The following is a 57135-nucleotide window of genomic DNA, read 5'->3' as shown; positions in this document are numbered from 1 at the left end:
ACCGCCACCTCCGGGACGCCGGGCCGGCACGGGGGCCAGGAGCCGGGCCCGCGTCCCCAGTTGGAGATCATCGGCGACGAGGACGTGGACGTGGGCGAGGCGGGCGTGGACCAAGTCGAAGGGCCCGGTGGGGGGTTCGTCGAGGGCGACGTCGTGGCGGAGCGCTTCCACGCCCTCCGCCGCGGCCGTCCTCGTCCAGGACACGTCGAGGTCGGTGGCGAGGACGCGCCCGGCAGGCCCGACGCGCCGGGCCGGGGCGGATCAGCGGCAACCGGTGACGTCGGCCGGTCTGCCCTGCTGCTCGACCTCCGTGAGGTAGCGCCACGCGTCCGGCGCCGACCCGTCGACGTCGGTGAATCCGTACTCCCTGGCGAGGCCGCCGCTGGAGAGCGACCGGCCGTTGAACCGGGCCACGCCGGGGTCCGATGCCAGCGCGGCGACGGCCCGGCCGACGTACGCGGGCGACTCCGAGATCGCGAAGTGCGGGTCCTGGGCCGTGCCTTCGCGCCAGTTCTCCTCCGTCACCCTGAACGCGGTGTCGAGCATGGCCTCCGACCGCAGCCAGCCCGGCGTGACGCAGACGGCGCAGGCCCCGTGTGCGGGTAGCTCCTCCGCGAGTCCCAGCGTCATTCTCAGCGGGCCGTACTTGGCCAGGTCGTAGTAGAAGGGCTTCCGGTAGCGGGTGTTGAACTCGGCCGTGCCGTCCGTGACTTCGACGACGAGGCCGCCGGGGCGGCGGATCAGCAGCGGGATGGCGTACCGGCTGGTGACGATGTGGGACTCCACGGAGAGCCGCAGGACGCGCAGGCCGGCGTCCAGGTCGTGCTCCCACATCTTCTTGTCCCACTCGACGAGGTGGTCGCCGCCCCAGATGTCGTTGACGAGTACGTCGAGGCGGCCCTGCTCGCGGTCGATCCGCTCGACGAGCTCCCGCACCTGCCCGGGTTCCAGGTGGTCGGTGGGCACGGCGACGCCGTGGCCGCCCGCCTCGCCGACCAGCTCGGCGGTGCCCTCGACGGTCTCGGACGCCCGGCCGATCTCGCTGACGTGGTCGCGGGTGGTCCGGCCCGTCACGTAAACGGTGGCTCCCGCTCTGCCCAGCTCGACGGCCATCGCGCGGCCCGCTCCCCGCGTGGCGCCCGCCACGAGTGCGACCTTGCCGGTCAGCGGTGACGGTGAAGTGCTCATTGCTGTGCCTCTCCGGTGCGTGGACGTACGGCGGCTTCCCGGCGTCCCTGCCCCGGGGCATCCACAGCGCGCGGAGGGGCGCGGAAGTGCGGACACAGGCGTGCGGAGGCAGGCGTGCGGACGCCGCGGAGGCCGCTCGGGCTCTCCCGTGTCCAGCACGTTCGCATGGATACCGGACATCTTCTGTCGTGCTTTTCGGCTGCACCCTCCGCTCGCGCCGGACGCCGCGGCGCGGCCGGGGATGCGACCTGCGGTGAAGGCAGTTCCGTGGGATGGTCACAACAACCGCACATTGAGGTCTTGACGCGCCCCGGTAACGACAAGGCGGCATCCGAGGGAGTCCGCGTGCGCCGGGCGGGTACAAGGCGGATGCTGTGTTCGTGATGGACGAGACCGAGTTCTGGGCGCTGATCGATTCCACCCGCGAGGACGCCGAGGGCGACCCCGAGGAACAGGCCGAGCTGCTCATCGAGAGGCTGACACAGCTCGATCCGGAAGCCGTCATGTTCTTCGCCCGGCACTTCGAGTCCCGTTACAACCGGGCGAGCCAGTGGGACCTGTGGGCCGCGGCGTGGATCCTGCTGGACGGCGTCAGCGACGACGCGTTCGACGCGTTCCGCTGCTGGCTCATCGGCCAGGGCCGCGAGATCTTCGAGCACGCCGTCCACGACGCCGACTCCCTCGCCGACGTGCTCGAAGGGTTCGACGAGGAGCTGGACGGCGACGCGGAAGACCTCGGGTACGCCGCGGACGAGGCGTACGAGCAGCTCACCGGCGTGATCATGCCGGACCTCGGCCTGCCCGAAGCACCCGAGGACCCTTCCGGCGTCGCGCTCGACCTGGAGGACGACGAAGCGCTCGCCGAGCGGCTGCCCAAGCTCTGGGACCGCTTCCGCGGCTGACCGCCGCTCCGGGCCCTTCCCCGTCAGGCGGGGGTCAGGCGACGGGTCAGGCGGCGGCCAGGCGACGGCCCATCAGCACGTCGTCCACGTACTCGCCGTCGAGCAGGAACTCCTCCGGCAGCACGCCCTCCACGGCGAAGCCCGCCGCCTCGTACAGCCGGCGGGCGGGCGCGTTGTGCCCGAGCACGCGCAGCGTGATCCGCCGTGCGCCCTCTTCCCGCGCCCGCGCGCACGCCGCCTCCAGCAGGGCGCGGGCGACTCCGCGCCTGCGGGCGGCCGTGTCGACGACGAGGCCCTGTATCTGCCTCACATGCGCGTTGCACGCCAGATCCGTCGCCGGCACGAGCCGCAGATAGCCGGCGAGACCCAGGCCGGCGACGTCCGCGACGAGGTAGTGGACCGGCAGATGCGCCGGGTCGAAGAACGGCGCGTACGGCGGACTGGGCGGCGGCTGGACGGAGTGGAGCCTCGACCAGCAGCGCCTGTCGAGCTCCGCGAGGGGAGTCTCGTCGGCCCGGGTCGCGGCGCGCACGGCAAGCTCCGCCGCAGGGGTTCGCGTGTCTGGCATGCGCGCAACCCTGCACCGGCGGCCCGGTCGCCCGCCAGCGGTTACCGGCCGGACCGTCCCCGTCCCGGAACACGAAGTCCCAACAGATGGCCCGCGCCCGGCGCTTCAGCATGGCGGCCCCAGACGGCAGGATGACCTCATGCGTATCGCGGTCACTGGTTCCACCGGCCTCATCGGCACGGCTCTCACACGCTCGCTCCGCGCGGACGGCCACGACATCGTCCGGCTCGTGCGGCGTCCGCCGCAGGAGGCGCGGCGCTACGAGTCCGCGGCCGCCGCAGGTCCGGGCACGGGGGACGGCGGTGCCGGCGGCTCGGCCTCCGGGAGCGCGCAGCGGCCGCCCTCCGAGGTCAGGTGGGACCCCAAGGGTCAGTACGTGCAGGTGGAAGGGCTGGCGGGCTGCGACGCCGTCGTCCATCTGGCCGGCGCGGGCGTGGGTGACCGCCGCTGGACCCCCGCGTACAAGAAGGAGCTCCGCGACAGCCGCGTGCTGGGCACCGCCACCCTCGCGGACGCGCTCGCGTCCCTCGACGAGCCGCCGCGCACCCTGATCATGGGCACCGCGATCGGCTACTACGGCGACACCGGCGACCGCGTCGTGGACGAGAGCGCACCGCCCGGCCAGGGCTTCCTCGCCGACCTGTGCCAGGAGTGGGAGGAGGCGGCCGCCGCCGCGGAGGAGGCGGGAATCCGCACGGTCCACGCACGCACCGGCCTGGTCGTCGCCCGCGACGGCGGCGCCTGGGGCCGGCTCTTCCCGCTGTTCAAGGCGGGTCTCGGCGGGCGGCTCGGCGACGGTACGCAGTACTGGAGCCACATCGCGCTGCACGACCACATCGCCGCTCTGCGCCACCTGCTGGACGACGAGAACCTGAGCGGCCCGTTCAACCTGACCGCCCCGGAGCCCGTCACGAACCGCGAGGTGACCGCCGCGATGGGCCGCGTCCTGCACCGCCCGACCCCCTTCCCGGTCCCCGCGCCGGTGCTGAAGGCGGCCCTCGGAGAGTTCGCCGGGGACGTGCTGGGCAGCCAGCGGGTCGTCCCGAGGCGACTGCTGGATTCGGGCTTCGAATTCGCGTTTCCGGACATCGATGACGCGGTACGCGCCGCACTGCGCTGACGGTACGCACGGACGTCCCGCACAGAGGCCGGCAGCGGTACGCAGCGGGATCCCGGCAGGTCAGGTGCCGGGTCCCGGGGCCGGCCGCACCGCACGGCGAGGCGTCCGCGACGTGCTGCGGCTGCGCACCGAAGCGGTGTGCGACCGGCGTGCGTCCGTGCTCTGCCCGTGTGCCACTGACCGCAACCTGACCGCTGCGTAGAGTCCTGAACTCCACGGTTCACTCGCGCTGGTTCGGGGCAGGACGACCGCAGGACGGCCCCGCACCGCGCGCCGACCACGGGAGGCACCGTGCACTCCAGCGACACTGCACGCTCCGGACCCCCTCTCACCCCGGACGCCGATGTCGTCGTCATCGGTGCCGGCCTCGCCGGTCTCGCGGCGGCCCACCACCTGACCCGGGCCGGGCTGCACGTCACCGTTCTGGAGGCCGCTTCCCGCGTGGGCGGCCGGATGGCCACCGAACGCGTCGACGGCTTTCTGCTGGACCGCAGCGGGCGGCTGCTGTGCCCCGACTGGCCCGAGTTCGCACGGCTGCCCGCGCTGGCGGAGCTGGAGCTGCGGCACTTCGCACCCGGTGCGCTGCTGCGCGCCGACGGGCGCACGCACCGCGTCGGCGACCTGCAGCGCGTGAACGGCCGCCGCACGGCCCGCTCCGCCCCGGCACAGCGCGCCGGAGGGCCGGACGCCGCCGCGGGAGGGGTCGGGGCGGCGGAGCCGAGCGTCCGTACGGGACGCACGGGAGCCGGCGGACGGTTCGACGAGCGCGCGGACCGTGCCGAGCGTCCGACGCGGGCCGAGCGTGCCGCGCGGGCGGAGAGGGCCGCGCGGGCCGAACGCGCCGACCGGCGGCGCACGAGGGGCGCACTGACCACCGCGCGCGCCCTCACCAGCGCCCGCAGCCGCGCCGCCGTGACCGGCGCCCTCGACACCGCCCGGCTGCGCAACGCGCTGGCCCGGTTCGCCGCCATACCCTCCGACCGGCTGCTGGCCCGCACCGAACTCCCCGCCGCCCAGGCCCTGTCGACGCGCGGCCTGCCCGCCCGCACGGTCGGCTCGCTCGTACGCCCGCTCCTCGCGGCGCTGCTCTCGGACCCCGCCCTGACGACCTCCAGCAGGGTCGCCGACCTGGCACTGCGCGGCTTCGTGCGGGGCGGCTGCTGCGTGCCGGCGGGAGGCATGGCGGCGGTGCCCGATCTGCTGGCCTCCGCACTGCCCCCGGGCACCGTACGTACGGACGTGCACGTCCTGTCCGTCACCACCAACTCCGTCACCACGCGGGACCACGGCACGCTCGCCTGCCGCGCCGTCGTGGTGGCCACCGACGCCGCCGACGCGGGCGAGCTGCTGCCCGGCCTCCGCGTGCCCGGATTCCACCCCGTGACGGTGCTGCACCACGCCGTCGACGAGCCGCTGCCGCTGTCCCCCTCCCTGCTGGTGGACGGCGACGCGGAACGGCACGGGCCGGTCTCGCACACCTGGGCCGCCTCCGCGGTCGACCCGGCGCGAGCGCCGTCCGGGTGCACCCTGATCACGTCGGTCGTACTGGGGGACGCCGCGGCCGATCCGGTCGCCGTGCTGGACAAGGCCTCCCGTCCCCAACTGGGCGCCCTGCACGGCGTTCCCGCGGACCGCTGGACCCTGCTGGCGGCCCACCAGGACGCGCGTGCGGTGCCGGCCATGCCCGCACCGCACGACATGCGCCGGCCCGTGCGCGTGCTCTCCGGCCTGTACGTGTGCGGAGAGCACCGCGACACCAGCACCGCCCAGGGCGCGCTCGTCTCGGGACGGCGCGCGGCGAGCGAGGTCCTGAGGGACTTCGGGATGCCGCTGCCGGGCGCGGGGAGCGCGTCGCGGCCCGCTCCGGGAAGCCGCTCGCACGCGGCCGCCTGACGGCGGCGGAGGCGGGCCCGGACGTCACCTCGCGACCCTTCCGGAAAATCGAACACTTCGGCCCCAACTTCCCGTGCGACCAGGGACGTTGGGGCGTTCGATTGTCAGTGCCGACGGGTATTCTGATGACAGAATCCTGGATCAGAGGCCAGGCGGATCACGACACTCATGGAGGTCGCCGATGACCGCAGCGAGCACCCTGACGATCCCGTTGCCGCTCCCCGTGCCGACGTCCCACGCCCAAGTGCCGCTGCCGAAGAAGCGGTTGCCCGCCGGCCGTCCCCGCGAGTGGTACATCTCCCACAACCGCCAGCTGAAGGCGATGCGCCTCGCCATCGCGCTGCTCGACTCCGGCGTCTACACACCGGGGCAGGCGCGGGACGTCACGATACGGCGCACGGCGGCGCGCATCGGCGTCCATCCCCCGTCCGGCACGACGTGCCGGCTGGTGCGTTCGCTGCTGCCGTAGGGCCCGCGCCGAGGCCGCCGGAGCCCCCGCCCCGCGCGGGGGCTCCGGCCGTTCGCCCCATACCCGCGGCCCGCTCGCTCCTCCGCCTCAGCCGTCCTGCGCCTCGCGCCTGCCACGCCACTCGGCCACGACGGCGTCCACGTCGTAGGGGGCCAGATTGAGCGGCGGGCCCGGGAGCGGGCGGCGGAAGGCCTCACGGATCTTCTCGTTGACCCCCTCCACGATCCTCCGCGCCTCCGCCTCCGACCGCGCGCGCGAGGCCGCCTTCAGGGCGTCCTCGGCCTCCTTGCGCAGCGCGAGGGTCGGCGGCAGGTGCGACAGGCCCTCGTCGCGCATCTTCTGCTTCAGCCACCACGACTCGTCGTACGGGGCGTTCGCGTCGCGCAGCGGCTTACCGGCGCCCGGCAGGTTCTCGAAGGCGCCGCGCTCCTCCGCCTCGCGGATCTGCCGGTCGACCCAGGACTCGAAGCTGATGCCCGGTGGTTTGCGCTCGGTCATGTTCCCCGATCCTCCCTCGCCCCGGGCGGCACGGGGCCGCCGTCTGCTCCCGCCCTGTTCGTGATACACCTGTATCATAACGAGCCCGCGGCGAGAGCCGCCACACCCCGAGGGAGAGCCGGTGCCCCGCACCGTCGACCACGCGCAGCGGCGCGCCCAGATCACCGACGCCCTGGTGCGGGTCGCCGCCCGGGAGGGCCTGCACGCGGTGACGATGCGTTCGGTCGCCGCCGCCTCGGGCGTCTCGCTCCGGCTCGTCCAGTACTACTTCGACAGCAAGGCGCAGCTCGTGCGGGCGGCACTGGAGCGGCTGGAGGCGCAGAGTTACGCGCGGTGGGCGGCCCGGCTCGCGGCGCTCTCCCCGGACCCCCCTGCGCGGGCCGTCGTCGAGGCGTGCCTCGCCGAGGCCCTCCCCACCGACGCGGAGAGCCGGGCGTTCCACGTCGTGTGGACGGCGTACGCGAGCCTGGCGATGACGGACCCCTCCCTCGCCGAGCAGCCGTTCGCGGACGGACCGAGACGGCTCGAACGCGAACTCGCCGACGTGCTGGAGCGGGCCCGGTGCGACGGGGAACTGGTGGCGGACGCCGAACCCGCCCACGAGGCCGCCCGGTTGCTCGCGCTCGGCCACGGCCTCGGAACGAGCGTCCTGGTCAGGCAGCGCTCGGCCGACGACGCGGCGGACGTGCTGCGCTACCACGTGGACCGGCTCTTCACCTCCGCCGCGCGGCGCGGCGCCCGGGGCGCGTCCGGACTGCCGGCGCCCCCGTCCTGACCTCGCCCGACGGGTGCCGGGAACGCCGGAACGAGCACCCGATCGAAATCCTTCGCGACGGAATCCCGCACGGCGTAGCGAAGGTCACACGGACGCTCCGGCTGGTGGTTACAGGCCGCAGCGGGCGCCTGGGCGGTGGATCACAGGCAGTGGAGCGCCCTCGATGAAGGATTTCGGCATTGACGCTCTTCCGCCGGGCTGCCTACGGTCTCGCTCGTGATTCCGCGTGCGAGTGCCGACATGATCGATGCGCTGGATCGCCGCATCATCGCGGCGCTCCAGCTCAACGGGCGTGCCCCCTGGGCCGGTATAGCCCGCTGGGCGGGCACGAGTGAATCCACCGCGCAGCGCCGGTTCAACGTCCTGCGCGAGCGCCGGCTGCTCCACGTCGTGGGCGCGGTGGAGCTCGACCGCACGGGCGGGGGCTCCTCCATGCTGGTGCGCGTGCAGGCCCGTCCCGGCAAGGGGCTCGAGCTCGCCGAACTGCTGGCGGAATGCCCGGAGGCGCGCTTCCTCGCCCTCGTGACCGGGACCGCCGACCTCATCGTCGACTTCGTGGCCCGCGACAACGAAGAGCTGCTGCGCCTGCTCTACACCGACCTGCCGGGCGCCCATCTGATCGCCGGTACGGAGCACGTCGCCGTGATCCGCACCTTCTCCTCGGCCGCGCTGTGGGACACCGGACTGCTCCCCGAGGAAGCGGTGGCCGACCTGCGCCCGTCCGCCAGCACGGCCCCCTACGAGCGGGTCGACTGGGACAAGCCGCCGCAGCCGCTCACCGAACTCGAGCGCGCCGTCGTCGGCGAGCTGGCGAAGGACGGGCGGATGCCGGTCACGACCATCGCCCGGAACCTGGGGCGCAACGAGTCCAGCGTCGCCCGGGCGCTGGAGCGGATGGTCGCCCGCGGCTGCCTCCACTTCCGCACCCTGGCGGAGCCCGCGCTGCTGGGGTACGAGGCCGAGTTCATGCTGTGGCTGTCGATCGAACCCGGAAGCCTGGAGGCCGCCGGGCGGCAGCTCGCGAAGCATCCGGGAACGAAGTTCCTGGCCGCGGCGACCGGCCGGTTCAACCTGGTCGGCCACATGGTCCTGCCCCGCCGCACCGACCTCTTCCGCTACACCGACGAGGTCATCGGCGCCCTGCCCGGCCTCAACGCCTCCGACGTCACCCTCCATCTGGTCACACTCAAAGGCGCGTGGACGCGGATGGACCAGTTCGACACCCGCCCCGACGTCCCCGACGACGCCTGAGGCACGGAGCCGCGACATCCGGGCCCCACCCCGGACGGCTCGTGCAGCACCCGAAGCACATCTGAACACCGCCCGCGTACCCGCTTCCCCGACCGGGCTCCCGCGACCGGCCGCCCCACGTCCGTCCCCGCCCTGTCCCCTTGGCCCCACCCTCCCCTGCCCTGCTTCTCCCACCACCCGCTCCCCCACCCCCGTCACCCGACTCCCAGCGAGGAACCATGTCCCCGAACGACCAGCCCTCCCCCGGCCCCGCACCGTCCGGCGGCGCCGCGGGCAGCACGCCCTCCTGGCAGTGGCCCGAATCCGTGTGGCGCGGCCACGCGTCGGCCGTGACCGCCGGCCGCTCGCTCCTGCCCTCCCGCTGGCCGCGGGGCGCGCGGGCAGCGGTGGCGCTCTCGTTCGACAGCGATCACGAGACGATCCCGCTGCGGGACGGGGAGACCAGCCCCGGCCGTCTCGCGCAGGGCGAGTACGGCGCCCGCGTCGGCGCGGGCCGCGTGCTGCGCCTCCTGGAGCGCTACGGCGCCCCCGCCACGTTCTTCATGCCCGCCGTCTCCGCCCTGCTCCACCCCGACGAGGCCCGCCGCTACGTCGGCGAAGGCCACGAGATCGGGGTGCACGGCTGGATCCACGAGCGGAACACGCTGCTCGCCGCGGACGACGAGAGGACGCTCATCGGACGCGCGGTCGAGACCCTCACGGAGATCACGGGCAGCCGGCCCACGGGCATCCGCACGCCCTCCTGGGACTTCTCCGACTCCACCCTGCAGACGATCCTCGACCTGGGATTCGACTACGACTCCTCGCTGATGGCCGACGACGAGCCGTACGAGGTGGTAGCGGCGGGCGCCCCCACCGGTCTCGTCGAGATCCCCGTCGAGTGGATCCGCGACGACGCGCCCTACTTCACGATGGACCGCTTCAACTCGGTGCGGCCCTACACCCGCCCACGCGACGTTCTGGAGATCTGGAAGGACGAGTTCGACGCGGCCTACCGCGACGGCGGCGTCTTCCAGCTCACCATGCACCCGCACGTCATCGGCCACCGCTCGCGTCTGGTGATCCTTCGCGAACTGCTGGACCACATCGCCGCCCACGGCGACGTGTGGTTCGCCACCCACGCCCAGCTGGCCGGGATCGCCCGCGACCAGCTCGACCGTCCCACCTCCCCGGAGACCTCCCGATGAGCACCGACACCTCACCCGCCGCCGGCGGCCCCTCCCCCGCCGCGGCGCCGCACAAGCTGAACCCGGCGCAGCGCAAGGCGATCCTGGCCGGCACGATCGGCAACACCGTCGAATGGGTCGACTGGGCGCTGTACACGATCTTCGTGAAGACCATCTCGGAGGTGTTCTTCCCCAAGGCGGAAGGCGCCGTCGCGCTGCTGTCGACGCTCGCCGTCTTCGCGGTCGGCTTCGTCGTACGGCCGGTGGGCGCCGCCGTGCTCGGTGCGTACGCGGACCGGTTCGGGCGCAAGAAGGGCCTCACGCTGACCGTGGGGCTCATGGCGGGCGCGTCGTTCGTGATCGCGCTGACACCGGGCTACGAGTCGATAGGCGTGGCCGCCCCCGCCGTACTGCTGGTGGCGCGGCTGCTCCAGGGCTTCTCCGCGGGAGGCGAGTTCGGCTCGTCCTCGGCGTTCCTCGTCGAGTCGGCGGCCAAGGGCCGGCGCGCGTTCGCCGGTTCGTGGCAGCAGGTCTCCGTGGGCGGCGGCACGCTCATCGCCTCGCTCCTGGGGACCGTGCTGACCTCGACGCTCGACGACGCCGCGCTGCACTCGTGGGGCTGGCGTGCCGCGTTCGTCATCGGCGGGCTGCTCGGCCTCGTGGGGCTGTGGCTGCGGGTCTCCGTCGAGGACACCGACTCCTTCCACCAGGCCCAGGAGAAGGGGCGCGCGAAGAAGAACCCGCTCACGGCGATGTTCCGGGAGCACCCGGGGGCAGCGCTGCGCGTCGTCGGCATCACCATCGCCGGAACGCTCACGTACTACATATGGATCACCTACCTGCCGACGTACGCCAACGTCGCGACGGGCATCCCGCTGGACAAGGCGCTGCTCTCCCAGACGATCTGCCTGGTCATCTTCATCGCGCTGCTGCCCTTCGTGGGCAAGCTGTCGGACAAGATCGGCCGGAAGCCCACCATGGCGGGATTCGCGGGAGGCTTCGTCGTCCTGGCCTGGCCACTGCTGCACCTGCTGAGCGACAGCTTCGCGAGCCTGTTCTTCGTCCAGCTGACCGGCATGATCCTGATCCTCGGCTACTCCGCCAACTGCGCGGTGATCATGGCCGAGCAGTTCCCGCCGGAGGTCCGCGCCACCGGGATCGCGCTGCCCTACGCGCTGGCCGTGGCCGTCTTCGGCGGCACGGCCCCGTACATCACCACGTGGCTCAACGACGCCGGCCACGGCGATCTGCTGTGGCTGTACGTCTCCGGTGCCGCACTGATCTCGCTGATCGTCTACCTGACGATGCCCGAGACCAACAAGAAGGAGTTCGACTGATGGCGCACGTCCTGGTGACGGGTGCGGCCTCCGGCATCGGACGTGCCGTGGCCGGGGAGTTCGCGTCAGCCGCCGCGGAGGGGCCCGGCACCGTCCTGACGCTCGTCGACGTCGACGAGGAACGGCTCGAAGCGGTGGCGGACCAGTTCGACACCGCGCAGGTGTGCGTCGACCTCGCGGAGGCGGACGGGCCGGAGAGGGCCGTACGGCGGGCGTGGGAGTCGGTCGGCGAGATCGACGTCCTCGTCAACGCCGCGGGCGTCTACCCCTCGCTCGACATGATCGACCTGGACGCCGACGCGTGGGACAGGGTGTTCGCTCTGAACACCCGCGCCCCCGCGCTGGCGACGGCGGCGCTGGCCCGCCGCGCCGTGGCGGCGTCCCGGCCGGCGTCGGTCGTCAACATCTCCTCCGGGGCGGCGCTGCGGGCCCGTCCCGGAGGAGGCCCTTACGCCAGCTCGAAGGCCGCGCTGGAGATGGCCACGCGGGCCGCCGCACTGGAGCTCGGCCCGCACGGCATCCGCGTCAACGCCGTGAGCCCCGGCTTCGTACCGGTCGACAGCTCCTGCAACCCGGTCGCGCCGGAGTACGCGGCGGCGGTCTCGGCGAACCCCCTGGGGCGGCCCGGCACCCCGGCCGACATCGCCCGCGCCGTGCGCTGGATCGCGGGCCCCGACGCCGCGTGGATCACCGGCGAGGTGCTGCGCGTCGACGGCGGCTCGGGGACCGGGGCGAGCCACCTGCCCCGGCTGTGGCCCCCGGACCCCGCTCCGGGCGGCGCACAGGGCGACGGCGGCCGCGGCGAGAGCGGCGGCACGAGCGACAGCGGCAACACCACGGAAGGAAGCGCGACATGAGCGCCGACGCCTACACCGTCGTCGGCGGCGGTGCCATCGGCGGGACCCTGGCCCACAGCCTGGCCCGCGCCGGGCACCCCGTCACCGTCGTCGACAGCGACGCGGACCACGTCGCCGCCATGCGCGAACGCGGCCTGAAGGTCGACCACGGCCACGGCCGGTTCGCCGCCGCCCGCGTCACGGCCGCGACGCCCGAGGAGTTCGACGGGCCGCTGGATCGGGTGCTGCTCGCCGTGAAGGCGCAGGCGACGCGGAGCGCGATGGACTGGATCGCCCCGCGGCTGGCACCCGACGGCTACGTGGTCTCCGTGCAGAACGGGTTCAACGAACCGGTGATCGCCTCGTACGTCGGGGAGAAGCGCACCCTCGCCGCGTTCGTCAACATCTTCGCCGACCTGACGGCGCCGGGAGTCGTACGGGACGGCGGGCCGGGCGCGTTCGTCATCGGAGAGCCGGGCGGCGCACCGGTCTCGGAACGCGTCCGCCGGCTCGTCGACGACCTCCAGGCGTGGGGGCCGGCCCGTGCGAGCGACAACGTCGAGGGCTACCTGTGGGCGAAGGCCGGCTTCGGCGCGATGCTCGCGGCCACGGCCCTCGCCGACGCCTCGATGGCCGACCTGATCGGCCGTCACAGGGAAGCGATGTACGCCGTGGTCGGCGAGGTCTTCGACGTGGCGGAGGCGGCCGGCGTGCGTCTGGAGCCGTTCGACGCCTTCGAGGCACGGGCATTCCAGCGGGGCCGGCCCGCACACGTGCGGGACAGCGCCACGGACAGGCTGACCGCGTGGCTGCGCACCCAGCCGAAGGACCGCAGCGGCATCTGGCGCGACCTCGCGGTGCGGCGCCGCCCCGTAGAGGTGACCACGCACTACACGACCGTCTTCGACGAGGCGGAGCGCGCGGGCATCGAGACCCCCGTACTGCGCGCCGTCATCGGCGGACTGCGCGAACTGGAGGCCGACCCGGCGGGCATGTCGGAGGCACGCCTGGACGAGCTGGACCGCCTGGCCGCCCGCCACGCCGAGCGCGCCCGGGAGGATACGCCCGGGGCGCCGGCCGGTCCGGCTGCCGGCTCCGCACACCCCGGAGGCGCCTCCGCTGCCGGCGACGGCCTCCCCTCCCGGCCCGTGCTCGGCGGCGCGCAGGCGCAGGCCGTGCGGGCCTGGCTGGAGGAGCACCGGGAGGCGATGGTCGACGACCTCGCCGCCTACACGGCCCAGGGCAGTTCCAGCGACGACCCCGCGGAGCTGGAGCGGTGCCTGGAATGGCTGCGGGAGTGGCTGGACGACGCGCTCGGCGCGCCCGGAACCCGGGGCGTCAGCGAGGAGTTGCTGCAGCGCGACACCAGGGGCGACGTCCTCGTGCGGCGCTACCCGGCCACCGGCGGCCCGGGGGAGGAGCAGTCCGGGGAGGCTCCCGTGCTGCTGCTCGCGCACTACGACACGGTGTGGCCCACGGGCACCCTGGAGAACTGGCCCTTCCGGCGCGACGGTGACGTGTGCACCGGGCCGGGCGTCTTCGACATGAAGGCGGGGCTCGTCCAGGCGGTCTGGGCGCTGAAGGCCCTCGACGCGCTCGGCCTGCCCCGGCCCGCGTGCACGCTGGTGGTCAACGGCGACGAGGAGACGGGAAGCCTCGCCTCCAGCGAGGCCATCGTCTCCGAAGCCCTCGGCTCGCGTGCCGCGTTCGTCTTCGAGGCGTCGGCGGACGGCGCGGTCAAGACGTCCCGGAAGGGCGTCGGGCTCTTCCGTCTGACCGTCGAGGGCGTCGAGGCGCACGCCGGGCTGGATCCCACCGCGGGGGCCAGCGCGGTCGAGGAGGCCGCGCACCAGGTGCTGGACCTCGGCGCGCTCAGCCGCCCGTCCGCCGGGACCACCGTCAACGTCGGTGTGCTGCACGCGGGTACGCGCAGCAACGTCACGGCGGGGCGTGCCGTCGCCGACATCGACGTCCGGGTCGCGTCGGAGCAGGAGCGGCAGCGGATCGACGAGGCGCTGGCCGGGCTCTCCCCGGTGAACCCCCGTACGGAGGTGACGGTCACCGGGGAGTGGAACCGGCCCGTCTTCGAACGCACCCCGGGGGTGGCCCGGCTGTACTCGCTGGCCCGCGCCTGCGCGGCGCCGCTGGACCTCGACCTGCGGGAGTGCGCCGTGGGCGGCGCCAGCGACGGCAACTTCGTGCTCGCCGCGGGGGTGCCCGTGCTGGACGGGCTGGGCGCGGTCGGCGCGGGGGCGCACGCCCGCGGCGAGCACGCCACGGTCAGCGGCATGACACAGCGGGCGGCTCTCGCGGCGGGCCTGCTGGCCGCGTTCACGGAGTGAGCCCCGGGACGGCCGGGGAGCGGTGGTTCGGACGCGATGTGCCTCCCGCCTCCCGCCGCGTCCCGGTGACCGGTGACCGGTGACCGGTTTCCACGGGTGCCGGCCCCTCGCTGACGGCTCCGGCTCGCCCCCGTTCAGGCCCTGACGTACTCTCAGCTCACGTGCTGGAAGCGGGGGGTTGCCGATGGTGTACGTACGCGATGTGGTGCGAGAAGTGGTGGCGGAGCAGGCGGCGCACGAACTGCCGCTGGTCGACAGCCTCCACGAGCTGGACGACGCCGGGGCCGTCCGTGCCCTCGCCTCCCGGCGGCGGAGGCGGGAGCCGCTCGGCTTCGGCTACGCCGAGGTCGCCGGGCTGATCACCCCTGTGGTCTGGCTCGTCCTCGACCAGGCGGCGCGGCGCGGCGTGGACACGGCCACGGAGAGCCTGCTGGAACGGCTCCGCTCGGGGGCGCGAAGGCTGCTCCGGCGGGGCCCGGCCCCGGCGGAACCGGTCGTGATCGAGCTGGAACCCGGCGAACTCGCCCTCGTCAGGACCCAGATCGTGGAGCGGGCGACGGAGCGCGGTATCGGGCGCGCGGACGCCGAGGCACTCGCGGACAGCGTCGTGGCCAGGATCGCGACGGCCGCAGCGACGCCCGGCGGGCCGTCCGAGACGCCTGACGACCGCTCGTGAGGCCGCCGGCCGCGTTACGGAGCGCGACCGGCACCGGGCCCCGATTCGTGCTCCTGATGGTGCTCGTCACGCTGTCGAGCGTCCCGCTGTTCGAGATCACGTTCACTGTCCTGACCATGGACAACACGTCCGGACAAGGGGTGATCGACTGTCTGTTCGCGGCGGGGTTCGACCCGGCGGCCAGCGACAGCGACAACGCCCTCCGAGCGATGCGCCGCATGGACCTGCTGGGGAAGTGCCTCGACGAGCAGTCCACGTCCTACTCCGGCGTCATCGCGACAGCGGTGATGCTCGCTGTCGCGGGAGCCGTGTACTGGTACCAGCCGAAACTGCGTGACCTGCGGCGCAGGTCGGCGCCTGTCGAGACCGTCGACGCCGACGGCTCGCTGGCCACGGAGCTGGCCCTGCTGCGCACCCACGCCGGGCTCGGCCCGGAGCTGAGCTTCCACGTCGACCTGGCCCGAACGACCAGCGGCGCCTACGTTCACGGGCGCTCCGGCCGCTACAGCGTGCACCTGCACGCCGGGCTGCTGGTGCGGCGCGGCATCGATCCCGCGGGGTTCCGCGCCGTCGTCCTGCACGAACTCGCGCACGTGCGCCACCGCGACGTCGACTATGCCTCCGCAAGTACGGCGCTCTGGCGGGTGTTCGTCGTCACCGCGCTGCTGCCGCACCTCGCCCAGTACGGCTACGCCCTCGCCCTCCTCGCCCTCCACACGGACTCCCCGTGGTTCCCCGCCGCGCCCTCGATGGTGGGCTTCGTCCTCGTCGCCCTGCTCCTCGTCGGGCTGGTGCATCTGGCGCGGGCCGACCTGCTGCGCAAGCGCGAGTTCCACGCCGATCTGCGAGCGGTGGCATGGGGCGCGGATCTGGCCGGCTGGCAGCGTCCGGAACCGGTTGGCGGCGTGCTGCCGTCCTGGCGCCGGTTCACCGCACTGCTGCGGACCCATCCCGGCTGGGAGCAGCGCAGGAGGGTCCTCGCGGATCCCGGCCGTCTCGACCGGCTCGCCCCGCTGGAGATGTTCCTGACCGGTGCGTCGGCCTCGCTGCTGCACGGGGCGGTATCGGTCCTCCCCTTCATGCCGCGCGGGCAGACCGTCCTGTGGATCTCGGACGGTCTGGTGACGCTGGCGCTCTGCTCCGTCCTGGGCGTCCAGGCGACGCGTGCCGCGAGCAAGCTCGACAGGATCGCCGGGTCCGGCGTGCTCGCCGGTCTGTGGCTCGGACTGGGGCTGCTGGTCGGGCAGTTCGCGGTGAGCGGCCGGTACCGGGTCGACCTGCTGCCCTCGAACCCCCAGTACCTGCTGGTCTTCCTGCTCGTCGCGACCGTGCCGATGGTGTGGTGGACGCAGATCCTGCGGTTGCTCGCCGGCCTGCGCGGACGGAGACGCCGGGTGGCGCTCGTGGTCTGCGCGCTCGTCGCCGCCACGACGCTGTTGAGCGGACTGCTGTGGTGGCGGCTCGGAGGAGAGCGCATCACCATGGGGGTCGGCGACCCGGCGGGGGCGTTCGCCAGGGCCTACACCCTGTCGGTCCACGGGGACTGGCAGCCCTACGCCTCGGACCTGGCGGCCCTCTCCGCGGGCATGTCCGTCCTGACGCCGCTGCACGCGCAGCTTCTCGTCAGCGTGGCCGCCGTACTGCTGTGGCTCACACCGCTGGTGCTGCTCCTGCTGCAACGCGCGGAAGCCCGTCCGGAGGTACGGCGGACGCTCGCCGCCGGCCTCGCGGGCGGGCTCGTGTCCTGGGTGGTCGTGGTCGCGGTGAGGTACGCGCTGGCGACGCCGCGGCCGGCGGACGTGCAAGAGCGGACGGGTGCCTTCCTGATCGTCCACCTGTGGTGGCTGATCGTGACGGTGATGGTCGTCTGCATGGCGGCGGGCGCGCTCGTGGCGGCCTTCTCGCGCAGGCACTGGATGCTCAGGGCTCTCGTCGCCGCGCAGGTGGTGCAAGTGTTCGTGTACGGGGCCGTGTTCCTCTCCTTCGCCGCCGACGGCTGCCTGGGACCGGCGAACGCGGTCTCCGACACCTGCCACTGGCATCTCCGCAACGGCGCGACCGCCGCCTACCCGGTCATCCGCCTCACCTTCACCAACGCCGTGCTCGGTGCGGCCTGTGCCGCGCTCCTCGGAGCGGGCGCAGCGTGGCTCCTCCGGCGGTGGCGTGCTCGTCCGGGGGCGGTCGTCGCGCCGCTGCCCGCACCCGCCGCCGCGGCCCACCGGCGGGTGGCGGCCCTGAAGGCGGGGGTGGTGCTCGCGCTCTGCGTGCCGGCCGTCTTCCTCAGCGTCGTCGCCGGCACGCAACCGAGGCCGTCGGACTACACGAGCAACGTCGCCCGGGAACTGGCCGGGGCGGACGGAAGCCCCGGCAGTCCTCCCGGCCGGGAGAAGGAGGCAACCGGTCCGGACGACCGGAAGCCGGAGCGGGAGACACCCGCGGTGGACCCGGCGATCCAGCAGCGGCAGATGTACTCATGGCTGCACAAGGGCGGGATCAAGCGCGTGCGGCGGTTCGACACCGCGGTGACGTCGCTGTACGCCGAGATCGAGAGGACGCGCACCCGGGGTGCGGGGAAGAAGAAGGTCCTGATCGAGGAGAAGGACTTCCACAGGCTCTGCGGCGACGTGCGGAAGCAGACCGACCGGACCCTGGACTACTTCGCCCTTCCGGACAAGGAACTCCAGCGCGAATGGTCGGCCGCCCTGAGCCGGGTGCGGACCGCGGCCCGGAAGTGCCAGGAGGCGATGATCCCGCCCAAGGGCCTGCCCAAGGCGCCGGTGAAGGAGCGGGAGGGCGACTTCACCGACTCCCTCCATGAGGTCGTCAGGGGCGTACGCGACGTCACGGCTGCCTTCAAGAAGATCACGATCGAGGCCGGTTCCAAGACGGACCACCGCGGGAGGACGGACGACTGAGCCGCGGCTCGGGCGTCCCGCTCGCCGCCCCGGCCTCCGCCGCTGTCCCCGGTCTCACGGTGCGTCCGCCGGACCTCCCGTGACCGCGTTTCAACTGTGCCCTCCGCCAGTACAGTTGAGCATGTGAGCGCGGTCGCTTCCGCCCACATCCGCACGGAGGAAGGGACGTTTGTGAGCATCAGCAAGGGACTCGGAAAGGTCGGGGTGGCTCTGAAGTGGGACCCCAGTCCCATAGGTGCACCGGTGCACGATCTCGACCTCGTGGCCGCCACGTACACGGCTGACGACCCGTACGGAAAGCCCGCCTACCTCGTCACCTTCGACACCCGCTCACCCGACGGCACGATCACCCTCAACAGGGACAGCCGCACCGGGCAGGGCTTCGGCCCCGACGAGGCCATGACGCTCGAACTGGAGCGGCTGGCCTCCTCCTACGCACGGGTCGTCGTGGGCGTCGTCATCCAGCAGAGCGGCGGGCGGATGACGTTCGGGGACGTGGCCAACACCGCCGTCGCCGTCACCGAGGGCTACACGCAGCTGGCGGACGACGACTTCGGGGGCGTCGCCGGTGCCACGGCGGCGACCGTCGCGGAGTTCGTCCGCGGCGAGTCCGGGGAGTGGGAACTGCGGGCGGGCGTCCGCGGATTCGACGCCGAGCCGGACGAGTTCGCCGCTCTGATGGGGAAGAAGCCCGCCTGACCCACTGCCGGCAGCGCCGCGCCGGGACCTCGCCGCGCACCGCCCGCACCAGGCACGACGCACGTCCGAGGTGCTGGGCCGCCCCGACGCCCCCGGGCAGACTTGCCGGATGAACGAGTCCCGGGGGCCCGGCACCCAGCAGACCGAGCGCAGCCGCTGGGCGGCCCTCCAGCGGCCCCTGCGCCGCTTCCTGCGCACCGAGACCGGCAGCGCCGCGATGCTGCTGGCCGCGACGCTGGCGGCACTCGTCTGGGCGAACCTCGACTCCGGGTCGTACGAGCGCGTATGGGCGACGCGGCTGTTCGTCGGGGTCTCCGACGCCCGGATCTCGCTCGACCTGCACGGGTGGGTCAACAGCGGCCTCATGACGTTCTTCTTCTTCGTGGTCGGGCTGGAGGCGCGCCGCGAGTTCGACATGGGCGACCTGCGGGAGCGTCACCGCGTCGCCCTGCCCGTCCTCGCCGGCGTCGGCGGCATGGCCGTGCCCGTCGGGATCTACCTGGCGTTCAACGCGGGGCATCCCACCGCGCAGGGGTGGGGCACCGCCATGTCGACGGACACGGCCTTCGCGCTGGGCATGCTCGCCCTCGTAGGGCCGCGCTTCCCGAGGCGGCTGCGGGCCTTCATGCTCACGTTCACCGTCGTCGACGACGTCATCGCCCTGCTGGTCATCGCCCTCGTCTACAGCGAAGAGGTGGCCCGGGGCCCGCTGCTGACGGCGGCCGGCATCTTCGCCGCGGTGCTGCTCGTCCGCACCGCCGGAGTGACCTCCGGTGTCGTGTACGCGGTGCTGGGGGCCGCGCTGTGGGTCGCGATGCTCGAATCCGGGGTGGACCCGGTCACCACGGGTCTGGCGCTGGGGCTGCTCACGTACGCCTACCCGGCGTCCCGCGGCGACCTGGAGCGGGCCAGCGGCCTCTTCCGGCTCTTCCGCGAGCAGCCCACCGGCGAACTGGCCCGTACGGCGCGGGTGGGGCTGACGTCGGCGATCTCGCCCAACGAGCGGCTGCAGGAGCTCTTCCACCCCTGGACGAGTTACGTGATCGTGCCGCTGTTCGCCCTCGCCAACGTGGGGGTCCCGCTGACGGGGGAGCTCCTGACCCGGGCCTTCACCTCGCCGGTCACCTACGGCATCCTCTGCGGCTTCGTCCTGGGCAAGCCCGTGGGCATCGTCGGCGTCTCGTGGCTCGTGACACGCCTCAGCCGCGGCAGGCTGCGGCCGCCGGTGGGGTGGGCCGCCGCGGCGGGCGGCGGCACCATCGCCGGCATCGGCTTCACCGTCTCGCTGCTGATCGCCGGACTCGCCTTCCACGGCACGGAGCTGGAGGAGGCGAAGATCGGCGTGCTCAGTGCGGCGCTGTGCGCGTCCGCGCTCACGTGGGGGCTGTCGAGGGCGACCGCCCTGCTGCCGCACCGGCTCCGGGGCCGTGCGCTGCTGGGCCTGTCCGACCCGGTCGTCGACCTCGCCTCCGTCGTCGACGGGGACCGCGACCACGTGCGGGGAGCCGAGGAGGCCGTCGTGACGATCCTCGAGTACGGCGACTACGAGTGCCCCTACTGCAGCGGCGCGGACCCCGTCGTCCGCGAGCTGCTCGGCAGCCACGAGGACGTCCGCCACGTGTGGCGCCATCTGCCGCTGACGGACGTGCACCCCAACGCGCAGCTCGGCGCCGAAGCCGCCGAAGCCGCCGCCGCGCAGGGCGCGTTCTGGGAGATGCACGAGTGGCTGCTGTCGCATCAGGAGCAGCTGAGCGTGCCGGACCTGGTGCGGCAGGCCCAGGCGCTCGGGCTCGACGCGGAGCGCTTCCGCGAGGACCTGCGCGAACGCATCGGCCAGGACCGCATCGTGCAGGACCTCGACTCCGCCGACGAGAGCGGTGTCTCCGGCACGCCGACGTTCTTCATCAACGGCCGCCGCCACCAGGGCGGTTACGACATGGACAGCCTGTACAGGGCCGTGAAGGCGGCGCGGATCCGGGCGCACATGGGGTCGTGACGCGTGTTCCTGCGTCGGTGCCCGCGACTGCGTCCGTACGCTGCGGAAACAGCCCGCAGGCAGCACGCGCGGTGCGCACCCGCCCCGCACGCGAGCCGTCCGCACGGGCCCCAGCAGTCACCCGGCCAGGCGGAGAGAGGCCATGAACCGAGACGACCTGCCCGCTCCTGAGACGGGCATGCTTCTGACCCACTTCCTGACCGTGCGTGACGTCGCACGCTCCCGGAGCTTCTACACGGACGTCCTCGGGGGCGAGGTGGTCCTGGAGGAGAACCCCTGCATCGTGAGGCTCGCCAACGGCTGGATCATCATGAACCCCGGCGGCGGCCCCACCCCCGACAAACCCGGAGTGACGCTCCGGCCCCCGGAGGACACCGGCACCACGTCCGGCTTCCTCAACATCCGCGTGGCCGACATCCACGAGTGCTACCGCGAATGGAGCGCCAAGGGCGCCGAGTTCCTCACGGCGCCCGTCGACCGCAAAGCCGAACTGCGTTGCTACGTACGCGATCCCGACGGCTATCTCATCGAGGTGGGACAGTCCACGGGCCTTCTGGAAGGGATCCTCGCCGACCCTCCCGCCGGGCGGGAATGACAGAGGAGAGCCCGGTACCGGCGCTCAGACCCGGCCGAGCCGCGTTCCCGGGCGGACGTTCCAGCGTCCGGCTGCCGCGCTGAACTCCGTCGCGGTCAGCGGTTCCACGTCCACCCGCCACAGGCTCCGGGCCGGCGCGCCGAGTGCGAGGACGACGGCCGCGCGTACGACGTCGGGCTCCACCACCGCCACCACCCTGCCCGGCCGCGCGGCGAGCTCCGTCAGCCAGCCCTCGACCCTGCCGCACAACTCCCGTACGGATTCGCCTCCGTGGGGCGCGCTCTCCGGATCGGACAGCCAGCGGCGCACACCCTCGGGTTCAGCTGCCGCGACCTCTTCCAGCGTCCTCCCCCGCCACCGGCCCATGGCGCATCCGGCGGCCCGCGGCGCCGGTACCGCGGGCAGGCCCAGCGCTTCCGCCGTCTGCTCGCAGCGCGGCGCAGGGGAGGCGAAGTGGCGTACCGGCGGTGCCGCCGGGAGCGTCCCGGCCGCCGCGGACGCCGCCCGCAGTCCGGCGGCTGTGAGCCCGCTTCCCCCGTCGAAGCGCACGTCGTCCGACGCCTCGTTGCGGGCGGGCGAGATCAAAGTCACTCGGCAGGTCATCTCTTCCTCTCCCCGGGCTGAACTGGGGCTTCCCGGAAGGCAGTTGAACACGCGGGACGGCCTCGGGGACCGGGTGCGGCCTTGGCCGGGCAGGTCCCCGCGCGGTACCTTCCGCAGGTATAGACGACGGCAGGGCGGAAGCCGGTGGGAATCCGGCGCGGTCGCGCCACTGTATGCCCCCTCCCCGTTCACTGCCGCGCGCAGAGTACGGGCGGGACGAGTCAGACCCGCTGTGCCGTCACGGGCTCCACCAACAGGGACGCGAGTTCCCATCAGGAGGTCATGTCATGGCACAGTCCATCGCCCCGCCGTCCACCGGCGCCCCCGCCGCTGTCCCGGCCCCGCTGCCGGTCAAGGCGATCCTCCCGTGGGCGGTCCTCTTCGGTCTTCTGACCCTGATCGCGCTGTACTTCGTCGGCGCGGAGCAGGGTGCGACGTCTGTCTTCGCCGGGACGGGCGTGCACGAGTGGGTCCACGACGGACGCCACCTGCTCGGCTTCCCCTGCCACTGACGGGGAGGAAGCACACCGTGAACTCCTCGACAGTGCGGGCACTCCTCGTGAGGGGCATGCTCGCGGGTCTCATCGCGGGCATGTTCGCCCTGGTCACGGCCTATTTCCTGGGCGAACCGCAGATCGACGCGGCCATCGCGTACGAAGAGGCCCACACGCACGGGCACGAGCACGGCCCGGAAGTCGTCAGCCGGTCCGTGCAGTCGACGGCCGGACTGGCGACCGGCGTCCTCGTCTACGGCGTGGCCGTGGGCGGCGTGGCCTCGCTCGTCTTCAGCTTCGCCCTGGGACGGGTGGGCGGCTTCAGCCCGCGGGCCACGGCGCTGCTGCTGGCGGGCGCGGCCTTCGTGAGCGTCTACCTCGTCCCGTTCCTCAAGTACCCGGCCAACCCGCCCTCCGTGGGCGATCCGGCCAGTCTCGACAAGCGCACCGCTCTGTTCTTCCTGATGGTGGTGCTGGGGGTGCTGCTCGCGGTCGCGGCGACGATCGCGGGCAGGCGGCTGGCCCCGCGGCTGGGCAACTGGTACGCGACGGTCGTCGCCGGGCTCGGCTTCGCGGTGGCGGTGGGCGGCGCGTACGCCTTCCTGCCGTCGATGAGCGAACTCCCGGAGCACTTCCCCGCGTTGCTGCTCTGGCGGTTCCGCCTCTCGGCGCTCGCCGTGCAACTGGTGCTGTGGACGGCCTTCGGGCTGGCGTTCGCGCACTTCGCGCAGCGGCTCCTGGTGGGCCCGGCCCGCGAGCGGAAGACCGTGCGGGACGGAGCGGCGCCGGCCGCCGCGCAGGTCTGATCCGCCCGAACCGCGCCCCCGCCCGACCGGTGCGGGAAGTCCGGCGGGCAACCGGATACGGCCGCTGCCACGGACCTCGTCAAGAGGCCCGTGGCAGCGGCCTGTTCACCCCCGACGACCCGTCACCGCGCGGGCGGGCCGCTCCGGAGCGGCCCGTCCGCGCGGCCCGTCACCCGTGGCGAGGACCCGCTGCCCGCCACTGCGGCGTGACTGCCCGCCCTGCCCGGCGCGGAGATGAACGGACGGCCGTCACCGCGTCTCGGCCCGCAGCGTCCGGGCCGCGGCGACGACGTTCTCCAGCGCCTCCCGCACCTCGGGCGGCGATCCGCGGTGAGGGGTCGCACATGCCCTCGGGCGGTTCGAACGGCGGTGCGCGTGGGCCGGTCGCCTGTCCCTCCCTGCGCCGACGGAGGGGGCGTCCGGGGACGGGCGGTGTGGCGGGCCACGGGCCGCGCCCGGCGGTTCCAAGCTGCTCCCGGACAGTCACCGCCCGCCTCGCCCGGGCTCCGCATGCGACGCGGCCAAGAAGCGGACGCAGCAGCGGCACGCCGGTGCCGCCCGGCGCCGTCCCCGGCTCGGGCCCTCGCACGCGTCTGCGGGAGAGCGGTGCGGCCGTCACCACGCGACAGGAGAGACGACCATGCAACTCCCCGGCTCCGCAGCTTGGCGGACACGGCCAGCCGCCCCCCGGCCCGCGGACCTGCCGCCCGAGGCGAACCCGGCCGACCCCCGCTTCTGGCAGCTCCCCCACGACGAGCGGCTGGCCGTGTTCGCCAAACTGCGCAGCCGGGAGTCGCCGGAGTTCTTCAGCCCTCCCGCCGGCGCCCTGCGCAGGGGGAACGAGCCGGGCTTCTACGCGCTGGTCAGGCACGAGGACGTACGGGAGGCCAGCCGGAACCCGGCGGTGTTCGGGAGCGCGCCCGGAGTGACCACGCCGCTGCCCGCACGCTGGGTGCAGGCCCTCTTCGGGCAGTCCATGGTCAACCTCGACGGCCAGGAGCACGCGCAGCTCCGGAAGATCGTCTCGCGTGCCTTCAGCCCGCGCCTGCTCGCGAAGGCGGAGCGGGACATCCACGACGTGGCCGAGCGCGTCGTGCGGGACGCGGTGCGGCGCCCGTCGCGCGAGTTCGTCACCGCCGTGGCCTCCCGCGTGCCCTTCGAGGTCGTGTGCAACATGATGGGCATCCCCGAACGGCACCGGCCGCGCATCCTCGCCCAGCTCAACGACGCCTCCGAGGACATCGGCGTCGGACGCGGAGCGCGCCGCAGGTTCCGCGTCCCCGGCAAGGGCCTGCGGGCGCTCGCCCGGATGCACGTCATGATCGCCAGACTCGCCCGCGAGCGCCGCCGCCACCCCACGGACGACCTCATCTCCGCGCTCGTCACCGCCGACGTCGACGGGGAGTGCCTGGGCAACCGCCAACTCGGGGCGTTCTTCACCCTGTTGATGGTCGCCGGGGTCGAGACCACCCGCAACGCCATCTCGCACGGCCTCTCGCTGCTCGCCGACCACCCGGACCAACGCGACCTGTGGGCCGGAGACTTCGAGAAGTACGCCGACTCGGCCGTGGACGAGATCGTGCGCTGCTCGACGCCCATCATCCAGTTCAAGCGCACCCTCCGGCGCGACCACGTGGTCGGTGGACGGACCCTGCGCGAGGGCGAGATGGTCGCCCTGTACTACGCCTCCGCGAACCGCGACGAGGCCGTCTTCCCGTTCGCCGACGCCTTCGACATCACCCGCGACCCCAACCCCCACCTCGGCTACGGCGGCGGAGGGCCCCACTACTGCCTCGGCGCCCACCTCGCCCGGCAGGAACTGAAGGCGCTCTTCCGCCTGCTGCTCGACCAATCCGTGGCGATGCGCGCCGCGGGGCCGCCCGAGCTCGTGCCCTCCAGCTTCGACAACCGCGTCAGGGCGCTCCCCTTCGGCCTCGGCGGCTGCCCGGCCTCCGGAGGCACCGCGCCTGAGGACGCCGCCCCCGGCGCGGAAGCCGCCGGCGGTGCGCAGTGCCCGTCTCCCGGAGCGCACGGGGCGTAGCCGGCGAAGGCGTGCCGGTAGCGTGCCGGGCGGCCCGATGCCGCCCGGCACCGGGGCGTCCACCGCGGGTGCGGCCCGGTCTCACGGCATGAACTCAGCGATCAGGTCGGGGATCAGCACCGCGTTCGGGTAGCCCAGGGGCACGGTGAGCACCGGCGCGGCGCGGCCCGTCCTGTAGACGCAGACCATGCCCCCGCGGAGCTGCGTGCCGGCGACCTCGCGCCAGGGCAAGGAGACCCGCGGCCTGGCACACCCGATGCCGCCCCGGTCCACCTTCACGCCGGCGCCGACCGTGGCGGTCCCGCCCCTGCGCACCGCCGCGACGAGCTCCGCGAGCAGCCGCGGCTCAAGGAACTGCCGCGACAGGTTCACCAGGGACAGCCACTCCTCCGGCGGCTCGCTCCGGCGGCCGAAGGCGTGGAAGTTCACGAGGACGCCGTCCCGTCCGAGCCCGCCGTAGTACGGGTACTTGTCCACCTGGAAGGCGTGCGCGCTCTCGTGGGTGGTCGGCCACAGGAAGCGCTTCGTGGCGGTATGGGTGGCCGAATATCCCACCCACTCCACCTCGTCGAGCGCGATCGACCTCTTGCCGAAAGTGATCACCTGCGGATCGGCGTAGAGACGCTTCCGGCCGATCGCTGTGTCCAGGAACGGAACCGGGCGTGACGGCGCCGCCGCGGGTGACGTCCGGCCCCGCGGCGGCCCCGACGACGACGGGCGCGACGCCGCAGCGGCCTGCGGCACGCTGCGGGCCGCGGTGCCGGGCCCGCCGGCGCCCGCGACGTACTCGGCCAGCCATGCCGGTGTGCCGGCGCGCGGGTACGCGGCCAGGTCGTTGCGGTAGTGCTCCGGTGCGAGCAGGTGGCAGTCGGGGAGGGGGCGGTCGCCGTAGTCGAACTCGGTGGCGATGCGGGCGTTCGCGCCGGCCTCGTGGCCGAGGTCGAGGAGCAGCCGCCACCACGGGCCGGCGGGCATCCGCGCGGCGAGGTGCCGCTGCCGGCGGACCAGGACGGCGATCTGCTCGGGCACCGGCACCTCCGTGCTGCGGCTCCCGGACCAGAAGCGGAGCTGCCCGACCTCGCGGGAGACCGTGAAGGAGAAGGCCGCGGTGAAGCGGTCCCACCCCGCGGGGCCGAGCAGCGCGAGCTGCTGCGCGATCGGGCCGAGCAGCCCGGACGCCCTGGCCGCGACGGCTTCCTCCGAGGGCGGCTCCACGGTGAACGAGCTGATCTGCGGCGGGTCTCCGGACTCGGCCTCACGGCGCACGACCTCGTCCTCGAGCTCTGCCAGGAACCGCTCCTCCGCGGGCCGGCGGCGCACATACGCCTCCTCGGCGGCGAACAGCTCCTCGGCCTCCCGGGGAGGGATCGAGCTCGACGTCTCCTTCACCCGTCCGATGTCGCTCACGAGGAAGACCGAACGGCCCACCGGCATGTCGAGGAACGCCATGGGGTCGCTCTCGTCGACGTCCACCGGTGCGTACACGCTCCAGCCCGCTTCGAAGCGGTCCGCCGCCAGCCCTTGGTCGGGGTGGTCGAGCCGGTGCTCCCGGACGTGCTCGGCGACGAGCGCGGTGGCCCTGGCCGCCGGCATGCCCCCGCCGTCGGGCGGCGGGGCGTGGTCGAGGGGGCGGCCGACCCGGCCCGCGGGCGCGGTGGACGGCGACCGGCCGCGGTAGTGCTGCGTGAGCTCGAACCAGAGGCACACCTCCTCGGCTGTCCCGGCATCGACGTCGGCCGCGGCCACCGACCACGAGCCCCCGGCGCCCCGCCCGTACAGCGTGACCAGCTCGGCGTCGTCCCGGCTCACGACGACGTAGTCCGCCTCGTGGAGCTCGCCCACCTCGGCGGCCTCGCCGAGGTGGGCGGCGTGGAGCTGAAGCGCTCCCCGAACGGTTCGCCGCCGACGCCGACGGCGGTCAGGACGTAACCGTCCCCACCGGAGGCGGAGGGAAGGTCCAGCGGGAGGAAGGGATCGCCCGTCCCGTCCGGCCCGTCGCCGCCGCCCCGCTCCGGCCTCCGGCGGCACATGGCGTCGAGCTGGCGGCGCAGTTCCACGACGACGGGTGCGGGCGCGTCCGTGACGAGGACCGACCAGGCACCGGCCGCGTCCCTGCCGTAGAGGGTGATGTCGTCGCCGTGACGGACCGACACGTAGTCCGTCCGGTGGCTGCGGCCGAACGCGGCGGCCTCGCGGAGGGTGGGTGCCGCGGAGAGGTCGCGTTCCGCGATCCGTTCGCCCCGGGCGTCGGTGGCAGCCATGACGTAGCCGGTCATCGGTCGTGCTCCTGTCGCTGCGGAAGGTGGTGAGTGCAGGTGACCGCCAATGGTGGCGGACGGCGGAGGCGATCCGGTAGCCGAAAGCACGGCCCGGCAAAGCCCTTGTCCGCGCCGCGAGTTGGGCGTATGGGAGGCGGCGCGCTGGGGCCCTCGCTACGACTCGCCACCCCATCGCGCGCCGCGTCCGGCCGTCGTCTCCGCTGTGGCGGACCCGCCCGGCTCGTGGATATCGGAGCCTGCTCGGGCTGTTTCTGATAAGGCGGCAGCCGTACGATGAATGCCATGAACGTAGTGGTGTTTCTTCTGACCCTGGGCATCACTTGTCGTATTACACGACTCATAACGAAGGATACGCTCGCCGCCGGATTCCGCTCCTGGACGGCCCAACGGTTCGGCGACGACTCGAAGTTCGCCTATCTCGTCACGTGCAGCTGGTGCACGAGCGTCTGGGTGGCCGCCGCCGTGGTGCCCGTCGCCTTTCTCGCGGGAAACACGGTCGCGTTCCAGGCGGTGGCGATGGTGCTGACACTGTCCTATCTCAGCGGCGTGGCGTCCAACTGGCTCGACTGAGCCGGGTTTCCAGTTCCCCGCCACCGTTCCGGGTGTCGGACGGAAAGGAACCGGGGAAACTCCGGAGGACGGGGAGAGGCCATTCACGGCCCTTCCCGGGCGAGCCCCTTCCCCGGCCCCCGCACCCGGCGTTCACCGTCACACCGTCACTTCGCCGCGAACTCCCGGGCGCACGGCGCGCTTTCAGCAACGCCACCGGGGACCGGCCGCGGAAGCACGATGGAGAACACAGCCGGGACGGGGCACCGGGTCGGCCGGACTGGAGGGAATTTCTGATGGGATGCAACTGCGGCGGACGTAATCGCCGGACGGTCACCGTCTACCGCCTGCTGCTGCCGAACGGTGCGGGGCGTGACTACGTCACCCGCCAGGAGGCCGAGGCGGCCAGGCAGCGAAGGGGCGGCACGGGAAGGATAGTCACCGTCAACCGCTAGGGCGACCGGCCTGATCAGCGCCTTCCCGCCCGGGTCGGGGCGGGAGGCCGCACGGGTCGGCACCGGGTCACCGAATGCCGGCGCGCTCTTCGGAGCGCGCCGGCATTGTCGTGCGTGAACGTTATCCATACGATTACCCGAATGCAGTCCGTCCGAAGTCAGGGCGCACAACGAGCGGTTTCCGCAGGCGCGTCGGGACTTGCGAATGCGCCGCTGTTTTCAGCCGCCGCGCTTGACACCGCCGGACAGGTCTCCATTCTCCGGACTCGGCCACGAAGCGCCCTGTGAGACTGAAACCCCTGCCACCGGCGAGGAGTTCACCGTCCCTCGGAAAGACGCCCCCGGCGGCCCCTGCCTGCACATGGCAACGGCCGCCAGGGGGCGCACACTTCCGGTACGGGAGAGGAGCACGGGCGCATCGGAGTTCCGAGTGCGCCAGGAACGGGAGCGCGAACGTTCCGGGAAACGGGCGTCGCGCACTCCGGAAGCGGCGGAAACACATCCCCTCCTCGACGTGATCCGGCCCGATTCCCCGTAATTTCAGGCCCTCCACAGCGGTGCGCCGTAGTGCGGCCTCCTTTACGTAATCGCACCCCTCGCTCCGTACCGCGCTCCGCCATACGGGGGTTATCGGTGCTTCAGGTATGGCTCAATACCCCGATGCGGGCGCCTACTTGAGATGTCGCCGGGTGAACGGCAACGGGCCGTCGGCCCGAACCGCTTTCCGCTGAAACCGAGTTCGCCTGATCTGCTCCCCTCCGCCCGGCGAGAACGAGGAAGAGCACAGGCATCAGACCGTCCGGAGCTGGATTTCCGTCAGCCCGCGGTTCCGTGAGATTCCGCACCGCTGTAAGAGAGGCCTTCCATGCCCAGCACGACCACGACCATATCCTCGGCACCCGACCCGTCCGTGTGCGGCGAACCCGTCACGTTCTCCGCGGTGGTGACGGTGGTCCCGCCCGACACGGGCACGCCGACAGGCACGGTCACGTTCATCGTCAGTGACGACGGCCCGTCGGTGACCGTCCCGCTGGACGGAGCCGGCCAGGCGCAGGCCGTCTTCGACGACCTCAGCGTGGGTGTGCACGACGCCGTCGCCGTGTACTCCGGCGACGGCACGTTCGACCCGTCGTCGTCCCCTCTCGACACGCACACGGTCAACCAGGCCTCGTCGACCACGACGGTGAACGCAAGCCCGGACCCCTCCGTCTGCGGTCAGCTCGTGACGCTCTGCGCGGACGTCACCATCGACGTGCCGGGTGAGGGCACGCCCACCGGCGATGTCGTCTTCACCGGCCCCGGGGGGTTCACCGCGACGGCGACGCTCGACGCCGGCGGCCAAGCCTGCGTATCGACCACGGAGTTGACCACGGGAACGGTCACGGCGACCTACGAGGGCGACGACTGCGCGGCCGGATCGGTGGGCACGTTCGACGTCACCGTGGGCCCGGCCGACTCCACCACGACCGTCACGGCGAACCCGAACCCCGCCGTCTGCGGCGAGCCCGTGGACGTGTGCGCCGTCGTCACCACGGACGCCCCGGGCGTCGGCACCCCCACGGGAACGGTCACGTTCACCGCCGGCGGAGGCTTCAGCCAGACCGTCACGCTCGACGCGACCGGCCAGGCGTGCCTGACGAGCAGCGTCCTGCCCGACGGGACCGTCACCGCCACCTACAACGGCGACGAGTGCAACCTCTCCTCGATCGGCACCGTCGACCTCGTCGTCGAACCGGCGGAGAGCAGCACCCTCCTCACGGCGAGCCCGAACCCGGCCGTCTGCGGTGAGCCCGTGGAGCTGTGCGCGTTCGTCACCGCGGACGCGCCCAGCACCGGAACGCCCACCGGAACCGTCACCATCACCGGCCCCGGCGGCTTCAGCCAGACCGTCACACTCGGCGGCGGCCAGGCGTGCCTGACGAGCAACGTGCTGGTGGAGGGCGCGTACACGGCGACCTACAACGGTGATGCCTGCTTCAACGGCTCCTCCGCCGGCGTCGGCCTCGTCCTCACGCCCGCCGCCACCACGACCACGGTCACGCTCGACCCGGCCTCGTCCGTGTGCGGTGAGCAGGTCGAGGTCTGCGCGACCGTCACCGCGGACGCGCCCAGCACCGGAACGCCCACCGGAACCGTCACCTTCACCGGCCCCGGCGGCTTCAGCCAGACCGTCACACTCGGCGGCGGCCAGGCGTGCCTGACGACGTCGGCGCTGTCGAGCGGGGTGCTCGTCGCCACGTACGACGGCGACGCCTGCAACAGCGGCTCCGCCGGCTCGGCCACGGTCACCGTCGATCCGGCCGACACGGCGACGGCTCTGACCGTCGAGCCGGGGACCTCCGTGTGCGGGCAGTCCGTGCAGCTGTGCGCCACCGTCACCACCGAGCCGCCCGGCTCGGGCACACCCACCGGAACCGTCACCTTCACCGGCCCCGGCGGACTCAACACCACGGTCACCCTCGACGCCGCCGGCCAGGCATGCACCACCACCACCGGCCTCGCCACCGGCACCGTCACCGCCACCTACAACGGCGACCCCTGCCACTCCGGTTCGGGGGACACCGCCGGCGTCACCGTCGATCCGGCAGACACGGCCACCGTGGTCACAGCGGTCCCCGACCCGTCCGTGTGCGGCGAGTCCGTGCAGCTGTGCGCCACCGTCACCACCGAGCCGCCCGGCTCGGGCACACCCACCGGAACCGTCACCTTCACCGGCCCCGGCGGACTCAACACCACGGTCACCCTGGACGCCGCAGGCCAGGCCTGCGTCTCCACCGCGGTCCTGGAGACGGGAACCGTCACCGCCACCTACAACGGCGAGAGCCCCTGCTTCGCCGGATCGGCCGGCACGTTCCAGGTGACGGTCGGCCCCGCCGCGACCACCACCGCCGTCACCGCGGACGTGAACCCGTCGGTCTGCGGGCAGCCGGTCGAGCTGTGCGCCACCGTCACGACCGACGCACCCGGCTCGGGCACGCCCACCGGGACCGTCACCTTCACCGGCCCGGGCGGACTCGCCGAGACCGTCACGCTCGACGGCACCGGCCAGGCCTGTACGACCACCGCCGATCTGGAGACCGGCACCGTCACCGCCACCTACAACGGCGACGCCTGCCACGACCCCTCGACGGGCACGCTCGGCGTCACCGTCGAACCGGCCGCGACGACCACCACCGTCACCGCCGCCCCGGACCCGTCCGTGTGCGGCCAGACCGTCGAGGTCTGCGCCACCGTGACCGTCGACGGTCCGGGAGCGGGAACGCCGACGGGCACCGTCACCTTCACCCTGGCCAGCGGCGCGGAGACCACCGTGCCCGTGGACGGTTCGGGTGAAGCCTGCTTCAGCACGACGGGGCTGACGGACGGCGCCGTCGTCGCCGTCTACAACGGCGACCCCTGTGCTGCCGCGTCGACGGGGACGTTCACCGCCACCGTGGCACCGGCGGCCACGGCCACCTCGGTCACGGCGCTCCCGACGCCCTCGGTCTGCGGGCAGAGCGTCACGCTGTGCGCCACCGTCACCACCGAGGCACCCGGCTCGGGCACACCCACCGGAACCGTCACCTTCACCGGGCCGGGCGGGCTCAACACCACGGCGACGCTGGACGGTTCGGGCGAAGCGTGCGTCACCACGACCGTGCTGGCCTCCGGCACCGTCACCGCCACGTACAACGGCGAGAGCCCCTGCTTCGCCGGCTCCACCGGGTCCACCACCGTCACCGTCAACCCGGCCGCCAGCGCGACGGCGGTCACCGCCTTCCCGGCGACCTCGGTCTGCGGGCAGAGCGTCACGCTGTGCGCGGCCGTCACCACCGCGGGCCCGGGTTCCGGGACGCCCACCGGCACGGTGACCTTCACCGGCCCGGGCGGGCTCAACCAGACGGCCACGCTCGACGGCACCGGCCAGGCCTGCGTCAGCACCACCGGCCTGACCACCGGCACCGTCACCGCCACCTACGGCGGCGACGCCTGCCACCTCGGCTCCTCCGGGACGCGGGCCGTCACCGTCAACCCGGCTACCACGACCACGGCTGTGACCGTCTCCCCCGACCCGTCCCAGTGCGGACAGAGCGTGGAGGTCTGCGCCACCGTCACCACCGGCGCACCCGGCTCGGGCACACCCACGGGAACCGTCACCTTCACCGGTCCCGGCGGGTTCGCCGAGACCGTCACGCTCGACGGCACCGGCGAAGCCTGCCTGACGACGACGGAGCTGGCCTCCGGCACCGTCACCGCCACGTACAACGGCGACGCCTGCCACGCCGCTTCGACCGGCAGCGCCACCGCCACGGTCAACGCCGCGTCCACGAGCACCGCCGTCACGGCCGACCCGGACCCCTCGTCGTGCGGCGAGCCGGTGGAGATCTGCGCGACCGTCACGACCAGCGCGCCAGGTTCGGGCACGCCGACGGGGACGGTGACCTTCACTGGGCCGGGCGGGCTCAACACCACGGCGACGCTGGACGGTTCGGGCGCGGCCTGCGTCACCACGACCGTGCTGGCCTCCGGCACCGTCACCGCCACCTACAACGGCGACAGCCCCTGCTTCGCCGGCTCCACCGGGTCCACCACCGTCACCGTCAACCCGGCCGCGACGACCACCACCGTCACGGCGGACCCCGACCCGTCCGTGTGCGGGCAGTCCGTCGAAGTGTGCGCCGACGTCTCCTTCGACGTCGTCGGCAGTACGCCGACGGGAACGGTCACCTTCACCGGCCCCGGCGGACTCAACCAGACCGCCACCCTCGACGCCGCCGGCCAGGCCTGCATCACCACCACCGGTCTCGCCACCGGCACCGTCACCGCCACCTACAACGGCGACGGGTGCGGTGCGCCGTCGTCCGGGAGCACCACGGTCGAGGTGAACGCCTCCGCGACGACGACCGCGATGGAGGTCGACCCGGAGACGTCGGTGTGCGGTCAGCTGGTGCAGGTCTGCGCGACCGTCACCAGTGACGCGCCCGGCTCGGGGACCCCGACCGGAACGGTCACCTTCACCGGCCCCGGCGGGTTCAGTCAGACGGCCACGCTCGACGGCACCGGCCAGGCCTGCGTCACCACCACCGGCCTCGCCACCGGAACCGTCACCGCCACCTACAACGGCGACACCTGCCACCTCGGTTCGGCGGACACGGCCACCGTCACCGTCACCTCGGCGACCACCACGACCGCGGTGACCGCCACACCCGACCCGTCGGTGTGCGGGCAGTCCGTGCAGGTCTGCGCGACCGTCACCACCGACGCGCCCGGCTCCGGCACACCCACCGGTACCGTCACCTTCACCGGCCCCGGCGGACTCAACACCACGGTCACCCTCGACGCCGCCGGCCAGGCCTGCATCACCACCACCGGCCTCGCCACCGGCACCGTCACCGCCTCCTACAACGGCGACAGCTGCCGCCAGGGCTCCTCGGACACGGCGGACGTCACGGTCAACGCCGCGTCCACGACCACCGCGGTGACCGCCACGCCCAACTCCTCGGTGTGCGGGCAGTCCGTCCAGCTGTGCGCCACCGTCACCACCAACGCGCCCGGCTCGGGAACCCCGACGGGCACCGTCACCATCACCGGACCAGGAGGACTCAACCAGACCGCCACCCTCGACGCCGCAGGCCAGGCCTGCGTCACCACCACCGGCCTCGCCACCGGCACCGTCACCGCCACCTACAACGGCGACGCCTGCCACACCACCTCGACCGGGACCCGCGCCGTCACGGTCAACCCGGCGAGCACCACGACGACCGTCACCGCGACCCCCAGCGGTCCCGGGTGCGGGCAGCCCGTGCAGGTCTGCGCCACCGTCACCACCAACGCGCCCGGCTCGGGCACACCCACCGGAACCGTCACCTTCACCGGACCAGGAGGACTCAACCAGACCGCCACCCTCGACGGCACCGGCCAGGCCTGCATCAGCTCCTCGACCCTGGGGAGCGGCACCGTCACCGCCACCTACAACGGCGACACCTGCCGCCAGGGCTCCTCGGGCTCGGTGACGGTCACGCCCGGCACGACGGGTACGACCCTGACCGCCGTCCCCGCGCAGGTCCGGGTGCGCACGAACGGCCAGTTCGTCATCCCGGCGATGAGCGCCACGCTCAGGGAGACGGCGACGAACAACCCGATCGCCGGGCGCACGGTGACCTTCGTCGCCAACCGCGCCGGAGGCACCACGGTGATCGGCAGCGCGGTCACCGACGCGTCGGGCGTGGCGACGATCGCTCCCCCGAACCGCCCGGTCACCCCGATCGTCATCACGGCGAACACGTACCGGGCGAGCTTCGCAGGGGACGGCTGCCTCAGCGCCTCGACGACGACGGCACCGCTGACGTTCCTGGCGTCGCCGCCGCTGCCCTGATCCATCTCCCCTACGTCCACCGATCCGACGTCCCACCGACCGACCGAACCAGCGCACACCACGCCGGGCCGCTCCACGCGGCCCGGCATGGCTGTGCATCGGGTGCCTCCGCGGCGGGGTGCCGGCCGCGGCCGCGGCGGGTCGCGCGGCATGTGCGGGCTCCGGCCCGGACAGGGGCGTGAGGTTACTCCGCGTATCACCCCCGAGCCGCCCTACTGGGATATTCGTGTTCACCCGGCGCTATTCGACTTTTCTTCACTTCACGACTTTGTCGACGTACTCGACTTTCCCGGTGAATTGGCCGCCGTAGAAGCCCTGATGCGGAACGCGCGGGCACCGTCTGAGATTTTTTCGTCGCATTCTGCAACAACCGTGTCGCTGCTGAACTCACTCCACTACGTTGTCTGGCGCGAACACCTCGCGAACCGGTCGGGTCAGACCAGCCCGTCTGATGCCGTGACGGGCCAGGACGCGCCCTGGGCGCCACCCGTGCGGCGAGGGCAGCATGCGTTCTGAGGACGCCCGTCCAACGCTCGTTTTCGCGTGGCGAAGGACAGTTGAACAGGGAGTTCCAGCACCGCTCCGGGCCCGGCGTACGACCGCTTCGCCCTCTCCGGCCGAGGCGGCTGCTGCGCCAGCAAAACGCGCTCTACAGCGAAAGGTGAACGGCGCGACCCAGCACACGGACAAGCTGCCTTGAAAGAGAAACCATGAGAAAACCTCACAAAGCGCTATCTAGACTGTCTGCGGCCGCCGTGGCGCTCGTCCTCACGGCGACTGCCTGCAGCAGCCTCAATCAGGGCTCCGGCGACCAGGAGTTCAGCGGCCAGACGCTCACGGTCGCCGGCACCTGGGACGGCGGAGAGGGCAAGGCCTTCCGGAAGGTGCTGGACGGCTTCACGGCCAAGACGGGCGCCAAGGTGAAGTTCGAGTCCAGCCGGGCGACCGGCGTGGACGACTTCGCCGCGTTCATCCGCGACAAGATCAAGAGCAAGAAGGCCCCCGACGTGGCGATGGTGCCGCAGGTCGGCGTTCTCCAGCAGTTCGCGCAGAAGGGCTGGCTCGAACCGCTGCCGCCGAGCGTCGAACTCGAGGCCGCCCGCAACTTCGCGCTGGTGTGGCAGAACTACGGCAGCTACAGGCGCGTCTTCTACGGCCTGTACTTCAAGGCGTCCCACAAGTCGACCGTCTGGTACAACCCGAAGGCGTTCGACAAGGCCGAGGTGCTGCCGCCGACCGACTACGACGAGATGCTGAGGGTCGGCAAGAAGCTCTCGGCCGCGGGCTACCCGGCGTTCTCCGTCGCGGGCAAGGACGCCTGGCCCCTCACCGACTGGTTCGAGAACATCTATCTCGCTCAGGCCGGACCCACCAACTACGCCAAGCTCGCCACCAACGAGATCGGCTGGACGGACCCGACCGTCGTCAAGGCGCTGAAGACGCTCGGCAAGCTCACCAACGACCAGGACCTGACCGCCGGAGGCGGCACGGAAGCCCTGCGGACCGACCTGGCCGAGTCCGTGGAGGCGGTCTTCGGCAAGAAGCCGAAGGCGGCCATGGTCTACGAGGGCGACTTCGTCGCGGGTCTCATCGCCGGAGAGGCGAAGAAGGACGTCGACAAGGTCGCCAACTTCTTCCCGTTCCCGAAGGTCGACGACGGCGAGGCGCCCGTGCTGAGCGGCGGGGACGCCGCGGTCGCGATGAAGGACAGCAAGAACAAGGACCTGGCGATGTCCTTCATCGAGTACCTGGCGAGCCCCAAGGCCGCCTCGATATGGGCCAAGGAGGGCGGCTTCCTCTCGCCCAACATCAACCTCGACCTGGACGCCTACCCCAACGAGACGACGCGCAAGGTCGCCAAGTCCCTCGTGGACGCGGGCGAGGCCGTGCAGTTCGACATGTCCGACCAGGCGCCGGGACCGTTCGGCGGGACTCCCGGGCAGGGCGAGTGGCAGCTCCTGCAGGACTTCGTGCGGGACCCGTCCAACCCGGAGGCGACCGCCCGGAAGCTGGACGCCGCGGCGGCCAAGGCCTACCTCGACGCTTCGGCCACGGGTACGGGGTGACCGGCGGGGAGGACATCGGTACAGCACGACGCTGAACTCCCCCGCGGGGGGCGCAGCGCCGACGTCCGGCTCGCGAGAGCAGCCGCCGGACGCCGGCTGGTGGTGACGGCGTGGGGGCCGTCCCACCGAACCCGCCCGCCGACAGGGCCGTCCAGGCACATCGGCCCACGCGGGCAGCCGCGTCGCGGATGGCGTCCGCGCGCGTGCCGGCAGGGCGCCGCCTGCGCCGAACCGCTCCCCGGACACGCGCTCCTGCATGCGCACGGCCGCGTTCCCACTCCCGTCCGGCTCTCGCTCCGCATCCCTCCCCGCCACCGCGGACCATGGCCGCGTGTGGCGTGTCACAGACAATCAGGTCCGCCTGTGGGAGCTTCAACTCTGTTACTACTCAGTAGAGTTGAGAGTTCCGGAGAGGACCTGATGAGCACTTCGGAAGCCCTGCCCCTCGAAGACCTGGTCGACTCGGACCGCTATCCCCTCTCGGACCTGGACGGCGAAGCGGGCGCCGCCGTCGTCTCCCGCGCACGGCGTGAACTGGCCGCGGACGGCTGCACGGTGCTCCCCGACTTCATCCGCCCGTCGCTGCAGGGACTCCTGCAGCGTGAGTGCGCGGCCATGGCTCCCCGCGCCCACTTCGACGTCGCGACCGTGAACGTCTACAACATGGCCGTCGACGAGGACCTCCCCGAGGACCATCCCGGCCGGACCGCCTTCGAGCGGGGCAACGCCTTCGTCCCCCGCGACCGCGTCCCCGCCGGCTCGCTGATCAGCCGGCTCTACTCGCACGCGCTCTTCCAGCAGTTCGTCGCCCGCTGCTTCGAACTGCGCGAGCTGCACGAACTGGCCGATCCGCTCTCCGGGCTGGTCCTCAACGTCGTCGAGCCCGGCATGGAACACCCCTGGCACTTCGACACCAACGAGTTCACCGTCAGCATGCTCACGCAGGCGGCGGAGGACGGCGGCGTCTTCGAGTACTGCCCCAACATCCGGAGCGCCGAGGAGGAGAACTTCCCCGCGGTGCGGAACGTGCTGGCGGGCGAGGGCGGCGAGCGGGTCCGGCGGCTGCCTCTCCGCCCGGGGGACCTGCAGCTGTTCAAGGGCCGCTACTCGCTGCACAGGGTCAGCCCGGTGCGCGGCTCACTGGCCAGGCACTCGGCGATCTTCGCCTACAGCGAGCGCCCGGGCGTCATCGGCAGCGTTTCGCGTACGCGGCAGCTCTTCGGCCGCGTCCTGCCCGAGCATCTGGCCGCCGAGGGCAGAGCGGTGCGGGGAGACCGGCTGCTGGACTGACCCCGCCCGGCCGCGACTCCCCCACCGCGACGACTCCCAGGAGCAAATCCCGTGCGCTTCGACGCCACCGGCAAGGTCTCGCTCGACCACATCTACACGCAGCCCGATCCGCGCGCCTACTTCACCCAGCTCCGCCGCCTCGACTACCGCGTCCCCCAGGAGGCCAAGCCGTACTTCGTGAAGCTCATCGACGAGTACCGGCAGGCACGGGGCGTGGAGGTGCCGAAGATCCTGGACGTCGGCTGCTCCTACGGCATCAACGCGGCGCTGCTGAAGTACGACGTGACCATGGACGCCATGTACGCGCGCTACCACGACGAGCGCGCGGGCACGGACGGAGCGGCACCGGCCGAGACCACCGCCGCCCTGCTGGCCCGGGACCGGAAGCTGGCGAGATCCCATCTGCCCGTCCGCCGCACCCGGTTCATCGGGCTCGACACCTCCGCGAGCGCGCTGGCGTACGCCCTGGAAGCGGGGTTCCTGGACGAGGCCGTCCACGCCGACCTGGAACAGGAGGAGCCGACGGCGCAGCAGCGGGCCCGGTTCGCCGGGACGGACCTGGTGATCTCGACGGGGTGCATCGGCTACGTCACCGGGCGCACCCTTACGCGTATCGTCCGTTCCATGGGTGAACACCGGCCCTGGATGGCGCACTTCGTCCTCCGCATGTTTCCCTTCGACCCCGTCGAGAAGGCGCTCGCCCAGCTGGGCTACGAGACCGTCCGCTTCGACGAGGTGCACAGGCAGCGCCGTTTCGCCTCCGAGGAGGAGCAGGCGCTCGTGCTGCGGACGATGAAGGAAGCCGGAGTGGATCCCGGGGGCCTGGAGGAGGAAGGCTGGCTGTACGCGCAGCTCCACCTCTCCCGTCCCGCCGGCACGGGCCCGTCCGGCCCGCCGTCGTAGAGACCGCCGGCGCTCTGCGGCCGCCGCGCCGGAGCCGGCAACGTCCGCGCACACCCGTCACCCGTCACCCGTCACCCGTATCAACGAACCGAAGCGAGAGCAGAATTGAACAGCAGTCAGGGAAGTGCGACCGTCCCGACCTTCGCGCAGGAGGACTCCCTGCCGCGCGTGCCGCTGCCCACCCTCGAGGAGAGCTGCGAGCGGTTCCTCTCCTGGTGCGCACCGCTGCTCACACCCGGCGAACTCGCCGCGACGCGGGCCGAGGTCGAGGAGTTCCTGCGGCCCGGCGGCTGGGGACGCGCCCTGCACTCCGCGCTTGAGGAGTACAACGCCCGCGAGGAGGTGAACAGTTGGCTGGACACGTTCTGGCCGTACCGCTACCTGGGACGCCGGGACCGGATCGCTCTCAACGCCAACTTCTTCTTCCTCTTCCAGGACGCGCCGCAGACCCAGGTCGAGCGGGCCGCCGGACTCGTCGCCGGCGCGGTCGCCTACAAGCGGCAGATCGACGAGGAGACCATCCCGCCGGTGGTGCTCCGGGGCCGCCCGCAGTCGATGGAGCAGCACAAGTACCTCTTCTCCAGCACCCGCATCCCCGGCGCCGAGCTGGACACCTCCCGCACTCCGTACTCCGACGCGTGGCCGGGCCCGTCGCGCGAGCGTCACCTCGTGGTCCTGCACAAGGGCCGGATGTTCCGCATGGACGTCCTGGGCGAGGACGGCACGCCGCACAGCCTCGGCGATCTGGAGTCCGGACTGCGGGCGGTGATGAAGGCGGCAGCCGAACCGGCCGCGCCGGACTCCTCGGTGGGGCACCTCACGACGATGGCCCGCGCCGAGTGGGCGGCGACGCGGGAGTCGCTGATCGCGCTCCACCCCGGCAACGCGGAGTCGCTCGAAGTCATCGAGACGGCCCTGTTCTGCGTCTGCCTGGAGGACTTCGCACCGGCCGGCGTCCAGGAGGCGTGCGACGAGCTGCTCCACGGCGACCGCGGCAACCGCTGGTTCGACAAGGCGGTCTCGATCGTGGTCTTCGAGGACGGGCGTGCGGGTCTGAACATCGAGCACTGCCAGCTGGACGGCACCACCGTCCTCAGCTTCACGGACGCGCTCCTGGACACCACCCCCGAGGAGCACTCGTCCGCCGCGGGGGCACGCTCCCAGGGGCAGCCCGCCGTCGAGCCCGTCGACTTCGCGCTGGACGACTCGCTGCGGGAGCGTGTGCGCTCCGCCGCCGACGCGTTCGCCCAGTACGGACGCGACACCGCCACCCGCACCGTCTCCTTCGAGGACTTCGGCAGCAGCACCGCCAAGTCGCTGGGGGTGTCGCCCGACGCGTTCGTGCAGCTGGCCTACCAGCTCGCGCACAAGAGGGCGAAGGGCCACCTCGGCGCCACGTACGAGTCGATCGCGACGCGCCAGTACCGCCACGGCCGCACGGAGGCGATGCGCGTCGTCACGCCGGAGATGTTCGACTTCGTGGCCGCCATGGACGACGAGGCCGCCGACGGGGAGGCGCGGCGTGCCGCGTTCCGCGCCGCGGCGGAGAAGCACGTGGCGCGGGCCAAGGAGTGCCAGGCCGTGGAGGCACCCGAACAGCACCTGTGGGAACTGGAGTTGATCCAGCGCAGGCGTGGCGAGGAGATCGGCGTGCCGGAGCAGCCCGCGCTCTTCCGCACGCCGGGGTGGCTCACGATGCGGGACGACTACCTGAGCACGAGTTCCGCGCCGTCCGTCAACATCCAGTACTTCGGCTTCGGTTCGACGAGCAGCCGCTGCATCGGCGTCGCCTACGTCCTGCTGCCGGACCGCTTCAACCTGTACCTGAGCACGCCGAAGACGGTGGCCGGGCAGATGCACACCTTCGCCGACTGCCTGCGGGACGCGGTGGCGGAGCTGCGCGAGCTGCTCGCGGAAGGCCGTACGGACGCCTGAACCGCCCCGCCCACGGGGCCCGCGGCGCCAGGCGTGACGGCGCTGCCGGCCCCGGGGCGGACAGGTGCCGCGCTGCCCGGCATGAAGGCCCTGGGCCGCGGCCCTTCATCACCGGCGAGCGCGTGACCGTCGACGGCGGGCACACCGCCGGCTGAAGCCGGGCGACCGGCAGCGGGGCCCCGGGAACGCCGTGTGGCAGCGGTCTCACCTTGCGTGGTGCGCCGTGGCTTCGCCGCAGGTCGGCCTGTAGCGTGCCCAAGGATCCGACGCAGACAGCGGCGTGGACACCGGCGCAGTGCGCGGCGTGGAAGCGCTGTGCAGTGCCGGCGTGGAAGCGCCGTCCGTGGACGAGGAGATCTCCGTGGCCCCCGTGACACCTCAGAGCCCGCTCGGCCTGTTCGGCACCGACTCGCTCATCGGCGAGGAGGACCGTGCGATCAGGGACACCGTCCGCAGGTTCGTCGAGGACAAGGTGAAGCCGAAGCTGGCCGACTGGTACGAGGCCGGCTCCGTCCCCGCCCGGGACCTCGCCAAGGAGCTGGGCTCGCTCGGCGTGCTCGGGATGCACCTGACGGGCTACGGCTGCGCGGGGACCAGCGCGACGGCGTACGGCCTGGCCTGCATGGAGCTGGAGGCGGGCGACTCGGGGCTGCGGTCGCTGGTGTCCGTGCAGGGGTCGCTGGCGATGTTCGCGATCTGGCGGTACGGCAGCGAGGAGCAGAAGCAGCGGTGGCTGCCGGCGATGGCCGCCGGCGAGGCGATCGGCTGCTTCGGGCTGACGGAGCCGGACTTCGGCTCCAACCCGGCGGGCATGCGCACCCGCGCACGGCGCGACGGCTCCGACTGGGTGCTCGACGGCACCAAGATGTGGATCACCAACGGCTCGGTGGCGGACGTGGCCGTGGTGTGGGCGCAGACCGACGAGCGGATCCGCGGCTTCGTCGTCCCGACCGACACCCCCGGATTCTCGGCGCCGGAGATCAAGAAGAAGATGTCGCTGCGCGCGTCGGTGACCTCCGAGCTGGTGCTGGAGGGCGTCCGGCTGCCGGAGTCGGCGGTGCTGCCGGACGCGGCGGGGCTCTCCGGGCCGCTGTCGTGCCTCAACGAGGCGCGGTACGGCATCGTCTTCGGCGCTCTGGGCGCCGCTCGCGACTGCCTGGAGACCACGATCGCCTACGCCGGGGAGCGCGAGATCTTCGACAAGCCCCTCGCCGCGTACCAGCTCTCCCAGGCCAAACTCGCGGACATGTCGCTGGAGTTGGGCAAGGGGATGCTGCTGGCGCTGCACCTGGCGGGGCTGAAGGACGCCGGCTCGCTCCGTCCCGAGCAGGTCAGCCTCGGCAAGCTGAACAACGTGCGGGAGGCCATCGGCATCGCCCGCGAGTGCCGCACCGTGCTCGGCGCCGCCGGCATCACCCTGGAGTATCCGGTGATGCGGCACGCCAACAACCTGGAGTCCGTGCTGACGTACGAGGGGACGTCCGAGGTGCACCAACTCGTGATCGGGCAGGCGCTGACGGGCGAGGCGGCGTTCCGCTGACGCTGCCGCGGCGGCGTCAGCGGAACGCCGCCTCGCCGGGCGCCGGGGCCCCCGCCGCGGCAGCGGGGCCCCCTCGCCGGGCTCAACTCACGTCCGCCACAAGGAGGTTGAGGCGCCGGGATGCCGGAACCGTCCGGCTCACCCGTCGTCGTCCTCCAGCTCGCCTTCCGTCTCCAGGAAGATCCGCCGCAGCTCCTCCAGGACGGCGGGGTCGGGCTTGGCCCACATGCCGCGGGACTCCGCCTCCAGGAGGCGCTCCGTGATGCCGTGCAGAGCCCACGGGTTGGCCTCCTGCAGGAAGGCGCGGTTCTCCGGGTCGAGCACGTAGACCGAGGCGAGCTTGTCGTACATCCAGTCGGCGACGACGCCGGTCGTCGCGTCGTAGCCGAAGAGGTAGTCGACGGTGGCGGCGAGTTCGAAGGCCCCCTTGTAGCCGTGCCGCTGCATCGCCGCGATCCAGCGGGGGTTGACGACGCGGGCGCGGAAGACCCGTGACGTCTCCTCGACGAGGGTGCGCGTGCGCACGGTCTCGGGCCGGGTCGAGTCGCCGATGTACGCCTCGGGCGCGGTGCCGCGCAGCGCCCGCACGGTGGCGACCATCCCGCCGTGGTACTGGAAGTAGTCGTCGGAGTCGGCGATGTCGTGCTCACGCGTGTCGGTGTTCTTCGCGGCGACCGCGATGCGCCGGTAGGCGGTCTCCATCTCCTCCCGGGCGGGGCGCCCTTCGAGGTCGCGGCCGTAGGCGTAGCCGCCCCAGGCCGTGTAGACCTCGGCCAGGTCGGCGTCGGTGCGCCAGTCCCGGGAGTCGATGAGCTGTAGCAGGCCCGCGCCGTACGTGCCGGGGCGCGAGCCGAAGATGCGCGTGGTGGCGCGCCGTTCGTCGCCGTGCTCGGCCAAGTCGGCCTGGGCGTGGGCCCGTACGCGGTTGTCCTCCGCGGACTCCTCCAGGGAGGCGGCGAGCCGGACGGCGTCGTCGAGCAGCCCGACGGCGTGCGGGAAGGCGTCGCGGAAGAATCCGCTGATGCGCAGCGTGACGTCGATGCGGGGGCGCCCCAGCTCCTCCAGCGGCACCGGCTCCAGTCCGGTCACGCGCCGCGACGCGTCGTCCCATACGGGGCGGACGCCCAGCAGCGCCAGCGCCTCCGCGATGTCGTCGCCCGACGTGCGCATGGCGCTGGTGCCCCACAGGGACAGGCCGACGGAGCTCGGCCATTCGCCGTTGTCCGCGCGGTAGCGCTCCAGGAGGGAGTCGGCGAGGGCGGTGCCGGTGTCCCAGGCCAGACGGCTGGGCACGGCCTTGGGATCGACGGAGTAGAAGTTGCGGCCCGTCGGCAGCACGTTGACCAGGCCCCGCAGCGGGGAGCCGGAGGGCCCCGCCGGGACGGAGCCGCCCGCGAGGGCGTGCACGGCGTGGTCGATCTCCTGCGTGGTCGCCGCCAGCCGCGGCACGACCTCGCGCGCTGCGAAGTCCAGTACGGCGCCGACCTGTTGACGCTGCTCCTCGGGCAGCTCGGAGACTGTCCCCGGCACGGCACCCGGGTCCCAGCCGGCGTCCTCCATCGCCTCGACGAGGGAGCGGGCCGCGGCCTCCGCTGCGTCCGCGCCGCCGCGGTCGGCGGCCGACTCGTCCAGGCCCAGCGCCTCGCGCAGCCCCGGCAGGGTGGTGGTGCCGCCCCAGATCTGTCGGGCGCGGAGCACGGCGAGGACGAGGTTGACGCGCTCGGGGCCTTGCGGCGCCGCGCCCAGCACGTGCAGGCCGTCGCGGATCTGGGCGTCCTTGACCTCGCACAGCCACCCGTCGACGTGCAGCAGGAAGTCGTCGAAGCCCTCGTCGTCGGGACGCTCTTCGAGGCCCAGGTCGTGGTCGAGCTTCGCCGCCTGGATGAGCGTCCAGATCTGGGCGCGGATGGCGGGCAGCTTCGCCGGGTCCATCGAGGACACCGCCGCGTACTCGTCGAGGAGCTGCTCCAGCCTGGCGATGTCGCCGTAGGACTCGGCGCGCGCCATGGGCGGCACGAGGTGGTCGACGAGCACGGCGTGCGCGCGGCGCTTGGCCTGGGTGCCCTCGCCCGGGTCGTTGACGAGGAAGGGGTAGATCAGGGGCAGGTCGCCGAGGGCGGCGTCGGGTGCGCACGCGGCGGACAGGCCGGCGTTCTTCCCCGGCAGCCACTCCAGGTTGCCGTGCTTGCCGAGGTGGATCATCGCGTCGGCGCCGAACCCTCCTCCCCCGCGGCCTTCGGCGTGGGAGGTACCCCCCTCGCGGGGCGCGGCGATCCACCGGTAGGCCGCCAAGTAGTGGTGGGACGGCGGCAGATCGGGGTCGTGGTAGATCGCGACGGGATTCTCGCCGAAGCCGCGCGGAGGCTGGATGAGGATCAGCAGGTTGCCCCTGCGGAGCGCCGCCAGGACGATCTCGCCGTCCTCGTCGCGGCTGCGGTCGACGAACATCTCACCGGGCGGCGGCCCCCAGTGCTCCTCCACCGACTGCCGCAGTTCCGCGGGGAGTTGCGCGAACCAGCGGCGGTAGTCGGCAGCCGGGACACGCACGGGGTTGCGGGCCAGCTGCTCCTCCGTGAGCCAGTCCTGGTCGTGCCCGCCCGCCTCGATGAGGGCGCGGATCAGCTCGTCGCCGTCGCCCGACTCCAGTCCGGGCACGGGCTCGGCGCCGTCCTCACCCTGCCCGAAGTCGTAGCCCTCGTCGCGCATCCGGCGCAGCAGCGCGACCGCGCTGGCCGGTGTGTCGAGACCGACGGCGTTGCCGATCCGCGAGTGCTTCGTCGGGTAGGCGGACAGCACGAGCGCGACGCGCTTCTCCGCGGCGGGGGTCCGGCGGAGCCGGGCGTGGCGGACCGCGGTCCCGGCGACGCGGGCGGCACGTTCGGGGTCGGGGACGTAGGCGGGCAGGCCGTCCTCGTCGATCTCCTTGAAGGAGAACGGCACGGTGATCAGGCGGCCGTCGAACTCCGGCACGGCGACCTGGCTGGCCGCGTCGAGCGGGGAGACCCCCTCGTCGTTCTCCTCCCACGCGCTGCGGGGACTGGTGAGGCAGAGGGCCTGGAGTACGGGCACGTCGAGGGACGCGAGCGCTCCGGCGTCCCACGCCTCGTCGTCGCCGCCCGCCGAGGCCTCCGCGGGCTTCGTCCCTCCGGCGGCGAGGACGGTGGTGACGACGGCGTCCACCGGCCGCAGCGCGTCGAGCAGTTCGGGTTCCGGTGTGCGCAGCGACGCGACGTAGAGCGGCAGCGGCCGGCCGCCGGCGTCCTCGATGGCACGGCAGAGGGCTTCGACGAACGCCGTGTTGCCGCTCATGTGGTGCGCGCGGTAGTAGAGCACCGCCACCGCCGGCCCGTCGCCCTCCGCCCGGTCCGTCCGCTCCAGCGGTCCCCAACTGGGCGCCGGCGCGGGCGGTTCGAAGCCGTGCCCGCTCAGCAGGACGGTGTCGGAGAGGAACCGTGCGAGCTGCTCCAGGTTGGCGGGGCCGCCGTGCGCGAGGTACGCGTGGGCTTCGGTGGCGATGCCGACGGGCACCGTGGAGTGCTCCATCAGCTGTGCGTCGGGGGCCTGTTCACCGGTGAGGACCACGACGGGGCGGCCCTGCGCGAGGACGGCCTCCAGCCCTTCCTCCCAGGCACGCACCCCGCCCAGCAGCCGTACGACGACGAGTTCGGCGCCGTCCAGCAGTCCGGGAAGCTCTTCGAGGGTGAGCCGGGAGGGGTTGGCGTAGCGGTAGGGCACCGGGCCGGCCGCGGAGCGTGCGCTGAGCAGATCGGTGTCGGACGTGGACAGCAGCAGAATCATGCGGCAGGCCTTCCTCGGGGTCCGCGCCCCGGGCGGTGAAGAGACGGCGGGAGTTCCTGGCTCGCCCGCATGTGCGCAGCGCGCACATGACGGGCTCACAGTGGCGGGACCGCGCCGGATTCACACCGGCTTCCTCCCCTGGCGCCGTCGCTGACGGTGGCGGGCCGCGCGGCCCGCCGTGCAACATCGTAAGGGCCGCCGCGGCGGCCCGCGCGATACGGACGCGGCGTCGTCGTCCCAGGCCGTCGGTATGCTCGCCGCCATGCCGCAACTCGCCTCCACCGCACGGGAACGGGACGGAACGGACACCCGGGTCCGGCCTGACGGGCACGGACGGGACCGCGGCGACGCCTGCCCCGGAGCGTTGCGGCTGCACCCCGCCGACGACGGCGCGCTGGCCCGTGTCCGCGTCCCCGCCGGCCTGCTGACCTCCGCGCAGGCCCGCGCGCTCGCCGGGACGGCGGAGCTTCTCGGTGACGGCCACATCGACGTCACCTCCCGCGGCAACCTGCAACTTCGTGGCCTGGACGGGCAGAAGAGCGCGGAGCTGGCGGCACGGCTCGACGCGGCCGGTCTGCTGCCCTCGCCCCGGCACGACCGGGTGCGCAACGTCGTCGCGTCCCCGCTCAGCGGACTGGACGGGCACGGTCACGCCGATGTCCGGCCGTGGGCCGCCCAGTTGGACGAGCTGCTGCTGGCCAGCGATGACGCGACGGCGCTCTCGGGACGGTTCCTCTTCGCCTTCGACGACGGCCGCGGCGACACCGCGGGCCTGGAGGCGGATGTGACATTGATCGCTCTGCCCGGCGGCCGGGAGGTCCTCCTGCGGGTGGCCGGTACCGCGGCCGTGCTGGTCCCCGCCGAACACGCCCCCGACGCGGCGCTGCTGGCGGCCGAGGCCTTCCTCTCGGCCGTACGGGAGAGCGGCGCGACGGTCTGGCGGGTGAGCGAACTGCCGGACGGCGGCGAGCAGTTCGCCCTCCGCGTGGCCCACCGGCTGCGTGGAGGCGGCGTCCCGGTGCGGCCGGTCGCCGGCGTCCCTCCCCTGCCCGCCGCCTCCGCTCCGGCACCGGGCGTGGTGGAAGGCCCGGCGGGCCGGTGCTCCCTGTACGTCCTCGCCCGGCTGGGGCGCCTGACCGCGGAGCAGCTGCACCGGCTGGCCTCCCTCTCCGAACAGCGGGGGAACGGCGTTGACGGTGCCGCGAAAGGGGAGCTGCGGGTGACGCCCTGGCGGGGCGTCGTCGTTCCCGGCCTGCCCGCCGCGGAGGCGTCGGCGCGGCTGCGCGAGCTGCGCGACGCCGGGCTGGTCACCGGCGCGGACTCCCCCTGGCACGGCGTCAGCGCCTGCACCGGCCTGCCCGGCTGCGCCCGCTCGCACCGCGACGTGCGCTCCGACGCCGCCCTGGCACCGGGGCCGGACACCGCGGCCTCCGGCTCCGGCGCCCCCGCCCCCGAACCCGCCCCCGAGCCCGCGCCCGCGCCCGCGCCCGCGCCGCCTGCGGAAACGTCCCTGCTGCCGGTCCACTTCTCGGGCTGCGAACGCCGCTGCGGACGCCCCAAAGGTGACGTGGTCGATGTCGTGGCGGGCGGGAACGGCTATACGGTGGCCGTTCAGGCAGAGGGCTCCACACGGGAGCGGGCCGTGCCGGACGGAGAACTCGCCCACGCCGTCGCATCGGCACGCGCCGGACGAGAGTGACGGGATGAGCGACAGCGCAGTGTCCGAGCACGACGAGTACGCCCAGAACGACGAACCCGCCCAGCAGGACGAGCACCCGGAGCACGGGTACCGGTACGAGAAGGACGGCGCGGCCATCTACCGCCGGTCCTTCGCCACGATCCGCGCCGAGGCGGACCTGTCCGGCCTGCCCCCGGACGTCGCCCAGGTCGCCGTCCGCATGATCCACGCCTGCGGCATGGTCGACCTGGTCCGCGATCTCGCGTTCACGCCGCGGGTGGTCTCGCGCGCGAGGGCCGCGCTGCGTGCCGGCGCCCCCGTCCTGTGCGACGTGTCCATGGTGGCGAGCGGTGTCACCCGCAGGCGCCTCCCCGCGGGCAACGACGTCGTGTGCACGCTCTCCGACCCGTCGGTGCCCGGGCTCGCCGCCGACATGGGCACCACTCGCAGCGCTGCGGCGATGGAGCTGTGGCGGGAGAGGCTGAACGGTGCCGTGGTCGCGGTGGGCAACGCGCCCACGGCTCTGTTCCGGCTGCTGGAGATGGTCGAGGAGGGCGCGCCCCGCCCGGCCGCCGTCATCGGAGTACCCGTCGGTTTCGTCGGCGCCGCCGAGTCCAAGGACGCACTCGCGGCCCACCCGTCCGGCCTGGACCACCTCGTCGTACGAGGACGTCGCGGCGGCAGCGCGATCGCCGCGGCCGCGATCAACGCGATAGCGAGCGAAAAAGAGTGACACAGCAGCAGACCCCTCAGGACACGGCCCCCGTGCAGCACGCCGACGGGGACGCCGCCGCACCGCACGGGCAGCGCACCCCGTCCCCGGGCCCGGTCTCCCCCGGCCGCCTCTACGGCGTGGGGCTCGGCCCCGGCGACCCGTCGCTGATGACGCTGCGGGCGGTGCAGGTCATCGCCGAGGCCGACGTCGTCGCCTACCACAGCGCCCGGCACGGCCGTTCCATCGCGCGCGCCATCGCGGCCGAGCATCTGCGGCCCGGCCACATCGAGGAGGCACTGGTCTACCCCGTCACGACAGGGACGACGGACCATCCCGGCGGCTACAAGGGCGCGATGGAGGAGTTCTACGCGGAGTCCGCCGCGCGTCTCGCGGCGCACCTCGACGCGGGCCGCACCGTCGCCGTACTCGCCGAGGGGGACCCGCTCTTCTACGGCTCGTACATGCACATGCACAAGCGGCTCGCCGACCGCTACCGGACGGAGGTCGTGCCGGGCGTCACCTCCGTGAGCGCCGCCGCGTCCCGGCTGGGCACACCGCTCGCCGAAGGCGACGAGGTGCTGACGATCCTGCCGGGGACGCTTCCCGAGGAGGAGCTGACCGCGCGTCTGGCCGCCACCGACGCCGCCGTGGTGATGAAGCTGGGCCGTACCTTCCCCGCCGTCCGCAAGGCCGTCGAGGACGCGGGCCGGCTGGCCGAGGCCCGCTACGTGGAGCGCGCCACGATGACCGGTGAGCGTACGGGGACCCTGGCGGACGCCGACGCCGGCTCGGTGCCGTACTTCTCCCTCGCCGTGCTCCCCAGCCGCGCGGGGCGGGCGCCCGAGCCGCCGCCCGGCGCGGCAGAGGTCGTGGTGGTCGGGACGGGCCCCGCGGGGCCGCTGTGGCTCACGCCCGAGGCGCGCGGCGAACTCGCCGCCGCCCAGGACCTGGTGGGCTACACCACCTACCTCGACCGGGTGCCGGAGCGCCACGGCCAGCGGCGCCACGCCTCCGACAACAAGGTGGAGTCCGAACGCGCCGAACTCGCCCTGGACCTCGCACGGCGCGGCCGGCGCGTGGCCGTCGTCTCGTCCGGCGACCCCGGGGTGTTCGCGATGGCCAGCGCCGTGCTGGAGGTCGCTTCCCAGGAGCCGTACCAGGACGTTCCGGTGCGGGTCGTGCCCGGCGTGACGGCGGCGAGCGCGGCGGCCGCACGCGCGGGTGCGCCTCTCGGCCACGACTACGCCGTCATCTCGCTCTCCGACCGGCTCAAGCCCTGGGAGGTCATCGCCGGCCGGCTCGCGGCGGCCGCGTCGGCGGACCTGGCGCTCGCGCTCTACAACCCCGGCTCGCGCAGCCGCACTTGGCAGGTGGCGAAGGCCCGCGAGCTGCTGCTGGAGCACCGCGCTCCGGACACCCCGGTCGTCGTGGCCCGCGACGTCGGCGGCCCGGGAGAGCGGGTGCGGACCGTGCAGCTGGCCGACCTCGCACCCGAGACGGTCGACATGCGCACGATCCTGCTCGTCGGGTCGTCCCGTACGCGTGCGGTACCGCGCGGCGGCGCGGACGGAGAGGGCGGGCCCGCCGTCTGGACGCCCCGCCGCTACACCCCGGAGATCTCACCCGAGGCGTGACCGCACCCAGGCCGCGGCCTGCTCCGGCTCCTCCACGGTCCGCGTGCCCTCCACCACGGGCGGACGGCGCACCAGGACGACGGGCAGGCCCGCCTCGCGGGCTGCCACGAGCTTCGGCGCGGTCGCCGCGCCGCCGCTGTCCTTGCTGACCAGGACGTCGACGCGGTGCCTGCGCAGCAGTTCGCGCTCGTCGTCGAGGTGGAACGGGCCGCGGTCGAGCACGGTCTCCAGGTGCGCGGGCAGGGGGGGCCGCGGCGGGTCGACGCAGCGCAGCAGGAACCACAGCCCGTCGAGGTGCGCGAAAGCCGGCAGGCCCGTACGTCCCGTGGTGAGGAAGACCCGCTTCCCCAGGGCGGGCAGCATCTCCGCGGCCTCGGCCAGTGAGGCGGCGGAATGCCAGTCGTCGCCCTCGGCCGCCTCCCAGCCGGGCCGCCGCAGCACGAGCAGGGGAACATGGGCGAGGGACGCGGCCAGCGCCGCGTGGGAACTGATCGTGCCGGCGAAAGGATGGGTGGCGTCGATGAGGAGGTCCGTCCGGTGGTCCCGCAGCCAGCGAGCCATTCCCTGGGCGCCCCCGAACCCCCCGACGCGCACGGCGCCCGGCACCCGCGCGGGGCTGGCGACCCGCCCGGCGAGCGACGTCGTCACGTGCAGGGGCGCGGTCCCCTCGGGAGACTCCTCGGCCGGATGCCCGGTCAGCAGTCCGGCGAGACGGCGGGCCTCCGTGGTGCCGCCGAGGATCAGCACACGGGGCGCGGCGGCGGTCTCGGCACGGTGCATCGGCGGCGGGCCCCTTCATGACGACGTCTGACTCCGGAGCGCACGGCTCCTCCGCCCCTGGCGGACGCGAGGCCCAACTCAAGCACACGGGTCTGCGGCCCGGATGGACGACCGGGGCCTGCGCGACGGCCGCCGCCACCGCCGCCTACACCGCCCTGCTGACCGGCGAGTTCCCCGACCCGGTCACCGTCACCCTGCCCAAGGGCCGCACGCCCTCCTTCGCGCTGGCCGTCGAGTCCCTGACCCCCGGACCGGAGCGGGAGGCCATGGCGGGCGTGGTGAAGGACGCCGGCGACGACCCGGACGTCACGCACGGCGTCCTGGTCCGCGTGCGGGTGCGGGCGCTGCCGCCCGGGTCCGGCGTGGTCTTCCGCGCCGGGCCCGGCGTCGGGACCGTCACCCGCCCGGGTCTCCCCCTCGCCGTGGGCGAGCCCGCGATCAACCCGGTGCCGCGGGAGATGATGCGCGAGCACCTCAGCCGCGTGGCCGCGGGCCACGGCATCACCGCGGACGCCGAGCTGACCGTGTCCGTGGACGACGGGGAGGAGATCGCCCGCTCCACCTGGAACCCGCGCCTGGGCATCCTCGGCGGGCTCTCCGTCCTCGGCACCACGGGCGTCGTCGTGCCCTACTCGTGCTCGGCCTGGATCGACTCCATCAGGCGCGGCGTGGACGTGGCGCGTGCCGCCGGCCGCACGCACGTGGCGGGATGCACCGGCTCGACGTCGGAACGCACGGTCACCGCCGAATACGGCCTGCCCGAGGACGCGTTGCTCGACATGGGCGACTTCGCGGGCGCCGTCCTGAAATACGTGCGCCGCCACCCCGTCCCGCGGCTCACCGTCTGCGGCGGCTTCGCGAAGCTCTCCAAACTCGCCGCGGGGCACCTCGATCTGCACTCGGCGCGCTCCCAGGTCGACAAGGGATTCCTGGCCGCGCTGGCCCGCGAAGGCGGAGCGGACGAGGAGCTGGCGGCGGCGGTCGCCAACGCCAACACGGGCCTCGCCGCACTGCAGTCGTGCGCCGCGGCGGGCGTGCCGCTGGGCGACCTGGTGGCCGCGGCGGCCCGGGACCAGGCCATCGGCGTGCTGCGCGGCGCACCGGTCACGGTCGACGTCATCTGCGTCGACCGCGCCGGCACGATCGTCGGCCGCTCCGCGCCGCGCTGAGCGGCCGGGTCTACCCCGCGGGCACCGGACGGTAGGTGCACACGTTCACGCCCTTGGCGCTGGTGACGGTGGAGACCAGCTCCAGGGTGCGCAGCACGCCCTCGTCCGGGAAGATCCGCTTCCCGCCGCCGAGCAGCACCGGCATGATCATCAGCCGGAGTTCGTCGGCCAGTTCCTCGCGCAGGAGGGTGCGCGCCAGCGTCGGGCTCCCCATCACCACGATGTCGCCGCCCGGCGAACCGCGCAGCTCGCGGATGCGGGCGACGGCCTCACCTCCGGGGACGCGGACGGTGTTCTCCCACACCAGGTCCTTGTCGTTGAGCGTGCCCGAGACGACGTACTTCCGGAGGGAGTTCACACGGTCCGCGAACGGGTCGCCGGCGCGGCCCGGCCACGCCTCGGCCATCGCCTTCCAGGTGCGGCGCCCGAACAGCAGCGCGTCGGCCTTCGCCGTCGCGTCGTCGAAGGTGCCGCCCACCACTTCGGGGTCGAAGAAGGGGGCCGTCCAGCCACCGTGGGCGAAGCCGCCCGAGGTGTCCTCGCCAGGCCCGCCCGGCGCCTGCACGACGCCGTCGAGACTCATGAACTCGCAGATCACGATGCGCACGTGACTCACCTCTCATCCGCCCGGATCACCACCAGAATACGGAGGTTCGGCGGCCTTTGCCTGTTCGAGACCGCAATGACCCGTAATCGGCGGCAGCGTGCCCTCGCGGGCCTGCGGTTCGGGACGGGCGCGGCGCGCCCGGACCGGGTCAGCCGTCGCTTGCGCGGGGCCCGGGCCCGCAACTCCGGTCGCGGTGAGGGGAGTAGAGGTGGCTGTCGCCGAACTGCTCGGCGGCGAGGGTGCGTCCGACCATGATGACGGCGGTGCGCACGATGCCCGCCGCCTTCACCTGGGCCGCGATGCCGTCGAGCGTGCCCCGCAGCACCGTCTCGTCGGGGCGGCTGGCCATGGCGACGACGGCCGCGGGGCAGTCGGCCCCGTAGTGCGGCAGCAGCTCCTCCACGACGCGGTCCACGTGGCCCGCCGCCAGGTGCAGTACGAGCAGCGCGCGGCTGCGTCCGAGCGTCGCCAGGTCCTCGCCCTCGGGCATGGCCGTGGCGCGGGCAGCGATACGGGTCAGCACCACCGTCTGCCCGACGGTGGGCACCGTCAGTTCGCGTTTGAGCGCCGCTGCCGCGGCGGCGAACGCCGGTACGCCCGGCACCACTTCGTATGGCACACCCGCCGCGTCGAGGCGCCTCATCTGCTCGGCGACGGCGCTGAAGACGGACGGGTCGCCGGAGTGCAGCCGGGCCACGTCGTGCCCTTCGCCGTGTGCCCGCACCAACTCCTCGGTGATGCGGTCCAGATCGAGCTGCGCGGTGTCCACGAGCCGCGCGCCGGGCGGGCATTCGGCGAGCAGCTCCTCCGGCACGAGGCTCCCCGCGTACAGGCAGACCCGGCAGGAGGCCAGCGTCCGCACGCCCCGTACCGTCATGAGGTCGGCGGCGCCGGGCCCCGCACCGATGAAGTACACCGTCACTCTGGTTCTCCGCTCGCAGCGTCGTTCGTCCCGGCGGCCCGGCCGCCAGGACCGGTTCCGGCCACGGCCCACTGGGTGACGGGCATCGACTGCCGCCAGGCCGTGAAGCCCCCCACGGGAGCCGCCTGCGCGACGGCAAGCCGGAACAGCTCCCCGCCGTGCCGGCGGTGCCACTCCGCCAGCAGCGCCTCCGACTCCAGCGTCACGGCGTTGACGACCAGCCTGCCGCCGTCCGCCACCGCCTCCCAGCAGCGCTCCAGCACACCGGGCACCGTGACCCCGCCGCCGACGAACACGGCGTCGGGTGCGGGAAGTCCACTCAGCGCGGCGGGCGCTTCACCCCGCACCACCTGGAGCGACGGCACTCCGAGCGCGTCCGCGTTGCGCGCGATGCGCTCCGCCCGCACCGGGTCACGCTCGACGCTCACCGCGCGGCATCCGCGGTGCGCACGCATCCACTCGACGGCGACGGAGCCGGAACCGCCGCCGACGTCCCACAGCAGCTCGCCGGGCGCGGGCGCGAGAGCGGCCAGCGTCGCCGCCCGGACATGGCGTTTCGTGAGCTGGCCGTCGTGCTCGTACGCACTGTCCGGCAGGCCCGGCACGAGCGAGAGCCGGGGCGCCTCGGCGGTCCGGCGGCACTCCAGGGCGATGACGTTGAGCGGATCGCCCGGTGGATGGGCCCACTCCCCCGCGATGCCCTCGACCTGACGCTCGCCTTCCCCGCCGAGCTGCTCCAGCACCCGCATCCGGGTCGGCCCGAAACCGCGTTCCCGCAGCAGCCCGGCGACTTCGGCGGGCGTCGCCGCTCCGGCACTGAGCACGAGCACCCTGCGCCGGTCGTACAGCGCCGCGTTCAGGCCCGCCGCGGGCCGGCCCACGAGCGTGACGATCTCCGTGTCCTCCACCGGCCACCCCAGCCGGGCGCAGGCGTAGCTGACCGACGACGGGTGCGGCAGCACCGACAGCCGCTCCTTGCCCGCCACTTCGGCGAGCAGACGGCCGATTCCGTAGAACATCGGGTCGCCGCTGGCCAGTACGCACACGCGGCAGCCCTCGTAGTCGGCGAGCAGCCTGGGGACGGCAGGCCGCAGAGGCGAGGGCCACGCCACGCGCTCTCCGGCGCATTCCCGTGGCAGCAGGGCGAGTTGACGCTCGCCGCCGATGAGCACCTGGGCCTCGCGCAGCGCGTCGCGGGCGGCGCCGGTGAGACCGGGCCATCCGTCGGCGCCGACGCCGACGACGGTCACTGCCGGCCGGTCGGGACGTGCGCTGGCCACTGCTGCCACCTCGGCTTCGGGACGGGGACGCAGCCGACTCTACTGACCGGTCACGGTCCCCCTGCCCGGCAGGGGGACCGGGGTCCGCCCAGGTCGGGGCCTCGTGGGGCTTTCTTGGGGCCTCGCCCGGGCCTCAGGAGGTCCCGTCGGCGAAGCGGAGGAACGCGGCCCAGGCGCCGGGGGCCGCCGAAAGCACCGGCCCGCCGGGGCACTTGGTGTCGCGCACCAGCACCGCACCTGCGGGACGGGCCACCTCGACGCAGTTGCCGCCAGCATCACTGCTGTAGCTGGACTTGAACCAGGTACGAGCAGCGTGAAGGTTTTCGGCCAGTGCACTGTTCATGACCCTCCCGACAATCTGTCCAGCAACCTCACGCTCTCGTCGGGCGTGAGCGCCTGCGAGCGCAGCATCCCATACTTCTGGTGGTACGAACTGACCTGATCTGGGTCATCGATCAGGAAGCTGACGTGCTGACCTTCGATGTACGCAAGATGGTCGTGATCAGGTGTCTCCAAGAGCACCATGGGGCCAGCGAGCCCTGCGTGGCTCTCCCGGCTCGTCGGCATGATCTGGATTCCCATGAACGGCAGTTCGGCGCAGCGTCGAAGATGCCGGATCTGCTCGCGGAGCGTGTCGGCGCCACCGATGGGCCGGTGCAGGATCACCTCTTCCAGCAGGAAGTTCATCATTGCGGGCCACGGTCTCCGTTCGAGGATCCGCTGCCGGTCGAGGCGGGCCGAAGTCCATTCCTCGACCTCCTCCGGACTGATCGGCGGATACAGGCAGTTGAACACCGCCCGCGCGTACGCCTCCGTCTGAAGCAGACCGGGCACCACGTGGTTCTCGTACGACAGCAGCGTCAGGGCCTCCTGCTCGTGCTCGACGAAGTCCTGCGCGAACGCCGGGAACCGTTCCCGCTCGGGCACGTTGGCCACCGCCACCGCCAGCACGCCCTTCGTGTCGAGCAGTTCGTCGAGCTGTGCGGCGAGGTCCGGCTTGAGAGGTCTGCGGCCCTGCTCGATGGAGCCGATGGTGTCCTCGTGCACGCACAGCCGCTCGGCCAGCGCGGGCTGCGTGATGCGGGCGGCCTTGCGGAACTGCCCGACCTGGGCTCCGATCACGTGCCACGACGAGTACTTCTTGGGTTTCCTGTTCCTCACCGGCTGCATGCCCGCTCTCCGTTCCCCGCCCAGTGCCGTACACGAACCCGTGCGCCGCCGTACGGTGCGTCCGTACGCGCTGACTCCCTGGTCGACTCTAGTGACGCACTGTGACAGTCGTCTCATGAACGACGACATTCGGCCCCCTCTCACCCGTGCCGGCTACTTCCGGCGCGAACGCCGTTCCGTGCCCGCCGCCAGGGAGTTCGCGGCACGGGCCCTGGCCGAGTGGTGCGCGGGCGCCCGCACGGACGACGTGCTGCTGTGCGTGAGCGAGCTGGCGGCCAACGCCGTGCTGCACGGCGTCCCGCCGGGCCGCGGCTACCGGCTGAGCCTGCTGCTGGAGCCCGCCGCCGGGCGTCTGCGTGTCGAGGTGGACGACAGCGGGCCGGGTCTGTCGCTGGTGCGGGAACGCCGGGCAGGCGACGAGGACGCCGGGGGCCGGGGTCTGCTGCTGGTCTCCGCGCTCGCCGACAAGTGGGGAGTCGACGCGCGGGACCCGGGCAAGACGGTGTGGTGCGAACTGGAGCTGCACCGGCGGCCGGGCCCGGCAGGCGAGGGCCGCGTGCCCTAGGTGTACTGACCCGTGAGGTTAGGAACGCGGCTGGCGGGTGGTAGGCCGCCGAGCGCGGTGTGCGCGCGGTGGTGATTGTAGGTGTGCAGCCAGTTGGGGAACGCTTCGCGTCGTTGGCTTTCTGAGTGGTAAGGGCGGGCGTATGCCCACTCTTCCAGCAGGGTGCGGTTGAGGCGTTCGACCTTCCCGTTGGTTTGCGGCCGGTAGGCGCGGGTGCGTTTGTGCGAGATGCCGGCCGCGGCCAGCGTGTTGCGCCAGGCGTAGGACTTGTAGCA

Annotated in this window: 45 protein-coding genes, 1 pseudogene and 2 riboswitches; of the genes and pseudogenes, 31 read left to right on the top strand and 15 right to left on the bottom strand. The window is 73.0% G+C overall.

The annotated features are described in order from the left end of the window. Positions 1-81: 81 nt before the first annotated feature. Positions 82-252: pseudogene (locus tag H181DRAFT_RS29880) on the bottom strand (SAM-dependent methyltransferase); the annotation flags it as partial. Positions 253-261: 9 nt separating this feature from the next. Beyond that, positions 262-1188 carry an SDR family oxidoreductase gene (locus tag H181DRAFT_RS10390; protein ID WP_045864069.1) on the bottom strand — a complete coding sequence of 309 codons (927 nt, stop codon included), beginning with the start codon at positions 1186-1188 and terminating at the stop codon, positions 262-264. Between the two features lie 383 nt (positions 1189-1571). On the opposite strand from H181DRAFT_RS10390, the gene H181DRAFT_RS10385 reads away from it, so the two are divergent. Further along, complete coding sequence (locus H181DRAFT_RS10385) at positions 1572-2090, top strand: DUF4240 domain-containing protein (RefSeq protein WP_045864370.1); 519 nt, start codon at positions 1572-1574, stop codon at positions 2088-2090. Positions 2091-2136: 46 nt separating this feature from the next. Here the strand turns inward: H181DRAFT_RS10385 and H181DRAFT_RS10380 are convergent, their stop codons facing one another. Continuing rightward, positions 2137-2658 (bottom strand): GNAT family N-acetyltransferase, encoded by a 522-nt coding sequence (locus H181DRAFT_RS10380; protein WP_045864068.1) that lies wholly within the window; start codon positions 2656-2658, stop codon positions 2137-2139. A 139-nt stretch (positions 2659-2797) separates the two neighbouring features. Between H181DRAFT_RS10380 and H181DRAFT_RS10375 the strand changes: the two genes are divergently transcribed. From H181DRAFT_RS10375 to H181DRAFT_RS10365, 3 genes are all read left to right on the top strand, one after another. Beyond that, the gene (locus tag H181DRAFT_RS10375) at positions 2798-3778 is read left to right on the top strand and encodes a TIGR01777 family oxidoreductase (protein WP_045864067.1); all 981 of its coding nucleotides are present in this window, start codon (positions 2798-2800) and stop codon (positions 3776-3778) included. Between the two features lie 291 nt (positions 3779-4069). After that, positions 4070-5671, top strand: coding sequence for an FAD-dependent oxidoreductase (locus H181DRAFT_RS10370; RefSeq protein ID WP_045864066.1), 1602 nt, complete (start codon positions 4070-4072; stop codon positions 5669-5671). A 181-nt stretch (positions 5672-5852) separates the two neighbouring features. After that, a complete protein-coding gene (locus H181DRAFT_RS10365) occupies positions 5853-6140 on the top strand; it encodes a hypothetical protein (protein ID WP_045864065.1) in 288 nt (95 codons plus the stop codon). Between the two features lie 87 nt (positions 6141-6227). On the opposite strand, the gene H181DRAFT_RS10360 is transcribed toward H181DRAFT_RS10365, so the two are convergent. After that, positions 6228-6638 (bottom strand): DnaJ family domain-containing protein, encoded by a 411-nt coding sequence (locus tag H181DRAFT_RS10360; protein WP_045864064.1) that lies wholly within the window; start codon positions 6636-6638, stop codon positions 6228-6230. Between the two features lie 121 nt (positions 6639-6759). Here H181DRAFT_RS10360 and H181DRAFT_RS10355 point away from each other — a divergent pair, with 121 nt between their 5' ends. The 11 genes from H181DRAFT_RS10355 (at position 6760) to H181DRAFT_RS10305 (ending at position 21226) form a co-directional block, all read left to right on the top strand. Then, positions 6760-7413, top strand: coding sequence for a TetR/AcrR family transcriptional regulator (locus H181DRAFT_RS10355; RefSeq protein ID WP_045864063.1), 654 nt, complete (start codon positions 6760-6762; stop codon positions 7411-7413). Between the two features lie 240 nt (positions 7414-7653). Next, a complete protein-coding gene (locus H181DRAFT_RS10350; protein WP_045864062.1) occupies positions 7654-8664 on the top strand; it encodes an Lrp/AsnC family transcriptional regulator in 1011 nt (336 codons plus the stop codon). Positions 8665-8882: 218 nt separating this feature from the next. Further along, positions 8883-9851: a polysaccharide deacetylase family protein gene (locus H181DRAFT_RS10345; protein ID WP_045864061.1), complete on the top strand. Its 969-nt coding sequence runs from the start codon at positions 8883-8885 to the stop codon at positions 9849-9851. Then, positions 9848-11167, top strand: coding sequence for an MFS transporter (locus H181DRAFT_RS10340; RefSeq protein ID WP_045864060.1), 1320 nt, complete (start codon positions 9848-9850; stop codon positions 11165-11167). Before H181DRAFT_RS10345 ends, H181DRAFT_RS10340 begins: the two co-directional genes overlap by 4 nt. Beyond that, positions 11167-12024 (top strand): SDR family NAD(P)-dependent oxidoreductase, encoded by an 858-nt coding sequence (locus H181DRAFT_RS10335; RefSeq protein WP_078895643.1) that lies wholly within the window; start codon positions 11167-11169, stop codon positions 12022-12024. The genes H181DRAFT_RS10340 and H181DRAFT_RS10335 overlap by 1 nt, the downstream gene beginning before the upstream one ends. Continuing rightward, a complete protein-coding gene (locus H181DRAFT_RS10330; protein WP_045864059.1) occupies positions 12021-14345 on the top strand; it encodes a 2-dehydropantoate 2-reductase in 2325 nt (774 codons plus the stop codon). The genes H181DRAFT_RS10335 and H181DRAFT_RS10330 overlap by 4 nt, the downstream gene beginning before the upstream one ends. Positions 14346-14529: 184 nt before the next feature. After that, the gene (locus H181DRAFT_RS10325) at positions 14530-15021 is read left to right on the top strand and encodes a hypothetical protein (protein ID WP_045864058.1); all 492 of its coding nucleotides are present in this window, start codon (positions 14530-14532) and stop codon (positions 15019-15021) included. A gap of 56 nt (positions 15022-15077) precedes the next feature. Further along, positions 15078-17936 (top strand): M48 family metalloprotease, encoded by a 2859-nt coding sequence (locus tag H181DRAFT_RS10320; RefSeq protein WP_254666785.1) that lies wholly within the window; start codon positions 15078-15080, stop codon positions 17934-17936. A gap of 171 nt (positions 17937-18107) precedes the next feature. Continuing rightward, positions 18108-18635, top strand: coding sequence for a TerD family protein (locus H181DRAFT_RS10315; RefSeq protein ID WP_045864056.1), 528 nt, complete (start codon positions 18108-18110; stop codon positions 18633-18635). 109 nt (positions 18636-18744) lie between these two features. After that, a complete protein-coding gene (gene nhaA, locus H181DRAFT_RS10310; RefSeq protein WP_045864055.1) occupies positions 18745-20631 on the top strand; it encodes a Na+/H+ antiporter NhaA in 1887 nt (628 codons plus the stop codon). Positions 20632-20773: 142 nt separating this feature from the next. Then, complete coding sequence (locus tag H181DRAFT_RS10305; RefSeq protein WP_045864054.1) at positions 20774-21226, top strand: VOC family protein; 453 nt, start codon at positions 20774-20776, stop codon at positions 21224-21226. A 24-nt stretch (positions 21227-21250) separates the two neighbouring features. Here H181DRAFT_RS10305 and H181DRAFT_RS10300 read toward each other — a convergent pair whose 3' ends face one another. Next, positions 21251-21829 carry a histidine phosphatase family protein gene (locus H181DRAFT_RS10300; protein ID WP_045864053.1) on the bottom strand — a complete coding sequence of 193 codons (579 nt, stop codon included), beginning with the start codon at positions 21827-21829 and terminating at the stop codon, positions 21251-21253. Positions 21830-21965: 136 nt separating this feature from the next. Beyond that, a riboswitch (cobalamin riboswitch) is annotated at positions 21966-22056 on the top strand. A 60-nt stretch (positions 22057-22116) separates the two neighbouring features. Between H181DRAFT_RS10300 and H181DRAFT_RS10295 the strand changes: the two genes are divergently transcribed. The 3 genes from H181DRAFT_RS10295 (at position 22117) to H181DRAFT_RS10285 (ending at position 25170) form a co-directional block, all read left to right on the top strand. Then, positions 22117-22341, top strand: a complete 225-nt coding sequence (locus H181DRAFT_RS10295) for a CbtB domain-containing protein (RefSeq protein ID WP_045864052.1) — start codon at positions 22117-22119, stop codon at positions 22339-22341. 17 nt (positions 22342-22358) lie between these two features. Beyond that, positions 22359-23129, top strand: coding sequence for a CbtA family protein (locus tag H181DRAFT_RS10290; RefSeq protein WP_045864051.1), 771 nt, complete (start codon positions 22359-22361; stop codon positions 23127-23129). A 640-nt stretch (positions 23130-23769) separates the two neighbouring features. Beyond that, on the top strand, positions 23770-25170 hold the full coding sequence (locus tag H181DRAFT_RS10285) for a cytochrome P450 (RefSeq protein WP_074467801.1): 1401 nt from the start codon (positions 23770-23772) through the stop codon (positions 25168-25170). An 81-nt stretch (positions 25171-25251) separates the two neighbouring features. Here the strand turns inward: H181DRAFT_RS10285 and H181DRAFT_RS10280 are convergent, their stop codons facing one another. Both H181DRAFT_RS10280 and H181DRAFT_RS10275 read right to left on the bottom strand, forming a co-directional pair. Further along, positions 25252-27012: a hypothetical protein gene (locus tag H181DRAFT_RS10280; protein WP_052708542.1), complete on the bottom strand. Its 1761-nt coding sequence runs from the start codon at positions 27010-27012 to the stop codon at positions 25252-25254. Beyond that, positions 26976-27446, bottom strand: a complete 471-nt coding sequence (locus tag H181DRAFT_RS10275) for a hypothetical protein (protein ID WP_045864050.1) — start codon at positions 27444-27446, stop codon at positions 26976-26978. Before H181DRAFT_RS10275 ends, H181DRAFT_RS10280 begins: the two co-directional genes overlap by 37 nt. A 285-nt stretch (positions 27447-27731) precedes the next feature. On the opposite strand from H181DRAFT_RS10275, the gene H181DRAFT_RS10270 reads away from it, so the two are divergent. The 8 genes from H181DRAFT_RS10270 to H181DRAFT_RS10205 all read left to right on the top strand — a co-directional run bounded on the left by H181DRAFT_RS10270 (position 27732) and on the right by H181DRAFT_RS10205 (position 42542). Beyond that, on the top strand, positions 27732-28019 hold the full coding sequence (locus H181DRAFT_RS10270; RefSeq protein WP_045864049.1) for a DUF1360 domain-containing protein: 288 nt from the start codon (positions 27732-27734) through the stop codon (positions 28017-28019). Positions 28020-28294: 275 nt separating this feature from the next. Next, positions 28295-28453: a DUF7196 family protein gene (locus tag H181DRAFT_RS29385; RefSeq protein WP_175439745.1), complete on the top strand. Its 159-nt coding sequence runs from the start codon at positions 28295-28297 to the stop codon at positions 28451-28453. An 865-nt stretch (positions 28454-29318) separates the two neighbouring features. Continuing rightward, positions 29319-34808: an Ig-like domain-containing protein gene (locus H181DRAFT_RS28335; protein ID WP_078895642.1), complete on the top strand. Its 5490-nt coding sequence runs from the start codon at positions 29319-29321 to the stop codon at positions 34806-34808. Positions 34809-35518: 710 nt separating this feature from the next. Further along, complete coding sequence (locus H181DRAFT_RS10225; RefSeq protein ID WP_045864048.1) at positions 35519-36874, top strand: ABC transporter substrate-binding protein; 1356 nt, start codon at positions 35519-35521, stop codon at positions 36872-36874. 420 nt (positions 36875-37294) lie between these two features. Beyond that, a complete protein-coding gene (locus H181DRAFT_RS10220; protein ID WP_045864047.1) occupies positions 37295-38164 on the top strand; it encodes a HalD/BesD family halogenase in 870 nt (289 codons plus the stop codon). Positions 38165-38215: 51 nt separating this feature from the next. Beyond that, positions 38216-39067: a hypothetical protein gene (locus H181DRAFT_RS10215; protein ID WP_045864046.1), complete on the top strand. Its 852-nt coding sequence runs from the start codon at positions 38216-38218 to the stop codon at positions 39065-39067. Between the two features lie 105 nt (positions 39068-39172). Further along, positions 39173-41002 carry a choline/carnitine O-acyltransferase gene (locus H181DRAFT_RS10210; protein WP_045864045.1) on the top strand — a complete coding sequence of 610 codons (1830 nt, stop codon included), beginning with the start codon at positions 39173-39175 and terminating at the stop codon, positions 41000-41002. Positions 41003-41363: 361 nt separating this feature from the next. Then, complete coding sequence (locus tag H181DRAFT_RS10205; RefSeq protein ID WP_078895677.1) at positions 41364-42542, top strand: acyl-CoA dehydrogenase family protein; 1179 nt, start codon at positions 41364-41366, stop codon at positions 42540-42542. Positions 42543-42680: 138 nt separating this feature from the next. Here the strand turns inward: H181DRAFT_RS10205 and cobN are convergent, their stop codons facing one another. Beyond that, on the bottom strand, positions 42681-46340 hold the full coding sequence (gene cobN, locus H181DRAFT_RS10200; protein ID WP_045864044.1) for a cobaltochelatase subunit CobN: 3660 nt from the start codon (positions 46338-46340) through the stop codon (positions 42681-42683). Between the two features lie 50 nt (positions 46341-46390). Further along, a riboswitch (cobalamin riboswitch) is annotated at positions 46391-46476 on the bottom strand. Between the two features lie 126 nt (positions 46477-46602). On the opposite strand from cobN, the gene cobG reads away from it, so the two are divergent. The 3 genes from cobG to H181DRAFT_RS10185 are packed head-to-tail and all read left to right on the top strand — an operon-like array spanning position 46603 to position 50367. Then, the gene (cobG, locus tag H181DRAFT_RS10195) at positions 46603-48039 is read left to right on the top strand and encodes a precorrin-3B synthase (protein WP_175439744.1); all 1437 of its coding nucleotides are present in this window, start codon (positions 46603-46605) and stop codon (positions 48037-48039) included. A gap of 4 nt (positions 48040-48043) precedes the next feature. Continuing rightward, entirely contained in the window at positions 48044-48751 is a 708-nt protein-coding gene (locus H181DRAFT_RS10190) for a precorrin-8X methylmutase (RefSeq protein WP_078895641.1), read from the top strand. After that, positions 48748-50367: a precorrin-2 C(20)-methyltransferase gene (locus H181DRAFT_RS10185; protein ID WP_302622635.1), complete on the top strand. Its 1620-nt coding sequence runs from the start codon at positions 48748-48750 to the stop codon at positions 50365-50367. Before H181DRAFT_RS10190 ends, H181DRAFT_RS10185 begins: the two co-directional genes overlap by 4 nt. Here H181DRAFT_RS10185 and H181DRAFT_RS10180 read toward each other — a convergent pair. Further along, positions 50353-51147 carry a cobalt-precorrin-6A reductase gene (locus H181DRAFT_RS10180; RefSeq protein ID WP_045864042.1) on the bottom strand — a complete coding sequence of 265 codons (795 nt, stop codon included), beginning with the start codon at positions 51145-51147 and terminating at the stop codon, positions 50353-50355. The genes H181DRAFT_RS10185 and H181DRAFT_RS10180 overlap by 15 nt on opposite strands. A gap of 17 nt (positions 51148-51164) precedes the next feature. On the opposite strand from H181DRAFT_RS10180, the gene H181DRAFT_RS10175 reads away from it, so the two are divergent. Next, positions 51165-52316: a cobalt-precorrin-5B (C(1))-methyltransferase gene (locus H181DRAFT_RS10175; protein ID WP_045864041.1), complete on the top strand. Its 1152-nt coding sequence runs from the start codon at positions 51165-51167 to the stop codon at positions 52314-52316. Positions 52317-52326: 10 nt separating this feature from the next. Here the strand turns inward: H181DRAFT_RS10175 and H181DRAFT_RS10170 are convergent, their stop codons facing one another. From H181DRAFT_RS10170 to H181DRAFT_RS10150, 5 genes are all read right to left on the bottom strand, one after another. Next, a complete protein-coding gene (locus H181DRAFT_RS10170) occupies positions 52327-52923 on the bottom strand; it encodes a dihydrofolate reductase family protein (RefSeq protein WP_045864040.1) in 597 nt (198 codons plus the stop codon). 148 nt (positions 52924-53071) lie between these two features. Then, positions 53072-53845, bottom strand: a complete 774-nt coding sequence (gene cobM / locus H181DRAFT_RS10165) for a precorrin-4 C(11)-methyltransferase (RefSeq protein WP_045864039.1) — start codon at positions 53843-53845, stop codon at positions 53072-53074. After that, a complete protein-coding gene (gene cbiE / locus H181DRAFT_RS10160) occupies positions 53842-55125 on the bottom strand; it encodes a precorrin-6y C5,15-methyltransferase (decarboxylating) subunit CbiE (RefSeq protein WP_107068732.1) in 1284 nt (427 codons plus the stop codon). Before cbiE ends, cobM begins: the two co-directional genes overlap by 4 nt. A 133-nt stretch (positions 55126-55258) precedes the next feature. Beyond that, entirely contained in the window at positions 55259-55468 is a 210-nt protein-coding gene (locus H181DRAFT_RS10155) for a DUF397 domain-containing protein (RefSeq protein WP_045864037.1), read from the bottom strand. After that, positions 55465-56295 (bottom strand): helix-turn-helix domain-containing protein, encoded by an 831-nt coding sequence (locus H181DRAFT_RS10150; RefSeq protein ID WP_045864036.1) that lies wholly within the window; start codon positions 56293-56295, stop codon positions 55465-55467. Before H181DRAFT_RS10150 ends, H181DRAFT_RS10155 begins: the two co-directional genes overlap by 4 nt. Before the next feature lie 115 nt (positions 56296-56410). Between H181DRAFT_RS10150 and H181DRAFT_RS10145 the strand changes: the two genes are divergently transcribed. Next, positions 56411-56860, top strand: a complete 450-nt coding sequence (locus H181DRAFT_RS10145) for an ATP-binding protein (protein WP_045864035.1) — start codon at positions 56411-56413, stop codon at positions 56858-56860. Here the strand turns inward: H181DRAFT_RS10145 and H181DRAFT_RS10140 are convergent. Beyond that, on the bottom strand, positions 56857-57135 hold a 279-nt coding region (locus H181DRAFT_RS10140), incomplete at its 5' end, for an integrase core domain-containing protein (RefSeq protein ID WP_045864034.1). The genes H181DRAFT_RS10145 and H181DRAFT_RS10140 overlap by 4 nt on opposite strands.

The organism is Streptomyces sp. WMMB 714 (assembly GCF_900090125.1).
Classification (GTDB): domain Bacteria; phylum Actinomycetota; class Actinomycetes; order Streptomycetales; family Streptomycetaceae; genus Streptomyces; species Streptomyces daqingensis.
The sequence above is the reverse complement of the archived record's forward strand: the minus strand, read 5'-3'. Positions and strand labels throughout refer to the sequence as shown.

What these genes read in the sequence shown, in the direction of transcription:
- H181DRAFT_RS10390 (WP_045864069.1), bottom strand. Translation starts at nt 1,188, where the DNA reads ATGAGCACTTCACCGTCACCGCTGACCGGCAAGGTCGCACTCGTGGCG.
- H181DRAFT_RS10385 (WP_045864370.1), top strand. Translation starts at nt 1,572, where the DNA reads ATGGACGAGACCGAGTTCTGGGCGCTGATCGATTCCACCCGCGAGGAC.
- H181DRAFT_RS10380 (WP_045864068.1), bottom strand. Translation starts at nt 2,658, where the DNA reads ATGCCAGACACGCGAACCCCTGCGGCGGAGCTTGCCGTGCGCGCCGCG.
- H181DRAFT_RS10375 (WP_045864067.1), top strand. Translation starts at nt 2,798, where the DNA reads ATGCGTATCGCGGTCACTGGTTCCACCGGCCTCATCGGCACGGCTCTC.
- H181DRAFT_RS10365 (WP_045864065.1), top strand. Translation starts at nt 5,853, where the DNA reads ATGACCGCAGCGAGCACCCTGACGATCCCGTTGCCGCTCCCCGTGCCG.
- H181DRAFT_RS10360 (WP_045864064.1), bottom strand. Translation starts at nt 6,638, where the DNA reads ATGACCGAGCGCAAACCACCGGGCATCAGCTTCGAGTCCTGGGTCGAC.
- H181DRAFT_RS10350 (WP_045864062.1), top strand. Translation starts at nt 7,654, where the DNA reads ATGATCGATGCGCTGGATCGCCGCATCATCGCGGCGCTCCAGCTCAAC.
- H181DRAFT_RS10345 (WP_045864061.1), top strand. Translation starts at nt 8,883, where the DNA reads ATGTCCCCGAACGACCAGCCCTCCCCCGGCCCCGCACCGTCCGGCGGC.
- H181DRAFT_RS10340 (WP_045864060.1), top strand. Translation starts at nt 9,848, where the DNA reads ATGAGCACCGACACCTCACCCGCCGCCGGCGGCCCCTCCCCCGCCGCG.
- H181DRAFT_RS10335 (WP_078895643.1), top strand. Translation starts at nt 11,167, where the DNA reads ATGGCGCACGTCCTGGTGACGGGTGCGGCCTCCGGCATCGGACGTGCC.
- H181DRAFT_RS10330 (WP_045864059.1), top strand. Translation starts at nt 12,021, where the DNA reads ATGAGCGCCGACGCCTACACCGTCGTCGGCGGCGGTGCCATCGGCGGG.
- H181DRAFT_RS10325 (WP_045864058.1), top strand. Translation starts at nt 14,530, where the DNA reads ATGGTGTACGTACGCGATGTGGTGCGAGAAGTGGTGGCGGAGCAGGCG.
- H181DRAFT_RS10320 (WP_254666785.1), top strand. Translation starts at nt 15,078, where the DNA reads ATGGTGCTCGTCACGCTGTCGAGCGTCCCGCTGTTCGAGATCACGTTC.
- nhaA (WP_045864055.1), top strand. Translation starts at nt 18,745, where the DNA reads ATGAACGAGTCCCGGGGGCCCGGCACCCAGCAGACCGAGCGCAGCCGC.
- H181DRAFT_RS10305 (WP_045864054.1), top strand. Translation starts at nt 20,774, where the DNA reads ATGAACCGAGACGACCTGCCCGCTCCTGAGACGGGCATGCTTCTGACC.
- H181DRAFT_RS10300 (WP_045864053.1), bottom strand. Translation starts at nt 21,829, where the DNA reads ATGACCTGCCGAGTGACTTTGATCTCGCCCGCCCGCAACGAGGCGTCG.
- H181DRAFT_RS10295 (WP_045864052.1), top strand. Translation starts at nt 22,117, where the DNA reads ATGGCACAGTCCATCGCCCCGCCGTCCACCGGCGCCCCCGCCGCTGTC.
- H181DRAFT_RS10285 (WP_074467801.1), top strand. Translation starts at nt 23,770, where the DNA reads ATGCAACTCCCCGGCTCCGCAGCTTGGCGGACACGGCCAGCCGCCCCC.
- H181DRAFT_RS10275 (WP_045864050.1), bottom strand. Translation starts at nt 27,446, where the DNA reads ATGACCGGCTACGTCATGGCTGCCACCGACGCCCGGGGCGAACGGATC.
- H181DRAFT_RS10270 (WP_045864049.1), top strand. Translation starts at nt 27,732, where the DNA reads ATGAACGTAGTGGTGTTTCTTCTGACCCTGGGCATCACTTGTCGTATT.
- H181DRAFT_RS29385 (WP_175439745.1), top strand. Translation starts at nt 28,295, where the DNA reads ATGGGATGCAACTGCGGCGGACGTAATCGCCGGACGGTCACCGTCTAC.
- H181DRAFT_RS28335 (WP_078895642.1), top strand. Translation starts at nt 29,319, where the DNA reads ATGCCCAGCACGACCACGACCATATCCTCGGCACCCGACCCGTCCGTG.
- H181DRAFT_RS10225 (WP_045864048.1), top strand. Translation starts at nt 35,519, where the DNA reads ATGAGAAAACCTCACAAAGCGCTATCTAGACTGTCTGCGGCCGCCGTG.
- H181DRAFT_RS10220 (WP_045864047.1), top strand. Translation starts at nt 37,295, where the DNA reads ATGAGCACTTCGGAAGCCCTGCCCCTCGAAGACCTGGTCGACTCGGAC.
- cobN (WP_045864044.1), bottom strand. Translation starts at nt 46,340, where the DNA reads ATGATTCTGCTGCTGTCCACGTCCGACACCGATCTGCTCAGCGCACGC.
- cobG (WP_175439744.1), top strand. Translation starts at nt 46,603, where the DNA reads ATGCCGCAACTCGCCTCCACCGCACGGGAACGGGACGGAACGGACACC.
- H181DRAFT_RS10190 (WP_078895641.1), top strand. Translation starts at nt 48,044, where the DNA reads ATGAGCGACAGCGCAGTGTCCGAGCACGACGAGTACGCCCAGAACGAC.
- H181DRAFT_RS10180 (WP_045864042.1), bottom strand. Translation starts at nt 51,147, where the DNA reads ATGCACCGTGCCGAGACCGCCGCCGCGCCCCGTGTGCTGATCCTCGGC.
- H181DRAFT_RS10175 (WP_045864041.1), top strand. Translation starts at nt 51,165, where the DNA reads ATGACGACGTCTGACTCCGGAGCGCACGGCTCCTCCGCCCCTGGCGGA.
- H181DRAFT_RS10155 (WP_045864037.1), bottom strand. Translation starts at nt 55,468, where the DNA reads ATGAACAGTGCACTGGCCGAAAACCTTCACGCTGCTCGTACCTGGTTC.
- H181DRAFT_RS10150 (WP_045864036.1), bottom strand. Translation starts at nt 56,295, where the DNA reads ATGCAGCCGGTGAGGAACAGGAAACCCAAGAAGTACTCGTCGTGGCAC.
- H181DRAFT_RS10145 (WP_045864035.1), top strand. Translation starts at nt 56,411, where the DNA reads ATGAACGACGACATTCGGCCCCCTCTCACCCGTGCCGGCTACTTCCGG.